This window comes from Kribbella sp. NBC_01245, assembly GCF_036226525.1.
GTDB lineage: Bacteria > Actinomycetota > Actinomycetes > Propionibacteriales > Kribbellaceae > Kribbella.
On record NZ_CP108487.1, the window covers coordinates 2,070,428 to 2,128,098 of the forward strand.

At 67.6% G+C, this 57,671-nt stretch carries 52 protein-coding genes (2 of these 52 running past the window's edge); 22 read left to right on the forward strand and 30 right to left on the reverse strand.

Translation table 11 applies throughout. The annotated features are described in order from the left end of the window. The 3 genes in view from sufD to OG394_RS09160 are tightly spaced (each overlapping or abutting the next) and all read right to left on the reverse strand, a layout consistent with a single transcriptional unit that may run on beyond the window. Positions 1 to 375, reverse strand: the start of a protein-coding gene (sufD, locus tag OG394_RS09150; protein WP_328994637.1) for a Fe-S cluster assembly protein SufD. 831 nt of this gene lie to the left of the window's left edge; the window shows 375 of its 1,206 coding nt (coding positions 1-375); it begins with the start codon at positions 373 to 375; the stop codon falls past the left edge of the window. Further along, complete coding sequence (gene sufB / locus OG394_RS09155; protein WP_328994638.1) at positions 375 to 1,787, reverse strand: Fe-S cluster assembly protein SufB; 1,413 nt, start codon at positions 1,785 to 1,787, stop codon at positions 375 to 377. Before sufB ends, sufD begins: the two co-directional genes overlap by 1 nt. Then, positions 1,784 to 2,512, reverse strand: coding sequence for a helix-turn-helix transcriptional regulator (locus tag OG394_RS09160; RefSeq protein WP_442914277.1), 729 nt, complete (start codon positions 2,510 to 2,512; stop codon positions 1,784 to 1,786). The genes sufB and OG394_RS09160 overlap by 4 nt, the downstream gene beginning before the upstream one ends. A gap of 172 nt (positions 2,513 to 2,684) precedes the next feature. Between OG394_RS09160 and OG394_RS09165 the strand changes: the two genes are divergently transcribed. The 3 genes from OG394_RS09165 to OG394_RS09175 are packed head-to-tail and all read left to right on the forward strand — an operon-like array spanning position 2,685 to position 5,174. Continuing rightward, entirely contained in the window at positions 2,685 to 3,407 is a 723-nt protein-coding gene (locus OG394_RS09165) for an ABC transporter ATP-binding protein (RefSeq protein ID WP_328994639.1), read from the forward strand. Continuing rightward, on the forward strand, positions 3,407 to 4,210 hold the full coding sequence (locus OG394_RS09170; protein ID WP_328994640.1) for an ABC transporter permease: 804 nt from the start codon (positions 3,407 to 3,409) through the stop codon (positions 4,208 to 4,210). Before OG394_RS09165 ends, OG394_RS09170 begins: the two co-directional genes overlap by 1 nt. Before the next feature lie 37 nt (positions 4,211 to 4,247). After that, a complete protein-coding gene (locus OG394_RS09175) occupies positions 4,248 to 5,174 on the forward strand; it encodes a COX15/CtaA family protein (RefSeq protein WP_328994642.1) in 927 nt (308 codons plus the stop codon). Between the two features lie 98 nt (positions 5,175 to 5,272). Here OG394_RS09175 and OG394_RS09180 read toward each other — a convergent pair whose 3' ends face one another. From OG394_RS09180 to OG394_RS09190, 3 genes are all read right to left on the reverse strand, one after another. After that, positions 5,273 to 6,094, reverse strand: a complete 822-nt coding sequence (locus OG394_RS09180) for a ScyD/ScyE family protein (protein WP_328994643.1) — start codon at positions 6,092 to 6,094, stop codon at positions 5,273 to 5,275. Beyond that, a complete protein-coding gene (locus OG394_RS09185) occupies positions 6,091 to 6,423 on the reverse strand; it encodes a hypothetical protein (protein WP_328994645.1) in 333 nt (110 codons plus the stop codon). The genes OG394_RS09180 and OG394_RS09185 overlap by 4 nt, the downstream gene beginning before the upstream one ends. Before the next feature lie 383 nt (positions 6,424 to 6,806). Then, complete coding sequence (locus OG394_RS09190; RefSeq protein WP_328994646.1) at positions 6,807 to 8,528, reverse strand: sigma-70 family RNA polymerase sigma factor; 1,722 nt, start codon at positions 8,526 to 8,528, stop codon at positions 6,807 to 6,809. 408 nt (positions 8,529 to 8,936) lie between these two features. Between OG394_RS09190 and OG394_RS09195 the strand changes: the two genes are divergently transcribed. Genes OG394_RS09195 through OG394_RS09210 form a run of 4 tightly spaced genes read left to right on the forward strand, consistent with a single transcriptional unit; the run spans position 8,937 to position 13,470 of the window. Then, entirely contained in the window at positions 8,937 to 10,241 is a 1,305-nt protein-coding gene (locus tag OG394_RS09195) for a hypothetical protein (protein ID WP_328994647.1), read from the forward strand. Further along, positions 10,241 to 11,152: a glycosyltransferase family 2 protein gene (locus OG394_RS09200; RefSeq protein ID WP_328994648.1), complete on the forward strand. Its 912-nt coding sequence runs from the start codon at positions 10,241 to 10,243 to the stop codon at positions 11,150 to 11,152. The genes OG394_RS09195 and OG394_RS09200 overlap by 1 nt, the downstream gene beginning before the upstream one ends. 1 nt (position 11,153) lies before the next feature. Beyond that, the gene (locus OG394_RS09205) at positions 11,154 to 12,263 is read left to right on the forward strand and encodes a glycosyltransferase (protein ID WP_328994649.1); all 1,110 of its coding nucleotides are present in this window, start codon (positions 11,154 to 11,156) and stop codon (positions 12,261 to 12,263) included. Beyond that, positions 12,214 to 13,470 carry a right-handed parallel beta-helix repeat-containing protein gene (locus OG394_RS09210; RefSeq protein WP_328994650.1) on the forward strand — a complete coding sequence of 419 codons (1,257 nt, stop codon included), beginning with the start codon at positions 12,214 to 12,216 and terminating at the stop codon, positions 13,468 to 13,470. The genes OG394_RS09205 and OG394_RS09210 overlap by 50 nt, the downstream gene beginning before the upstream one ends. On the opposite strand, the gene OG394_RS09215 is transcribed toward OG394_RS09210, so the two are convergent. The 6 genes from OG394_RS09215 to OG394_RS09240 all read right to left on the reverse strand — a co-directional run bounded on the left by OG394_RS09215 (position 13,454) and on the right by OG394_RS09240 (position 21,603). Continuing rightward, entirely contained in the window at positions 13,454 to 14,056 is a 603-nt protein-coding gene (locus tag OG394_RS09215; protein WP_328994651.1) for a hypothetical protein, read from the reverse strand. The genes OG394_RS09210 and OG394_RS09215 overlap by 17 nt on opposite strands. Before the next feature lie 138 nt (positions 14,057 to 14,194). Continuing rightward, on the reverse strand, positions 14,195 to 15,103 hold the full coding sequence (locus OG394_RS09220) for a hypothetical protein (RefSeq protein WP_328994652.1): 909 nt from the start codon (positions 15,101 to 15,103) through the stop codon (positions 14,195 to 14,197). 107 nt (positions 15,104 to 15,210) lie between these two features. Continuing rightward, entirely contained in the window at positions 15,211 to 16,770 is a 1,560-nt protein-coding gene (locus tag OG394_RS09225) for a lipopolysaccharide biosynthesis protein (RefSeq protein WP_328994653.1), read from the reverse strand. Further along, entirely contained in the window at positions 16,767 to 18,005 is a 1,239-nt protein-coding gene (locus OG394_RS09230; protein WP_328994654.1) for a hypothetical protein, read from the reverse strand. Before OG394_RS09230 ends, OG394_RS09225 begins: the two co-directional genes overlap by 4 nt. Further along, complete coding sequence (locus OG394_RS09235; RefSeq protein WP_328994656.1) at positions 18,002 to 18,727, reverse strand: CDP-alcohol phosphatidyltransferase family protein; 726 nt, start codon at positions 18,725 to 18,727, stop codon at positions 18,002 to 18,004. The genes OG394_RS09230 and OG394_RS09235 overlap by 4 nt, the downstream gene beginning before the upstream one ends. After that, the gene (locus tag OG394_RS09240; RefSeq protein ID WP_328994658.1) at positions 18,724 to 21,603 is read right to left on the reverse strand and encodes a fibrinogen-like YCDxxxxGGGW domain-containing protein; all 2,880 of its coding nucleotides are present in this window, start codon (positions 21,601 to 21,603) and stop codon (positions 18,724 to 18,726) included. The genes OG394_RS09235 and OG394_RS09240 overlap by 4 nt, the downstream gene beginning before the upstream one ends. A gap of 229 nt (positions 21,604 to 21,832) precedes the next feature. Here OG394_RS09240 and OG394_RS09245 point away from each other — a divergent pair, with 229 nt between their 5' ends. The 3 genes from OG394_RS09245 (at position 21,833) to OG394_RS09255 (ending at position 24,829) form a co-directional block, all read left to right on the forward strand. Further along, on the forward strand, positions 21,833 to 22,324 hold the full coding sequence (locus tag OG394_RS09245) for an adenylyltransferase/cytidyltransferase family protein (protein WP_328994659.1): 492 nt from the start codon (positions 21,833 to 21,835) through the stop codon (positions 22,322 to 22,324). A gap of 236 nt (positions 22,325 to 22,560) precedes the next feature. Further along, positions 22,561 to 23,829, forward strand: a complete 1,269-nt coding sequence (locus OG394_RS09250; protein ID WP_328994660.1) for a sugar transferase — start codon at positions 22,561 to 22,563, stop codon at positions 23,827 to 23,829. 52 nt (positions 23,830 to 23,881) lie between these two features. Further along, positions 23,882 to 24,829, forward strand: a complete 948-nt coding sequence (locus tag OG394_RS09255) for a LysR family transcriptional regulator (RefSeq protein ID WP_328994661.1) — start codon at positions 23,882 to 23,884, stop codon at positions 24,827 to 24,829. Here OG394_RS09255 and OG394_RS09260 read toward each other — a convergent pair. Beyond that, entirely contained in the window at positions 24,777 to 25,481 is a 705-nt protein-coding gene (locus OG394_RS09260; protein ID WP_328994662.1) for a response regulator transcription factor, read from the reverse strand. The two genes, OG394_RS09255 and OG394_RS09260, sit on opposite strands and share 53 nt — an antisense overlap. 141 nt (positions 25,482 to 25,622) lie before the next feature. On the opposite strand from OG394_RS09260, the gene OG394_RS09265 reads away from it, so the two are divergent. Further along, positions 25,623 to 27,842, forward strand: a complete 2,220-nt coding sequence (locus tag OG394_RS09265; protein ID WP_328994664.1) for a M9 family metallopeptidase — start codon at positions 25,623 to 25,625, stop codon at positions 27,840 to 27,842. A gap of 230 nt (positions 27,843 to 28,072) precedes the next feature. On the opposite strand, the gene OG394_RS09270 is transcribed toward OG394_RS09265, so the two are convergent. Next, positions 28,073 to 29,047, reverse strand: coding sequence for a heme o synthase (locus OG394_RS09270; protein WP_442914278.1), 975 nt, complete (start codon positions 29,045 to 29,047; stop codon positions 28,073 to 28,075). Between the two features lie 360 nt (positions 29,048 to 29,407). Between OG394_RS09270 and tkt the strand changes: the two genes are divergently transcribed. The 7 genes from tkt to OG394_RS09305 are packed head-to-tail and all read left to right on the forward strand — an operon-like array spanning position 29,408 to position 38,566. Continuing rightward, positions 29,408 to 31,579, forward strand: coding sequence for a transketolase (gene tkt / locus OG394_RS09275; RefSeq protein ID WP_328994666.1), 2,172 nt, complete (start codon positions 29,408 to 29,410; stop codon positions 31,577 to 31,579). Positions 31,580 to 31,614: 35 nt separating this feature from the next. Continuing rightward, on the forward strand, positions 31,615 to 32,736 hold the full coding sequence (gene tal, locus OG394_RS09280; RefSeq protein WP_328994667.1) for a transaldolase: 1,122 nt from the start codon (positions 31,615 to 31,617) through the stop codon (positions 32,734 to 32,736). Beyond that, positions 32,730 to 34,349: a glucose-6-phosphate isomerase gene (locus OG394_RS09285; protein ID WP_328994668.1), complete on the forward strand. Its 1,620-nt coding sequence runs from the start codon at positions 32,730 to 32,732 to the stop codon at positions 34,347 to 34,349. The genes tal and OG394_RS09285 overlap by 7 nt, the downstream gene beginning before the upstream one ends. After that, the gene (gene zwf / locus OG394_RS09290; protein ID WP_328994669.1) at positions 34,346 to 35,902 is read left to right on the forward strand and encodes a glucose-6-phosphate dehydrogenase; all 1,557 of its coding nucleotides are present in this window, start codon (positions 34,346 to 34,348) and stop codon (positions 35,900 to 35,902) included. The genes OG394_RS09285 and zwf overlap by 4 nt, the downstream gene beginning before the upstream one ends. Next, positions 35,899 to 36,984, forward strand: coding sequence for a glucose-6-phosphate dehydrogenase assembly protein OpcA (locus OG394_RS09295; RefSeq protein ID WP_328994670.1), 1,086 nt, complete (start codon positions 35,899 to 35,901; stop codon positions 36,982 to 36,984). The genes zwf and OG394_RS09295 overlap by 4 nt, the downstream gene beginning before the upstream one ends. Beyond that, positions 36,981 to 37,751, forward strand: a complete 771-nt coding sequence (gene pgl, locus OG394_RS09300) for a 6-phosphogluconolactonase (protein ID WP_328994671.1) — start codon at positions 36,981 to 36,983, stop codon at positions 37,749 to 37,751. The genes OG394_RS09295 and pgl overlap by 4 nt, the downstream gene beginning before the upstream one ends. Continuing rightward, positions 37,748 to 38,566 (forward strand): isocitrate lyase/PEP mutase family protein, encoded by an 819-nt coding sequence (locus OG394_RS09305; RefSeq protein ID WP_328994672.1) that lies wholly within the window; start codon positions 37,748 to 37,750, stop codon positions 38,564 to 38,566. The genes pgl and OG394_RS09305 overlap by 4 nt, the downstream gene beginning before the upstream one ends. Here OG394_RS09305 and OG394_RS09310 read toward each other — a convergent pair. The 3 genes from OG394_RS09310 to OG394_RS09320 are packed head-to-tail and all read right to left on the reverse strand — an operon-like array spanning position 38,474 to position 40,108. Next, the gene (locus OG394_RS09310; RefSeq protein WP_328994673.1) at positions 38,474 to 39,451 is read right to left on the reverse strand and encodes a hypothetical protein; all 978 of its coding nucleotides are present in this window, start codon (positions 39,449 to 39,451) and stop codon (positions 38,474 to 38,476) included. The two genes, OG394_RS09305 and OG394_RS09310, sit on opposite strands and share 93 nt — an antisense overlap. Positions 39,452 to 39,455: 4 nt before the next feature. Beyond that, positions 39,456 to 39,713 carry a heavy-metal-associated domain-containing protein gene (locus OG394_RS09315; protein WP_328994674.1) on the reverse strand — a complete coding sequence of 86 codons (258 nt, stop codon included), beginning with the start codon at positions 39,711 to 39,713 and terminating at the stop codon, positions 39,456 to 39,458. Next, entirely contained in the window at positions 39,713 to 40,108 is a 396-nt protein-coding gene (locus OG394_RS09320) for a nuclear transport factor 2 family protein (RefSeq protein ID WP_328994675.1), read from the reverse strand. The genes OG394_RS09315 and OG394_RS09320 overlap by 1 nt, the downstream gene beginning before the upstream one ends. A gap of 37 nt (positions 40,109 to 40,145) precedes the next feature. Here OG394_RS09320 and OG394_RS09325 point away from each other — a divergent pair, with 37 nt between their 5' ends. The 3 genes from OG394_RS09325 to OG394_RS09335 all read left to right on the forward strand — a co-directional run bounded on the left by OG394_RS09325 (position 40,146) and on the right by OG394_RS09335 (position 43,143). Next, a complete protein-coding gene (locus OG394_RS09325) occupies positions 40,146 to 40,721 on the forward strand; it encodes a TetR/AcrR family transcriptional regulator (protein WP_328994676.1) in 576 nt (191 codons plus the stop codon). 134 nt (positions 40,722 to 40,855) lie between these two features. After that, entirely contained in the window at positions 40,856 to 42,241 is a 1,386-nt protein-coding gene (locus tag OG394_RS09330; protein WP_328994677.1) for an amidohydrolase family protein, read from the forward strand. 41 nt (positions 42,242 to 42,282) lie between these two features. After that, positions 42,283 to 43,143 (forward strand): aminoglycoside phosphotransferase family protein, encoded by an 861-nt coding sequence (locus tag OG394_RS09335; protein WP_328994678.1) that lies wholly within the window; start codon positions 42,283 to 42,285, stop codon positions 43,141 to 43,143. 63 nt (positions 43,144 to 43,206) lie between these two features. Here OG394_RS09335 and OG394_RS09340 read toward each other — a convergent pair whose 3' ends face one another. From OG394_RS09340 to uvrC, 10 genes are all read right to left on the reverse strand, one after another. After that, positions 43,207 to 43,566: an RNA polymerase-binding protein RbpA gene (locus tag OG394_RS09340; protein WP_328994679.1), complete on the reverse strand. Its 360-nt coding sequence runs from the start codon at positions 43,564 to 43,566 to the stop codon at positions 43,207 to 43,209. Between the two features lie 12 nt (positions 43,567 to 43,578). Next, positions 43,579 to 43,815, reverse strand: coding sequence for a preprotein translocase subunit SecG (gene secG, locus OG394_RS09345; RefSeq protein ID WP_328994681.1), 237 nt, complete (start codon positions 43,813 to 43,815; stop codon positions 43,579 to 43,581). Then, complete coding sequence (gene tpiA / locus OG394_RS09350; RefSeq protein ID WP_328994682.1) at positions 43,812 to 44,618, reverse strand: triose-phosphate isomerase; 807 nt, start codon at positions 44,616 to 44,618, stop codon at positions 43,812 to 43,814. The genes secG and tpiA overlap by 4 nt, the downstream gene beginning before the upstream one ends. Positions 44,619 to 44,620: 2 nt before the next feature. After that, entirely contained in the window at positions 44,621 to 45,823 is a 1,203-nt protein-coding gene (locus OG394_RS09355) for a phosphoglycerate kinase (protein WP_328994684.1), read from the reverse strand. 83 nt (positions 45,824 to 45,906) lie between these two features. Beyond that, positions 45,907 to 46,911, reverse strand: a complete 1,005-nt coding sequence (gap, locus tag OG394_RS09360) for a type I glyceraldehyde-3-phosphate dehydrogenase (protein ID WP_328994685.1) — start codon at positions 46,909 to 46,911, stop codon at positions 45,907 to 45,909. A 150-nt stretch (positions 46,912 to 47,061) separates the two neighbouring features. Next, complete coding sequence (locus tag OG394_RS09365) at positions 47,062 to 48,585, reverse strand: M4 family metallopeptidase (RefSeq protein ID WP_328994686.1); 1,524 nt, start codon at positions 48,583 to 48,585, stop codon at positions 47,062 to 47,064. Positions 48,586 to 48,749: 164 nt separating this feature from the next. Beyond that, a complete protein-coding gene (gene whiA / locus OG394_RS09370; protein ID WP_328994687.1) occupies positions 48,750 to 49,733 on the reverse strand; it encodes a DNA-binding protein WhiA in 984 nt (327 codons plus the stop codon). Between the two features lie 254 nt (positions 49,734 to 49,987). After that, positions 49,988 to 50,932, reverse strand: a complete 945-nt coding sequence (locus OG394_RS09375) for a gluconeogenesis factor YvcK family protein (RefSeq protein ID WP_328994688.1) — start codon at positions 50,930 to 50,932, stop codon at positions 49,988 to 49,990. Then, a complete protein-coding gene (rapZ, locus tag OG394_RS09380) occupies positions 50,929 to 51,795 on the reverse strand; it encodes an RNase adapter RapZ (RefSeq protein ID WP_328994689.1) in 867 nt (288 codons plus the stop codon). The genes OG394_RS09375 and rapZ overlap by 4 nt, the downstream gene beginning before the upstream one ends. Continuing rightward, a complete protein-coding gene (gene uvrC, locus OG394_RS09385; protein WP_328994690.1) occupies positions 51,795 to 53,837 on the reverse strand; it encodes an excinuclease ABC subunit UvrC in 2,043 nt (680 codons plus the stop codon). The genes rapZ and uvrC overlap by 1 nt, the downstream gene beginning before the upstream one ends. A gap of 201 nt (positions 53,838 to 54,038) precedes the next feature. Here uvrC and OG394_RS09390 point away from each other — a divergent pair, with 201 nt between their 5' ends. Next, positions 54,039 to 55,289, forward strand: a complete 1,251-nt coding sequence (locus OG394_RS09390; RefSeq protein WP_328994691.1) for a S8 family peptidase — start codon at positions 54,039 to 54,041, stop codon at positions 55,287 to 55,289. A gap of 88 nt (positions 55,290 to 55,377) precedes the next feature. On the opposite strand, the gene OG394_RS09395 is transcribed toward OG394_RS09390, so the two are convergent. The 3 genes from OG394_RS09395 to uvrA all read right to left on the reverse strand — a co-directional run. Further along, complete coding sequence (locus tag OG394_RS09395) at positions 55,378 to 55,917, reverse strand: Rieske (2Fe-2S) protein (RefSeq protein WP_328994692.1); 540 nt, start codon at positions 55,915 to 55,917, stop codon at positions 55,378 to 55,380. A gap of 297 nt (positions 55,918 to 56,214) precedes the next feature. Further along, the gene (locus OG394_RS09400; protein ID WP_328994693.1) at positions 56,215 to 56,586 is read right to left on the reverse strand and encodes a hypothetical protein; all 372 of its coding nucleotides are present in this window, start codon (positions 56,584 to 56,586) and stop codon (positions 56,215 to 56,217) included. 71 nt (positions 56,587 to 56,657) lie between these two features. Next, positions 56,658 to 57,671, reverse strand: the end of a protein-coding gene (uvrA, locus tag OG394_RS09405; protein ID WP_328994695.1) for an excinuclease ABC subunit UvrA. It continues 2,115 nt past the right edge of the window; the window shows 1,014 of its 3,129 coding nt (coding positions 2,116-3,129); the start codon falls outside the window, past its right edge; the stop codon is at positions 56,658 to 56,660.

The following is a 57,671-nucleotide window of genomic DNA, read 5'->3' on the forward strand; positions in this document are numbered from 1 at the left end:
CGGCTCGGTCAGCTCGGCCTCGACCGGAATCCGCACGGCCACGGCCTTCTCGGCGTGTGCCCAGGCCACCGCGGCCGCGCGGTCCTGCGGCTTACCCGCCTTGACCGCGTCCGGCGCGATGGTCTCGACCGTGACACCGTCCGGCGCCTGTACGTCGACCTTGACGGTCTCGGTACCGGCCTCGTCGGCGAACAGACCCTTCAGCGCCTTCACCGGGGTGAAGCGCCACTCCTCTTCGCGCCCGTGCGGCACCGGGAAGTCGGCCACGTCGTACGACGTAACGCGCTCGCTCCGGGTCTGCAAGGGCACTTCGGACCCGGCCCCGTGGGAGTGGCCCTTGTTGCCGGCGGCAACCAGGGTTTCGGTGGCTGACATCAGCCGACGGCCCCTTCCATCTGCAGTTCGATCAGGCGGTTCAGTTCCAGCGCGTACTCCATCGGGAGCTCGCGGGCGATCGGCTCGATGAAGCCGCGGACGATCATCGCCATCGCCTCGTCCTCGGCCATACCGCGGCTCATCAGGTAGAAGAGCTGGTCGTCGCTGACCTTCGAGACCGTGGCCTCGTGGCCCATCGCGACGTCGTCCTCGCGGACGTCGACGTACGGGTAGGTGTCGGAGCGGCTGATCGTGTCGACCAGCAGCGCGTCACACCGCACGGTGGACTTGCTGTGGTGGCTGCCCGGCGCGACCTCGACCAGACCGCGGTACGACGTCCGGCCGCCACCACGGGCGACGGACTTCGACACGATCGAGCTCGAGGTGTACGGCGCGTTGTGCACCATCTTCGAACCGGCGTCCTGGTGCTGGCCCTCGCCCGCGAACGCGACCGACAGGGTCTCGCCCTTGGCGTGCTCACCCATCAGGTAGACGGCCGGGTACTTCATGGTGACCTTGGAACCGATGTTGCCGTCGATCCACTCCATCGTCGCGCCGGCCTCACAGGTGGCCCGCTTGGTGACGAGGTTGTAGACGTTGTTCGACCAGTTCTGGATCGTCGTGTAGCGGCAGCGAGCGCCCTTCTTCACGATGATCTCGACCACGGCGGAGTGCAGCGAGTCCGACTTGTAGATCGGCGCCGTACAACCCTCGACGTAGTGAACGTAGGCGTCCTCGTCGACGATGATCAGGGTCCGCTCGAACTGGCCCATGTTCTCGGTGTTGATCCGGAAGTAGGCCTGTAGCGGGATGTCCACCTTGACGCCCTTGGGCACATAGATGAACGAGCCGCCGGACCAGACCGACGTGTTCAGCGAGGCGAACTTGTTGTCGCCGACCGGGATGACCGAGGCGAAGTACTCCTTGAAGAGCTCCTCGTGCTCGCGCAGGCCGGTGTCGGTGTCGACGAAGATGACACCCTGCTCCTCCAGGTCCTCACGGATCTGGTGGTAGACGACCTCCGACTCGTACTGCGCGGCGACACCGGCGACGAGACGCTGCTTCTCCGCCTCCGGGATGCCGAGCTTGTCGTAGGTGTTCTTGATGTCGTCGGGCAGGTCTTCCCAGCTGGTCGCCTGCTTCTCGGTGGAGCGGACGAAGTACTTGATGTTGTCGAAGTCGATACCGGACAGGTCGGCACCCCACGACGGCATCGGCTTGCGGTCGAACAACTTCAGGCCCTTGAGGCGCAGGTCGAGCATCCACTCCGGCTCGTTCTTCAGCCCGGAGATGCCCCGGACCACGTCGGCACTGATACCGCGCTGGGCGACAGCACCGGCGGCATCGGAGTCAGCCCAGCCGTACTGGTAACTGCCGAGGCCTTCCAGTTCGGGGTGAGCGGTTTGCGTCATCTTGCAGTCCTCGCAGATTCGCCGTCGGATACAGGGGAAACCGGAGCCGTGGCACCGGGGATATGTGTGGTGCAAACGCCGTCACCATGCGCGATGGTGGCCAGGCGCTGGACATGCTTACCGAGCAACCGGGCGAATACCTCGGTCTCGGCCTCGCACAACTGGGGGAACTGCTCGGCCACATGGGCGACCGGGCAGTGGTGCTGGCACAGCTGGGCGCCGGCGCCCGCCGTCATGGCGGAGGCGGCGAACCCGTCGGCACTGAGCGCCTCGGCGAGCACGTCGGCCTTCTTGCTCTCCGGGGCGGCGTCGACCAGTGCACGGTAGCGGACCTCGACCTCGGCCACCCGGGCGCGGGCGAATGCGGCCACCGCCTCGTCACCACCGGACTCGGCGATGAAGTGCAGCGCGGTCGCGGCCAGGTCGTCGTACGCCTGGAAGAACGCATGCCGGCCGGAGTCGGTCAGGCAGAACACCTTCGCCGGACGGCCGCGACCGCGGGGGCCGTAGACGCGCTCCTCGCGAGCGACCACCGTGCCGTCTTCGAGCAGGTGGTCCAGGTGTCGCCGGACGGCGGCAGGCGTAAGCTCGAGGCGCTCCGCGAGCACCGCCGCACTGGACGGCCCATTGGTCAGAATCGACCGGGCGACCCGGTCGCGAGTGGACTCGTCCCGCGCGGCGGAGGCGCCCGCAGGGGCCTGGCCGATCGACGCGGAAGTTTTCACAACGCAAGTGTCGCGTAAATCAGGAAGCCCTTCAAATAAGGGGAACCTAACCCCCGGAGCCGTCGGCACACAGCGTCTCCAACTGGTCGCTCGGTGCTACCAGGGATGATCCGGGGTCGATTAGGGGCGTCCTGGGTGCTCCGGGGCGGCGGGAGTTTCCTACACTGCTTGCGTGCCAATCGCGGTAGAGATCCACGACCTCGTCGTCCGGTACGGCGAGAAGACCGCCGTCGACGGCCTGAGTCTTTCCGTCGCGACCGGCTCGATCACCTCTGTTCTAGGGCCGAACGGCGCTGGTAAGACCACCACGGTCGAGAGCTGCGAGGGCTTCCGCCGGCCGAATTCGGGCCAGGTCCGGGTGCTCGGACTGGACCCGATCGCGGACCACGACGCCCTGATGCCACGGATCGGCGTGATGCTCCAAGAGGGCGGCGCCTGGTCCGGCGTACGGGCTCTGGAGATGCTCCGGTACGTCGCCGCGCTGCACTCGCACCCGCTGGACGTGAGCATGCTCACAGACCGGCTGGACCTCGGCAGCTGCGGCCGTACGCCGTACCGGAGGTTGTCCGGCGGCCAGAAGCAGCGCCTGTCGTTCGCCCTGGCCATCGTCGGCCGGCCCGAGATCGCGTTCCTGGACGAACCGACCACCGGGCTCGACCCGCACGGCCGCCGGGAGATCTGGCAGGTCATCCGCGAGCTTCGTGCCGATGGCGTGACGGTGGTCCTGACCACGCACGCGATGGACGAGGCCGAGCAGCTCTCGGACCAGATCCACGTACTTTCGGCCGGCCAGGTGATCGCCTCGGGTACGCCCGGCGAGCTGACCGACCACGGTGCCCGGTCCCTCGAGGACGTGTACCTCTCGCTGACGCACCCCGACCCTCGGAAGCTGTGATGGCCATCTCTTCGCCCGACGTTCTGCCTCACGGGTTCGCGCCGATGCCGGGCGCCGCGCCCTGGCGCCAGAAGGTCCTCGCGCATTCGTGGATGGAGCTCCGCCTGTTGCTGCGGAACGGCGAGCAGCTGCTACTCGCTCTGGTCATCCCGTTGATCCTGCTGTTCCTCCTGGGCGGTACTGGTCTTGGGGATCGCCTACCGCTCGGCGACGGCCGCACGATCGATCTGGTCGTTCCGCGCGTACTGGCTCTTGCTGTGCTCTCTAGTTCGTTCACGTCGCTGGCGATCGCTACAGGTTTTGAACGTCGGTACGGCGTGATTAAGCGGCTCGGCGCCTCTCCCCTGTCGCGGATGGGTCTACTCGCGGGGAAGATCGGTGCCGTCCTTGCGGTCCAGGCCGTGCAGATCGCCGTACTGGCCGCTGCTGGTTTTGCTCTTGGCTGGAAGCCGGTTGGCGGCGTAGTAGCGGTTGTAGGCGTAGTGCTCATGGTGATGTGCGGTACGGCGGCCTTCGCGTCGTTGGGCCTACTGATGGCCGGGACCTTCCGTGCCGAGGCCACGTTGGCGGCGGCGAATCTGCTTTATCTGCTGCTGCTTGTCGGTGGTGCCGTCATGACGCCGGTCACCGAGTACCCCTCCTCGGTGCAGGTGTTTGTGAAGCTGCTGCCGAGTGCTGCGCTCTCTAGTGGGATGTCGGATGCCACTCTCGCTGGAGTCATCCCCTGGCCCGCTGCGTTGGCGCTCGTCCTGTGGTCGGCAGTGCTTGGTTATGTGGTTTCTCGCACCTTCAGGTGGGACTGAGGATCATGTCCGGTCATGCCTTCTCTAGACTGCGGCCGTGACCACGGAGACAACGGCTCGTGAGACGGAGCCTGTGACCGGCATTTGGAAGTACATCCCAGAGCCGAGCCTGGACGTGGTCCGCCGGTGGGGCTGGGCCTCGGTCATCGCCAATATCGGCATCGTCATCACCGGCGGCCTGGTCCGCCTGACCGGTTCGGGCCTCGGCTGCCCGACCTGGCCCCGCTGCACCGACGAGTCGTACGTCCCGCATGGCGAGCTCGGTATCCACGGCGCGATCGAGTTCGGCAACCGGATGCTCGGTTTCGTGGTCGCGGTGATCGCCATCGGGACGTGGCTCGCGGTCATGCGCTACCGCCCGCGCCGGACGGATCTGCGCCGCCTCGCGACGGCCGCGGCTCTCGGCGTACCGCTGCAAGCGCTCATCGGTGGCATCACCGTGCGGACTCAGTTGAACCCGTGGACGGTGTCAGCGCATTTCCTGATCTCGATGGTGATGATCACGATCACGGTCGCGATGGTGCGCCGGTCGCGCACGAGTCCTTATCCGCACACGCCGCCGGTCGTCCGCGCGCTCGCGACGGTTTGCGTCGCGGCCGTCTGGACGACCGTCGTACTCGGCACCCTCGTCACCGGGAGCGGGCCGCACGCGGGTGATCCGGATGCCGGGCGTACTGGGTTTGATGAGGAGATCATCAGCCAGCTCCACGCGGACGCCGTCTTCCTGCTGCTCGGCGTCTCGGTGGCGTTGGTGATCGCGACGCGTATCACCGCAACCTCGCGGACTTTGCGTCAGATGGCGGCCTGGCTGCTCGCGATGGAACTCATCCAGGGCACGGTCGGTTTCGTCCAGTACTTCACGGGTTTGCCGATCCTCGCGGTCATCCTGCACATGGCCTTCGCGGCAATCCTGATCGCACTGGTAACGGCCGTCTACGGCGAACGCGGCACCCCTGCTACCTGACGTTCGACGTCAGCTCGAGGCGAGATGACCCGGCGGAAGGGGTGAGGACCGTCCGCCGGGCCGTGACGGCACGGGCATGCCGTCAGCTCTCGGCTGGGTCAGCCCCGTGAGACCCGGGAGATCGCGCCTGGACCGAAGATCGGCCCACTCGTGTACACCTGTCCGAACTTGCTCACGGCAACTCCACCTGGCAACACCAGTTGGCCCGGTACCAGTTCGTGGCGGAAGCCACCGCGGTGGTGACGGCCTCGGAAGAGCTGGTACAGACTGCCGACCGGCGAACCACCCAGCTCCCACTGGAACCAGCTCACCTTGGCGAGTTGGACCACGAAGATGCGGTGGTGCGACCCGGCACCGAGGTCGACGATCGACGTGAACCCGTCGGCGTACCGCTGGCACTTCCCCTTGTATGGGCTGGCCGGATCACACACCGCGCCGTACGAGTTCGGCTTGATCCGCCAGACCTGGGATTTGCCTGGCGTGGCAGGGAATCCCCGCAACTCGCCGACGTAGTAATGACCGTCGGAACCGACCGTGACCGACGTCGCGACACCCTCTGACGGGATGAGCGTCCCGGCCGGCGGAAGCGGACTGCCATCCGGACCGTTCGGCGGCAACCCCGCCGGCACCGGTACGACGCGGGGCTTGATCCGCGCCACCGTCTTCGTATAACCACTCGGCCAAACCCGCAGCAGGTCGTTGCCCGCGGCATCCGCCACCAGCACAGACCCGTCGCGCAGCGCGGCCAAACCGTACGGGTTGGACTCCTCGACCACGCCCTCGATGTTGTACGGATCCGGATCGCCCTGCTGGTATTTCGCGATGTCCTTGATCTTCACCGGCGATTTGCCCGGACGGATCCGGTACAGCGTGGCAGCACCCGTCCCCGGCGGCCCGCCCACAGTCAGCGCGAACGTCACACCGTGCACGTTCGTGTCAACGGCCGGCGCGACAAACTGGCCGGAACCTGGCCGAGTTTGCGAATCCCCTTGTTGTTGCCACCAGCAACCGCCTGGTAGATCGACCCGTCGGCCACGCCGTAGATCACCTTGCCACCCGAAGGCGAAACCGCCAGCCCCCGCGGCCCTTCGATCCCGGTCACCACGGGTTTGAGCACTCCCCCGCCACCGCCGGTCGCCTTTGCTCCGCTAGCGCCGACGGCCGGAGCGGTCCCGAGTAGAACCCCCACGACCGCGATCGCTACCGAGGCGGCAATCAGCCGCGCACTCCGTGTTCGTCGTACCCCCATCGCATTACCCCCTATTGCCTAGCGCCCCGAAGCGAGCGCCTCCCGCGCCCGCGACCACCCATGCCACACCCACTCTCGCCTCCCGTCAACGGCACGACTCCCCGTCGCGACCATCCCACCCGCGGTAGCCGTTTCCCTTGCCCCATAAGGCAAACCCCCACCATCAGTAGCTCGGCGCCGCACCCTGCTCACCTTCGGCAGGCGTCGCCCCTTGCCCGGAATCGGGTGAGAGAAACGCCAGGGAGCGGGGGGTCGTTGCTCGCCTGGCGTCTCTCTCGGCCGGCAGGGCGCTGACTCGAGGTCAACTACCCCGTACCTGCCGACCGGCGGGAGGCCCGTTGGGGGAGGCCGCCGAAGCCCCTCGCCTATTGGTAGTGAGTCCGTTACCGGTCAACCGTGACGGCGTTTTTTGAGTCGGCGTGAGCCACGAAGGGCACGCTGTCGAGCCGCACGCCGTCCTTGATGCCGATTACACTGCCCGATACCTCGACGGGCCCGGATCGATCGGCCTTGAACGTCAACTTCAGAGACGTCGGCGCCGCCGAACCGATCTCGGTGCGACAGACTCCGCCCACGCACTGCCAGTCGGACGACGGATGCGAACGGGCACCCAATGGTAAATGCACGACGATCGAGGCCCCGCTGAGCTCATCGGCAAGGCGTAGCCGCAGCGTCAGGTCGAACACGGGTGACTTGCCACGCTGAGCCAGCGATGCGGACCCGACTTCCACCGCGTCGGCCGGAGCCGGCGTCGGCACGGTGACCTCCGTGCTGATCTCCGGCTTCTTCACGCCTGGCGTAACGACGCGATCCTCCGCCTGAGTATCCGGATCGGAAGTCTCGGTCGGTTTCGGCCGCGGGACAACGACGTGTGAGTCGTTGTCAGTGTCAACCTTCGTTTTGGCCGCCTGCTCAGTCGGACGCTTGACATTCGTCGAAGGTTTCACCGGCTCCGGCGTAGGTTTCGAAGGCCGGACGACGACCCCCGAGGGTCTGTCCGTGGCCGCCTTGGTCTGGACCACCACCGGCTTAGCCTGCTCCTTGGCCTCTGTCGACGGTGTCACCGATCCGGGCTTCGGCTTCGATGCCGGCGGTGCCGACACGACTGTGCGCGGAGCACTCAGGTCCGGGAGGACGGCCGCTTGCGCATCTCCGCCCGGCCCCAGCCCGATGAGCGCCAGGGACACCGCCGTGAATCCCATCGCGCCGGCGCTGACCGCCGCCTTGACACCGGCCATGCCCTTCACCGTGCCGACAATGCCGCGCGCCCCGTCGACGGCCGCCAGGTGGCTCGGCGCACCGCTGGAGCCCGCCGCAGCGGCCGCGGGTACGAGCTTCGTCGTCGCCCAGCCGGTCGCCAAGAGCACCGGCAGGATGAGTGCCGCGATGCTGGAGTTGACCTCGCGGATGTCGCGATGCGCCCGGTCGCATCGGGGGCACGTCGGCAGATGCGTCTCGATCCGGCCCTGGCTGCGCTTGGAGGCGTTCTGGCGCACATACGAAGCGAGGCCGTCGATGACCGAGCGGCATTCGCGATCCTGAACGTGGTCGAGATGCTCACGCAGATAGGCCTGTCGCAGGCCCTCCCGGGCGCGGACGGCCAGCGCCGAGACCCCGTTCGCGGAAAGTCCGAGGTCCGCGCCGATCTCCGCCGCTCCGCGCCGCTCGACATCGAGCTGCCACAACACCAACTGCCAGCGATCCGGCAATGAACGAAAGGCGTTGGCGGCGATCGACCGCTCGAAGTTGGCCTCGACGACGTCGTTGAACTGAACCGGCTGGTCCAGCGTGTACTCGTCGTCGGTCACGACCAGGCGCTTGTCGCGTTTGGACCTCCGGACGTGCAGGTTCCTGATCGTCGTGAACAGGTAGGCGCGAAACGCCGTCGACGGCCCGGCATTGCGCCGAAGCAGGTCGAACACCTGCACGAACGACTCGGCGACCAAGTCGTCCGGGTCCACGCGCGGCGTGAGCCTCGATGCGTAGGCACGCGCCGCGCGACTGTGCCGCCGGTAGAGCTCGGCGTAACACGCCGCATCCCCGTCCCGAACGCGCCCGATCAGGTCACTGTCCGTCGGCGCGTCGTCACTGTCTACTGAAATCAAATTCCCCGTGTGCACTGCTTCCCCATTCCCCGTGGGTCCCCTCGCTGCAGCATGCAGCCGAAGCAGAATGCCACAGAGATATTGAACGTTCCAAACATCAAACAACTTTCACCTTTCGGAATCCGCGTCACACCGCGCGCACTCAGGTCTCAAACCCTCTGTGCGCCCCGGCCAGCTCGGCCGCGTGTGAGTCGAGACCAGCCGGCCGGCGTACGAGTCCAGTCGCTGTGGATGTCCGAGGGAGATGTACGCCGTATGGCTAGTGCCAGTTCGACCGTCAGATTGGTCGACGTTGCTCGAATCACGTGTCGGCAGTGGATCCTTGTGATCTCTGTCATAGCCGTTGCGGTGGTAGTGGCAATCGGACTTTGGTCGCTGCGCGGACAGTCCTACACCGCGACTTCGACGGTGACCGTTGCGCCGATCACTGCGAACCACTTCGGGTCGGTCCCGGCCGCGGATCAGGTCAACATGGCGACCGAGCAGCAGATCGCGTCATCGATGCCCGTGCTCACCCGGGCGGCCACCGCCTTGACCAAGGCGGCCGGGCAAGACGTCCAGCCGGCGGAGCTGGCCGACACCGTGACGGTCATCTCGCCGAAAGACTCGTTGGCACTAATCATCACCGCGACCGCGACCGACGGCGACCTCGCCCGTCGACGAGCCGACGCCGTCGGCGACTCATATCTGACGCAGCGACGCAGCGATGCCGAGACCGACGTCAAAGCAGTCCTGAAGACCGTCGACAGCCGAATCGCCGCTGTCACTGCGGCCCTGCGCAAGATCCCCGTCGATCGCCCCGACGCCTCGGCGGCTCGCGCGCAACTCGTTGATCTGCAGGCACAGCGCGACGCGCTGGCCTCGGCCGCGGTAGTCCCGGGACGCGTTGCGAGCCCGGCCCACACGCCTACGACCCAGGCGGCGTTCGGCCCTGCCATCTTCGCGGTCGGTGGTCTGGTGCTCGGACTGTTCGTCGCAGTACCGCTGGCACTCATGGCCGAACGACTCCGGCGAAAGGTGGGCTCACGTGCCAGGCTCACCGAGCTGCTCGACGGGGCCTGGGTGGCGGGAGACGGCAAGGGTGCCGCTGCGGCCGCCATCGAACAAGCAGTCCACCAGCCCGCGCTGCTGAGATCCGGAGGCCGGACCAGTCCGGTCGTCGCCGCCGTGCTGGATGTCACTGGGCGAAATCTGGCTGCCGCGCTGACCGAAGCGGCCGGCTCCGAGGGCTGGGAGGCGAAGCTCGTCGATGCTCCCAGCCTGCAGATCGCCGAGGTCTACAACGGACGTTTCGCAGGCCTCGGCGTACTGACACCGAAGCCCGACGTCCTGACAACGAAGGCTGCGGACAAGAACGGCTCGAAGCCTCCGGTCCTGCTGGTCGTCGACCTGACCGACGGTCCCACGCACACCCGCAGCGCGGCGATCGCCGCCAGGGCCTCCATGGTCCTGGTCGCCGCTACCCGAACGAGTTCCGCCCGGGAACTCAGCGCATTCGCCGCTCGGCTGGGAGACGCCACACGCCACGTCGACGGCGCCCTGCTGGTGCCGCCCACGGATCCGGCCACGACTCCGGTCAGCGCTTCGGTCGGCGCTTCGGCCACGACTCCGATCGGCGCTTCGTTCGGCCCATCGACCACCAGGCCGGGTCGCCGGCGGCTGGGCAACCATGCCCGCCCGCGGCAGGCCGATCCCGAGAGAGGTGACCTCTAATGGCCCACTGGCCGTCCGTGACCGCCGTTGTCCCAACCCACCAACGACCGCAGATGCTGCGAGCTGCCATCCGTTCGATCCTCGGACAGGACTACCCGGGCCGCCTCGACGTACTGGTCGTTCACGACAAGGAAGCGATCGACGACGAGCTGGGTGCGGAGTTCGGCGACCGGGTGAAGGCGATCGCGAACACCCGTACGCCCGGGCTGTGCGGGGCGCGGAACACCGGGATCCTGGCCTCGGCCGGCGAACTCATCGCGTTCTGCGACGATGACGACAGCTGGCTGCCGAGCAAGCTCACGCGGCAGGTCGAACGGCTACGCCTCGCCCCCGAATCCGTGCTCGCCAGCACCGCGATGACCGTCAACTTCCTCGGCGTCGCGAGCGATCGGCTCGCCGGACGGGACACGATCAGCCACCAAGACCTGCTGGTGTCGCGGATGGCGATGTTGCACTCGTCGTCCTTCCTCGTTCGACGCGAGTGGATGGTCGGCGGGCAGCTGTTGAATGAGGACCTGCCCGGCAGCATGGGCGAGGACTGGGACATCCTGCTCCGAGCGTCCCGCCAGGCTCCGGTCGCCCATGTCGACGAGCCGCTGGTTCGCATCCACTGGGGATCCACCTCGTTCTTCGCCCGGGACTGGCGCACGCGGCTGACCGCCAACACCTGGTTCCTCAAGAGCTACCCGGAGCTGCGGGAGAGCCGCCGCGGAACTGCGCGGCTCCAGGGCCAGAACGCCTTCTTCGCGGCGGCAAATGGGGACAGACGCGCCGCGCTCACCTGGATCGCGCGCACCGTGCGGTCGCGAGCCGTCGAGCCACGCGCCTGGCTTGCCGTCCCCGTTCTGGTGGCGCCGCGTCTCGGCAACTCGGTGATGGGCGCCCTGCACCGCCGCGGACGGGGGATCTGACATGCGCGTCATGCTTGTTTGCAGCACCGGCGGGCACCTCACGGAGCTGCTGCACTGGGCGCAGCGCATCTCGCCAACGCCCACCGAACGAATCTGGGTCACCCATGATCGGGCGAACGCGCACGACATCGCCATGCGCGACCCGGCGGCGACGGTGAGGTTCGTGCGCCCGATCGAACCGAAACAGGCCTTCACGGCCGCTACGGTCGTACCGCGCGCGCTCCGTCTCATCCGCCGGGAGAAGCCCGACCTGATCGTCAGCACCGGTGCGGCGATCGCGGTCCCCTTCGCGATCGCGGCCCGCGCTCTGGGAACACCACTGCACTATATCGAGTCCGCGACCCGGATCCTTGGCCCCAGCCTGACCGGCCGAATCGTCAGTCGGCTGTCCCCGGGATCATGCTGGTCGCAACTCCCCGAGCGGGACCAGGCCTCGACCGCCGCCTCCTGGCAGAACTGGCGCCAGTGCGGCAGCTACTTCGATATGTTCAACAGCTCGGACGCACCCACACCAGAGCCGCTCCGAAGGGTCGTCGTCGCACTCGGCACCCAGTCCAATTTCGGCTTCCGCGCCGCGGTCGAGGCCGTCACCGCGATTCTCAAGGAGGTCAGTCCCTCACCCCACGTGATGTGGCAGATCGGCAGCACGGATGTGTCCGGACTGCCGGTCCAGAACCCCCAAACCCATATACCCGAGGACCGGTTGATCGCGGCCATGCAGCAGGCGGACGTCGTGATCACGCACGCCGGCGTTGGCCTGGCATCCCTCAGCCTCCTGGCCGGCAAGACACCCGTGCTGCTCCCCCGCCGCAGCGGTCGAGGCGAGCACACCGACGATCACCAAGTGCAACTGGCCGACTTTCTGGCCGCACGTTCCCTTGCCGTGGTCCGCGAGGCCCCGGCCCTCACACTCGCCGATCTCGAGCGCGCCCAGCGACGGTCCGTCCGGACCGTACCGCCGGGCCGACTCCCCCGGATCGACCTCGATCCCCGGCGCGAGCCACCCACAGACACCGCCGACACCACGACACGCCGCAAGGCTCAAGCCCCAAGGACAGCCCATGCCACCACCCGTCCAGCGATCGACCGCAGCCTCGACCAGCACCCGTAGGGATCTGCTACGCAAGCTCGGTCTGGCGAGTCTCGGCGGCGCCACGCTGGCCGGATGCTCCTCGGCGGAGGCGGACCAGTCTCCCTCGACGCCTACTGCCAGTTCGCCTGCTCGCTCGACTGCATCGCCGGGATCGTCGTCCGCATCCCCGCGTGCGACATCCGCCCCGCCGTCGACCGCGAGTACGTCCAAAACCGGCGCACCGACTGGCGCACCGACCGAAGCACCGACCGAAGGGGGGATCGACACCGCGACAGGCCCGGCGACGATCGTGACGACGGGGAGCGAGCTCGAGGCGGCCGTCGCCGCCAAGGTCGCCGCGATCCACCTCGGCGCGGGCGAGTATGTCGTCAACACCACACTTGTTCTCGCACCCAGCACAATGCTCTCCGGCGTCGGCCAGGCCAGCCGGATCCGGGCAAGCGGCAGCTTCAACAGGTCGCGTCCAGTGATTGCCATCGGCAACAACGTCGGACCGGCGGCAGGCGTGACCATTCGTGACCTCGTCGTGGACTGCGACAGCAAGGCTCTCATCGGCATCGCGATCGAAGGCATCGCCGCGCACGACTATCAGGGCGAGCTCGACTCGATGTGCCGCCTCGACAACCTGTGGGTGTACGACTCCGTGGGCGACGGCGTCCTGTACGCCGGCCGCGACTCCCGCTCCGTCATCTCCACCCGCGTGCGGGTTCGACGCGCGGGCCGCCATGGATTCCACATCCGGAACAGCGACAGCTGGTGGATCGGCTGCGAGGCCACCACCCGTACGCCGACTGGCGGCACGGCCGGGTTCTTCATCAACGCAGGCGCAAGCAACTTCTTCGAGGCGTGCAAGGCGTGGTACTGCCGGGACTTCGGCTGGCGCGTCAGCGGCGTACGCAACAAGTTCATCGGTTGTGAGGCCCAGGACACCCGACTGCACGGCTGGAACATCGAATGGGACCGAAACGTCTTCACGGGATGCGTTGCCGACTCAGCCGGCATGTACGACGTCGGGGGGAAGCCGAACACAGCCGACGGCTTCTATGTTGCCACCGCAGGTGCCGCGACGTCGCTCGTCGGCTGCCAGTCGTTCGACCGCCGGCCGAACGGGACCAAGCCACAGCAGCGCTTCGGCTTCAACGTGACGCGTGCCTTCGGCGCGAGCGGCCGGCTCGTCGCCCCCACCGGTTACGACAACACCGGCGGCCTCATTCGTCAACGCTAGGAGTGGCCGTCCGCCGCCGGTGGCGGCGGCGGCTTGCCATGATGCTGCGGAGAACCGTCAGGCTGGCTCTGGTGCGGCCTATCACCAGTTCCTGTTGCGGCCCACGTAGATGTTGCGGGCCTTGTAGTAGGTGTCCCCGGACGGGCCGGGCCCAGCCACCGTCATAGGTGTTGAACCAGTTCCGGTTGTCGCCCTTGAACTCGAGAATGTCGCTCTCCGGCGGCCAGCTATTCACACCGGTCAGCCAGAACGCCGGCCACGTGCCGCGGGCGGAGGGCGCAGAGAACTCACCCTTGACCTCCCAATCCGGGTACTGGTCGTTGATCACGACATGCATTTTCGAGTGGACGGTTCCAGAGTGGTAGCGGATCGGCAGCCACGGCGGGGACGAGCTGTTGCCCTCGTTCCAGTCGATCCTCGACGCCTTGATCACCAGCACGCCACCGGACTCAAGGTACACATGATTGTGGTCGCCGGAGCTGGCATACATCCGGGCAGTGCCGTTGTGGTCCGAACCCCATGGATGGAGGTAATTCCAGGTCGATTCGAGCGCTCCGTAGCTGGCGAACGTGTTCGTGTCGATCACGGTCTCCCACCACGCCTGCCGGGCGGCGGACGCGGACAGTGGGCGGGCGATCGCGGCACCGGCAAGTCCAGCACCGACAACACCCACGAACCTTCTGCGAGCAATAGCCGTGTTGAGGACATTTTTCAGACTGAAACACTACGTGGCCGTCCCAGTCCAGCGGCAACACCTCTGTCCCACTGCCGGCCGAGCACCAGGGTATCGCCGGGGTTGCCCATCAGACCTCGAGCCTCGTCGGCCACGGTCGGCGGTGGCGTCGGCGCGGCCGTACGAGGCAGCAGTCGCTGCCCGAGTGCGTTCGCACCGTGACCGAAGACGCCCGCGGCCCCTCCGGTGACACCGCCGGTGGCGCCACCCATCGCTGTCGACTGCGCCGACGCCGGTGGCCAACAGGACACCGCCGGCGCGGACCATGGCTCCGCCGGCGACGTACTCCCAGTTGTCCGCGACCCAGTCGCCCACGGCAGCCGCCGCACCGTTGTTCGACGCCGCGTACGCGGCCAACTCGTCATCGGTGACCGGGCTCAGCCCGGTCGGGTCCAACGCATGCAGCGGATCGTTGCCCGCGAACGCGTACGGGTTGCCGGCCCAGCCCGCGCCCGGGACCGGCTGGATCAGGCCGGGCGCGAAACCAGTCGCACTGTCCCACCAGGTCTCGGCGTCGTCGACCCGGCCCAGCTCACCGAGCGAGTCAACCCACAGTCGGGTGGTCTTGGCGTCGCCGTCTGCTTCGTGGTCGGTGATGGTGGACAGCCGGCCGCTCTCAGACCAGCCGAGCTCGCGGACCCGGCCGTCGGACGATTCGGCCCGGACTCGTCGGCCGGCCCGGTCGTACGCGTAGTCCATCCGTTCCGGGCCGGCGACCGTCGAGGTCAGCTGGCCAGCGGTGTCGTAGCTGTGGGCGCGCTGGGCACCGCCGATCGCCTCGGTGACCAGGCGGCCTGCCCGGTCGTACTGCCAGGTCGAGACAGCGCCGTCGTCGGCGCGAGCACGTACCGGCGATGTCCTGCTCGAACCGATCCGGGCCGGCCTGCGCCGCTCTGCCATGGTTCTCACCCGCGATGCCGATATCGTCGCCGCGACGCTGGACCTCGGCGCCCGGGCCGCGGCCGCCGGCGCTGCCGCCCTGGTTCTCCGCCAGACCGGCCACCTCGTCAGCGCTCTGCTAGCCGGTGCCGAAACCCGGCCGAATGAGGCAGTTTAAAGATCGTCCGCACCCCGAGCCAACCTCGTGCGAGCCAATAGCACGCAATCGTGGCTCCCGCATACACCAGCAGCACCACGAGGAGGACGAGCGCGCGGCGTGCAGTCTCGCCGTCAGACCCGAGCCAGTCTGCACCGCCGGGGCCGACGATCACGGCCAGCGTCGAGCACAGGACCGCGCTGAGCGCGATCGACAGCGTGGCCGGCCGCAGCAGTTCCCGTGGCACGGCGATGACGCCGAGTCCGCGCACCTGCCACACGATCAGCAACGTGTCGAGCAGGATGCAGGCCGCCCACGCAATGGCTGCGCCCGTGATGCCCACTCTCGGCACGAGGATGAGGTTCAGGGCAACGTTCAGTGCGAGCATCGCCGACTTGTTGGCGAGCTGGTGGCTACTCCGCCCACCCATCAACAGGATCGTCTGCGCGCTCCCGGCGGCGGTTGCAAGCCCCATCCCGAGGCAGAGCACCGCCAGCGCCGGAGCGCCGGTTTCGAACCCAGGACCGAAGAGCGACAAGATGATCGGCGCGAAACAGGCGGCGAACATGTAGCACGGCCAAGCACCGAGCACCATTAGCGCGGAGACGGATCGGTTGATCCGCGCTACCTCGTCGACGTACCGCTGGGACAGCGCACTGCTCAGCCGCGCTCCGAGGGCGAGACGCACAGCCTGCTGGACGAGCTCGCCCGCTCGAGCGCACCGCGTCACCACGGCGTACACCCCGGCCTCCCTGGTGCTGAGCAGAGCAGCCACGATGAGCACGTCGACCCACTCCAGCAGGATCTCGACCGCCGCGGCGACGCCGCGAGCACTCGAGAACCGCCAGAACTGTCCCCGTACGCCGCGACGTATCGCCCCGGATTCGTCGCCGGAGCCGACGACCGAGTGACGTCGTAGCAAGCGGACCACGAGGACGACCGTCAGGGCGAACGTCACGAACAAGGGCGTCAACCAGGCCACCATCACGTTGTTCAGCCCACCGCCGACGCGGAGCACGACGGCGATCAGGATCAACCGGGACAGCGGGAGGAGGACGTTCTGGATGACGGTGTAGGACAAGGCGCTGCTCAAGCCACGCGCCGCGCCGAGCAACACCATCGTCAGCGCAGCAATGACGCTGCAGACCGCCATCACGCGGATCAGGGTGGTGCCGCCGAGGCCAAGGCCGAGCAGATCGGCGATGCCCGGTGCCGTCAGGCAAACGACCGCTGCGCTGGTGACGCCGACGGCGCACACCGGCCCGAGCGCGACGCTGACGAGGGCGTTCAACTCGTTTCGCCGATGACCGGCGACGGCAGCTGAGGTAAACCGCACCAGGCCGGTGTCAGCGCCGAGCTCGAGGATGTTGGCGACGATCACGAACACCGCGACGAGCTTGAAGAATTCGCCGGCTCCTTCCACGGCGAGGTGATGGCCGAGCAGCGCCGCGAGCACGATGTTGGTCGCGGCGTTCAGACCTCCACCCGCAAGGGACACGAGGCCGTTGATGCCGAGACCCCGGCGGCTCATCGTGCCCTCCGTCCGGCTACTTCCGATCGTCTGAGCAGCACCGCTGTGACGATGCCGATGGTCAACCACTGCATGATGTCCAGTCCGTAGTAGGGCACGATCACGCACGCTGAAATCAGTACGGCGTGCAGGCACAGGCTGGTCGGATCGGGCGCACGCCAGGTGGAGGTCAGTGCAGAGAGCAGAAACACCACCAGCAACAGGAGCCCGATCAACCCGTAGCTGAACATCACCATCCAGAGATAGCCCTGCGTTCCCGCGGAGATGCCGTTGCTGATGGACGGCCGCGGAGCGCCGTACCCGAAGACTGGTGAGTCCAGCGACCGCTGCCAGGTCTCCGCATAGAGAGCGGAGCGGGTATCGGTGGAACGTCCGTACTCCTGCCGCTCAGCGACCTGTCCGGGAAGCCCGGCGGCGATGAGTAGGCCGGCTCCGACCCCACCCGCGAGTAGGACCGCGACCGCCGGCCCGACCCTTCCCCGGAACACGAGCCGGCCGCAAACATAGGCAGCGGCAGCGGCGAGCCCGACGAACATGCCGCGATTGGAGGTCGCCGCCGCCGGAGCCGTCATGGCAGCCAAGGCGCACAGCAGCAGAATCCGCTGCCGCCGCCCGACCGCGAACAGCGCGGCGATGACCACCGGGGTCAGCAACACCACCGCCGCGCCCCAGGAGTTGGTGTACGGGAACGGCGCCGCAGGCCGGGCGAACTCGGTCGGCGAGCCCCAGGGATGCTGAATTTCCGCGAAGGTCGGAACGAAGAGGTCGTGCACGTAGTCGTTGCTCGCCAGCCGCGCGGGTAACAGGCTGCCAACGGCGGTGGTGAATCCACCGGCAGGGGCCACCAGGGCCAGGTAGCCCCCGGCCAGTACACAGAGCCATACCGACACCAGCGCGCCGATGACGCGATTGGTCGTCACGAGCTCGGGCGCGTTGTAGACGTACAACATCACCACGGCGACAACCAGCAAGACCGCAAAGCGGAGGGCGTAGCCGATCAGCCGATCGGACGAGTCGATCATCAGCGCACACGGCACGACCCAGCAGACGAACAAGAAGAACAACGCGATCGGCACCGGCAGCCGTACCCGGCGGTGCACAAGCAGGAACGCAGCCATCACTGTGGCCAGCGCGATCGGCGCCAGCTGGATGGCCCCGAGAGCCCACCACAGCGGGAGGCCGAACAGCATCCAGCCGAGCGGCCAGAACGGCAACTGCCGCCGACCGGTCGTCATCGGGCCTCTCCCGAGCCGAGCTGTGCCAACTCGACGTACCGACGCCGCAGCGACATGACGAGCAGCAGCGTGTTCGCGGCGAGCAGGCAGCCGTAGGCGGTCAGGAACACACGCGGCCATGGCAAGAGCAAGAACACGAAGTTCAACAGCCCGGAGTCCGCGGGAAGCTGGATCGCAGACCTCCAACCCGCGGCCGGCACCGGTCGAGGCGTCGAACGGGCCCCGCGCTGCAGTTGCTCCGCGAGGTTCAGAGCGAAGAAGCGGGTTCCGGATACCAGCGCGAATGCCAGCGGCATCAAGAGCGCGGGTGATTCCGCATTCCAGAACCGGCTGAGCGCGATCGCGACGGCGAGGTGCAGGCCGACGTGCCGGCCGCCGTCGACGACGTGGTCGACCCACTCCCCCGCCGGGCCGCCGGTGCCGGTCAACCGAGCGAGTTGACCGTCCGCGGAGTCGAGCACATACCCCGCGAACAGCGCCGTCGCGGCGATCGCGGCGAGAGCCGGCGTCGTCTGCACTGTCGCGATCGCGGCCAGGCCTGCGACGGATAGCACCGCGCTCGCAGCGGTGACCAGGTTCGGGGTCCAGCCGAACCGGGCGGCCACCGCTGCGGCAAGCCTTCCGAGTGGCCGGTTGACATATCGCAGGTACGGCGAAACGCCACCGGCTGACTTCTGCGCGCGGCGGAGCTGCCCGTACGCGTCGGCGATGGTGTTCGTCATGTCAGCCGGGTGATGGTCAGGTCCATCGAGGTGCTCGGCGTACTGCGATAGTTCGAGTGCACCTCGACCGCCACAACGTTGCGTCCGGCAACCAGGCGAGCGGGATCGATGTCGATGGCGTACGGCGCGGCCTTCGCCGTTGTCACCGCCGTCTTCGCGTAGGTCGTCGCAGTGATGCGACCGTCCGGCATGTTCGACCTGCCGACCTCTACGCCGTTGAGATAAACGACAATTCCGTCGTCGGCCCAGGTCGTGAGCCGCAGTTCCTTCATCGCAGCGAGGTCATCCACTGTGAAGGCATGCCGGTGGTACGACGTGATAGCGCGCGTCGTACCTGCCGGGACGTCGATGTTGGTGGCGATGGCGGTGCTGCCCCAGCCGAGTGTCGCTTTGCCCGACTTCCAGCCGCTGTTGTCGTATATCGGCATCGCCCAGTCATCCGGCACCGCCACCGCGTTGTCGAAGTGGTAGTTCCAGGCCGAGCCGCTCGCCACGACCGCCACCCGCAGTGTTGCCACGGTTGTCGAGGCCGACAGGTTTCCCGCCGCGTCGGTCGCCCGGACGAAGAACCGGTCGCTGCCCGAGCTGTACGGCACGTCGATGCTGGTGCTGGTGGTCGTGGCGACTACGCGACCATCGCGGATCACCTCGTAGGTGACACCGGCCGACGGCGACTCCGTCCAGGACAGGTGCGCAACGCTGCCGTCAACCGTGCCGGTCAGCTGACTGGGTGATTCCGGGGCCTGGTGGTCTCGCATCGGGTGGCGCATGAACCCGCCGACCCACTGGCTGGAACCAGAGGTGGTCACCGCCGAAGTGAAGGTGCCACCGACCCAAAGCGTCTCGTCGGCGGCCTGGAAGATCGCCCACGCACCCCGCGAGATGTTCGACGTGGACTTCGGTGTGAACTCGGGGAGGTACTCGCCGGTGCGAGCGTCCCAGGCGCCGACGAACCCGATCTCCTCGCCCTGAGTCCAGGACACCGGCGTCCAGCCGGGCCACGTCCCCGCGTAGTCGATGGTGCCGTAGTAGGCCCAGTCGCCGCAGTGGCAACCGCCGTACACGACGTCCTCGTTGGCCTCGAACGCCTGGCCATCGCCGCCGCCCCTGGTGACAGTGGCACTCTGCAACGTGAAGTCGTCGGTGTCATACGCGAACATGCTGTGCTGGCTGCCGCCGAGCCATACCTTGTCGCCGGCCTCGATGACCGCCTGCTGGTAGGCAACCGACTCGGGCGTCCCGGTACTCCACACCGGATTCCACATCGGCTGTACCAGGGGCGCGCCCGCCGCGGTCGAAAAGGCAGCTCCCTTACGCAGGGCCACACCCCGCGACGCCGTGAAGTAGCCCGCCAAATACACCCTCGTTCCATCGGCTGACACGTCGACTGCGTTCACCGATCCGTTCAGATCCGGGTTCCAGTTCCAGTCCGCGGACCCGTCGCCCGCACGCACCCGGCCCGCGTGCCGGGCGTAGGAGAAGCTCGCCTGCGTATTGCCCTTCAGGTGCGTGAAGTATCCACCGAGGTACAACCACCCACCGTGGACCCGCAGTGAGCGGACGACCGGCGAGCCGCTGGACAACCGGTTCTCGATCGATGCGCCGAAAATGGTCGAGTTCTGGCCGGTCGCCGGGTCGAGCGCGACGAGAGCCGCATGGGGCTGGCCGTTCACGGTGGTGAACTCGCCACCGACCGCGAGCTGCCCGTTCGGCAGCGCCGCCAAGGCCTTCACCTGGTTGTCCAGCACTGGCCGGAACGACGGGATCCACTCCCCCGTGGTGGCATCGAACGCGGCCAAGTAGGACTGCGTGGCCTTCTCGGCCGCCGCTGCGCCTTTCTGGACGGTCGTGAAGTTGCCACCGACGTAGACGACGTTGCCGATCTGCGCGAACGCTGCCACCTCCGAGTCCCACTCGGTCGTGCCGCCGGCACCGAGACCTGTCACACCCCACTGACCCACAAGCGCTCGAGACGACGCCAATGCCTTCATCTCGCGCTCAGGGGAACCGCTGTCGGGCACCTGCTCATACGTCAGGTCCGCTGTCCGCAACATCGGGCGGATCCAGACCTGCGAGAAAGGCGTCGCGTACGACCCGTTGGCGTTCGCCGAGTAAAGGTACGAGTCGGCGCTGGACGAGCCTTGTACGGCCTTGCCGTAATTGAAGCCGACGATCCAGCCGTTCGACAGGCTCTCGTAGGTCCATACCGTCCGGAGGTCGCTGGCTCCGTCCAGCAATCGCGTGGTCGCCGCGTTGGTGTACACGTTGTTGTCGAACGAGTACGACTTCACGGGGTGGCCGGCGGCGAATGCCCAGGTCCACCGATCGCGCGACTGGTAGTCGAATCGGACCTCCTGCCACGCCGACCCGTCAATGGTCGCCGCCCGCCGTACCCGGACGCCATCGGGCAACGCGTCGACGCGCGTGCCGTTCAGCAAGCCGTCGATCGTTGCGTTCGGCAACTGCTTGACTCCGAACGCGGCCGGGCCGGTCACCACATCGCACAGCGCCTTGGCCGAACCCAGGCCCTCGCCGGTGTAGGTCCAGCCGCCGCGGCCACGCCCGACCAGAACCCAGCCGCCGCCATCGGTGGTCATGTCGCAGTAGAACTGCTGGGGTGCCCGAAGTCGTGGCGTCTGCAGCCAGTAAAGACCGTCGGCTGCCTGCGGGTTGAGATTCTTGATCTCCCAGCACGACGCCGCGGCACTGATCTGAGACTTGCCGTCCGGTACCGGCACAGAATCGCTCGAAACCGTCGCCGCCGACACCGCCGTCGGCGTCCACGTCGCAAGACTGCCGACCGTTACAGCGGCAAGGGCGGTTGCGACTGCGCGCGCTACGGAGCGTCGCCGTGTCGTCAAAACTCGTGTACTCATCCCACTCCTCAGGACCTGGATCGCAGGAAGAGAGACAGCTCGCATGGTTCGGTGACGCGGCTCTGCGGACAAACCGTCAGATCGCCTTGCTAGGCAGGGTTTCCATCACAGTACGTGTGCACACGCCGACGTTGCGTCGGACATCTCCGAACGGCGTCATATGTCGAACATGGCCGCCTCTCAAGGCGATGTGAAAGCCAACATTTCGTTAACGGACAGTGATCAGACAGTGACCCGCTACCCCGTCGTATACGCCAGTGGCGTCTTCGACATGTTCCACATCGGGCACCTGAACATCCTCCGTCGCGCCCGTCGGCACTGCGACCACCTCGTGGTCGGAGTTGCCACCGACGACTACGTGCGCCAAGCAAAAGGCCGCGCACCGATCGTGCCGTTCGACGACCGACGAGAGATCGTCGCCTCGATCCGAGGTGTCGACGAGACCGTGGTGGACGAGTCAGAGGACAAGACCATCGCCTGGTCGCGCCGCCATTTCGACGCCATCGTCAAGGGTGACGACTGGCATGGCACGCCGAAGGGTGAGCGTCTCCAGCTGGCGATGGCAGACCTCGGAGTCGCCGTCATCTACCTCCCCTACACGCCGCACACCTCGAGCAGCTTGCTGCGGGCACGCCTGACCGACTCACCCGAGCGGCCGATGGGGCTCGCCAATCCCCGCAGGTCCGGGCTCGGCCCGCACTCGGGATCAATCGCCAGCTAACCGCATTCCGGCCGACATCCAAGGCCGCTCAGACACACCAGCCGCTCGCCATCTCGTCATGCGAGCACCGCATGAAGAGAGGACCCCAAGTGAGCGCCACTTCAGTTTTGACAACTCCTGACACAGCGGTCGAGTTGCCGTTGCAATCGTCCACGCGAGCCGAGATCCGCAGACAGGTAGGCGATCGTCGTACCCGGCGTCGACCAGGATCTTGGTTCGCCGGCGCGGTCGTCGGCGTGGCCTTGGTCGCGACCTGGCCGTCAATCACCCCGATCGTTCTGGTCGCGGCAGCGTGCGCGGTCGCCGTACTCGTCCTCGGCTGCCTGGCGCTTCCGCGCTATCAACGCGCCACATCGACGCGGCCGGCCGTCAGCCTTCTCTTCGCCGGCCCTGCGGCGTCAACGCTCGCATGGTTCTGCGGCGCTTCGGATAGAACGGCGGTCACCCTCGCTGCTGCCTCGGTGACCATCGCGGCCGGAAGCGCTTTGTACGCCGCGTACGCCCGCCACCAGGTCGGTCCCGCGGCAGCGGTGCTGATCGGCAGCACCGCGGACATCACCTGCCTGCTGGACAACCTCCCCCAGTCGGTCGACCCCCGCGCGATTTGCTTGACCGACGGAGCTGCCGATGACGCCACCGGCGGCCGGACGATCCGCGGGATTCCTGTTCTAGGCGATGTGTCGGCCACCCGGGCCGCTCGGTCAGTAGGCGCCGACCAGGTTCTCGTGCTGCCGGGCCGCGACATCACGCCGGCCGCACTGCGCCAGCTCAGCTGGCAGCTCGAGCATGCCGATGTCGAGCTCGCGGTCATGAGTCCGTTGTCGGGCGTGGCGCCCGGACGCATTGCCCCGCATCGGGCCGGCGACCTGCTTGTCCTGTCGGTTCAGCCGAGCCGCCGTTCCCAACTGGTCAGCCTGGCGAAGGACGCGATAGACCGGACCGGCGGCGCACTCATCCTCGCGATCGTTGCCGTGCCCCTCCTTGTCGCCGCGATCGCGATCCGGCTCGACTCGACCGGACCCGCACTCTTCCGCCAGCGCAGGGTCGGAGTCGACGGCAACGAGTTCACGATGTTCAAGCTGCGCAGCATGACCACCGACGCGGAGGACCGGCTCGCCGACCTGCGAGCTCTCAACGAGGGCGCCGGACCGCTGTTCAAGCTGAGCAACGACCCCCGCGTCACCCGCATCGGGAGCTTCATCCGCAAGACGTCACTGGACGAACTGCCGCAACTGTTCAATGTGGTCCGTGGAGAGATGTCGCTCATCGGCCCGCGGCCCGCGCTACCGACCGAGGTTGCCCAGTACACGCCCGAGGAGAGGCGACGCTTGCAGGTAAAGCCCGGCATGACCGGACTGTGGCAGGTCAGCGGCCGCTCCGCGTTGAGCTGGGACCAGTCCATTGCCCTCGACAACTTCTACGTCGACAACTGGACCCTGACGACCGACGTCGCCATCGCCGTACGCACCATCAAGGCTGTCACCACTGCTGACGGCGCGGTGTAGCAGTCACCCGGTTCAGGTAGCGACTGAGGGCAGTGGGCTCGATAGTGGTGCCATGAGGTTGGACCTCCGCCATCTCCGGATCCTTTGCGCCATCGCCGACGCCGGCAGTCTCGGCAAGGCGGCGTCGGCGCTCGGCCTGTCCCAGCCCGCGATGAGCACCCAGTTGCGTCGGCTCGAGCAACTGCTCGGCGGAGAGCTGTTCAGGCGGAGCCCCGCGGGCGTCGAGCCGACCGCCTTTGGTGCGGAGGTGCTGAACCAGGCGCTCGACATCCTGAGCCGGGTGGACGCCTTGCGGCACACGCAGAACGGAGCGTCGCGTCCGGAAGGTGCGACCTTACGGCTGGGAGCGACGATCACCCCGGTCCTGCCCGGGCTGGTGGCGCGGATGAAGGCATCGCACCCGGAGATCGCCGTGACCGTTCGGAGCGAGTACGCCATCGGGTCGCTGTTGGAGATGCTCGAGAACGAGCTCCTCGACGCCGCCCTCGTGCTCGACTATCCGGGCCGGGAGTTGCACGAATCCGCGACGATCGCCACGCGTGCCTTCACAGTCGAGCCTGCGTTCGTGGCGTTGCCCGCGAACCATCCGCTCGCCATGCGGGTCGAGGTTCGACTGTCCGAACTATCGGACGAGGCCTGGTTCGTTACCCCGGACGACGGCATCGGCTGGCCCGAGGTCTTCTACGACGCGTGCGGCCGTGCCGGATTCCGGCCTGACCGGACCTACGAGTTCCAGGACGAGAAGAACCTGCAGAACCTGATCGTCGCCGGCGTCGGCGTCTCGCTCTGCCAGCCGACGATGAAACCGATCCGGGGCATGGTCATCAAGCCGCTCCATGGTTCACCGATCCGCTATCGGCAGCTCCTCGCCTGGCGTCGATACGGCCCGGCCGGATCCGTCGCCGCTTCGTTGCACCGGTTCGCCGCGGAGACCTACCGGGAGCTCGTCATGCAAACGCCGCACTATCAGGCGTGGAGTCAACGGCAGGCGCGAATCTGAAGCCGACCCCGCGGACGGTGTGCACATAGTGCGGCCGGGCAGCGTTGTCGCCGAGCTTGCGCCGCAGCCCGCTCAGATGTACGTCGAGCGTATGGTTCACGTTCGACTTGGACTCCGGCCACACCACCATCGCCAGCTCTCCGCGCGACACGACCTCGCCGACCCGCTTGGCCAGACAGAAGAGCAGATCGAACTCAAGGCGGGACAGCCGCAGCAGCCGTCCGTCGAGCCAGACCTGTCGCCGCCGCGCGTCCAATCGCAGCCCGCCGGCTCCGATCACCTCAGCACGCCGGCGATTCCTTTCGGCAAGAGCCACGCAAACCCTGGCTCGCAGCTGGGCCGGCGAGAAGGGCTTGGAGAGGAAGTCGTCGGCGCCGGCGGCGAGCAGCACGCTCAGGTCGGCGTATCCGCCCGAGTCGATCAGCACGATCGCCGCCGACGTACGGGCTCTCAGTGTGCGAAGGACAGCAGCCGTGCCCAGCTCGGACAAGCTGAGGTCGACGAGGAGGAGGTCGCTCTCCTCGGATTCCAGCGCATCACACGCCGCCATGACCGTGTGGCACCGATGCACCCGATGTCCGGCCTCGCAGAGTGTCCGTCCGACAGCCAATCCCGTGCCCGGCTCCGTCACAAGCAGCGTGTTCGGCGACATTCGGCCATTCGATCAGCGCCTCGTCTGCCCAGCAAGCCACCGGCGCCGATGTTATGACCGACCCATGCAATTACTCAAAGACATCAAGGAATTCTCAAGTGTGATGGAACAGGTGGTGAACACTCACTAGCGTTCCGCGCCATGATCAAACCGCCCAATGTGATCCTGGCAGCCGTCCTGGCCGCCGCGGTGTTGGTACCCGCCAACGCCTCAGCCGCGCCAACGCTCCCCGCCCCGACTCCTCCCACCCCCACAGCCCCGGTCGCAGTGGCAGCCGCCCTTCCCTCGAGGGTCGGCGTCACCATCCGCCCGGCACTCCGGCCGCCCACGCCTGCCGACCCACGGGTCGTCACAGCTTCAGCAGCCAGGCTTCCCGCGCCACAGAAGGTAGCGCCCACTCAGGGACGCCTCGCCGCCAGCTGTACGCCGGGCGAGTTCGGATCACGCACGGGCTCTGCCCTGGTCCATTTCGTCAAGGCGTCGACAGCGGACTGCGTCAACACCCTGTTCAACGTGACCGGCAGAGACGCCTACAACGTCTTCCGCGAGGCGAAGATGGTCACTATCGCCGGAGCCCTCCGCGACACCAATTACCCCGGGAACAACAGCACGAGCGTCAAGCAGCTGGTCATGTTCCTGCGCGCCGGCTACTACGTCCAGTACAACCACCCGACCGACGTGGGAACCTACGGCCCGGCCCTGAAGACCGCGATCCGGTCCGGGCTGGACAGGTTCTTCGGCTCTGCTCCCTCCCGGGACGTCTCCGATGCCAACGGGGAGATCCTCGGCGAAGCGGTGACCCTGATCGACAGCTCGAGCGAGAACGCCCGATACCTCTACGTCGTACGCAGACTCCTCACCGCCTTCAACAGCCAGTACAACGAACTCTGGTACATGCGGAACGCAGTCAACAACGTGTTCACCGTGCTGTTCCGCGGACACTGGCTGGACGACTTCAAGGCCGCCGTTGTAGCCGATCCGTCCATTCTCGATGTCACCTACAAGTTCACCGTCGACAACATCGGATTGCTTGGGACGGCCTCTGGTTTCCTCGTCGCCAACGGCGGAGGGGAGCTCACCCGCTTCCTGGACACCCCGGCCCTCAAGCCGAAGGTTCGCCCCCTCTCGAAGTCGCTGCTCGATCGCTCACGAATGACCGGCGTGACCGCCAAACTCTGGGTCAGAGTCGCCGAACTGGCTGCCCACTACGACAACGCCAATTGCTCCTACTACAAGGTCTGCGACTTCGAGACCGCTCTAGCCAGTGCGGTGCTGCCCATTCGCCACACGTGCAGCTCTACAGTGACCATCCGCGCCCAAGAGATCTCGGCCACGAATCTCAGTACGACCTGCACCAGCCTCGCCGGCCAGGTGAGCTACTTCCACAACAAAGTCCGTAACAGCGGACCGGTCGCCAACGACAACAACACCTCGCTGGAGGTCGTCACCTTCCACTCCAGCGACGACTACAAGACCTACGCCGGCGTGCTTTTCGACATCGACACCAACAACGGCGGGATGTACCTCGAGGGCGACCCGGCCGCCCAAGGAAACGTGCCCCGCTTCATCGCGTACGAGGCCGAGTGGCAACGCCCCACCTTCGCCATCTGGAACCTCAACCACGAGTTCACCCACTACCTCGACGGACGATTCGACATGTACGGCGACTTCGCCGCGGGCCAGGTCGTACCGGCCGTCTGGTGGATCGAAGGTGTGGCCGAGTACATCTCCTACGGCTACCGCGCACTGCCGTACGACGAGGCGCTCGAGGAGGCCAAGCGGCACACCTATTCGCTGAGCACGCTCTGGCAGACGACCTACGAGAACAGCAACACCAACCGAACCTACCGCTGGGGATACCTCGCCGCTCGCTACATGCTCGAGCGACACCCTGACGACGTGGACCGAATGCTGGCCAAGTTCCGCGTCGGTGATTACAGAGGCGGTTACGCCATCTATGCCACCGGCATCGGCACCCGCTACGACGCCGACTTCAACGCCTGGCTGGACAACATCTCCGCTGACCCCACCCCGGAGTGCACCGGGACCGACACCCGCGTCCTGGATCGCAACTGCCGGCGCAGCAACCTCTCAGCCACCACCGGCAACCTCACCCACTTCTACATCTACCTGCCCGCCGGAGTCTCGACACTGCGCATCAACGCCGGCGGAGGCACGGGCAACGCCGACCTGTACTACAACCCCGACACCTGGGCCACCCCCACAACCCACACCGCCCGCTCCACCAACACAACCAACACCGAGTCGATCACCGTCACCACCCCGACCCCTGGCTACCGCTACATCAGCCTCTACGCCACCACCACCTTCTCCGGCACCACCATCACCACCACCTACTAGCCCCCTCCCCCTCGCGCCGATTCGTCCGCATCCCCTGCCACCCCTCCCCTTTTGCGTTGATTCGTCCGAATCCGCCCGCCCACGTCCGCTTCCACGCGAACCCGCCGCGGTTAGGGGCGAGCGGATGCAGACGAATCAACGCAAGGTGGAGGGGCGCGGGTGGAGGGGGCGCGTGTTGCGTTGCGGGGGCCCGCTGCGTCGAGGGGTGACGGGCTGCGGGGTGGGAGCTGCTAGTGGAGGAGGGGGTCTACTGCGGCGGCTACGAAGAGGAGGGCTAGGTAGATGTTGCTGTAGTGGAAGAGGCGCATGGGGCGGAGGGCGGCGCCGTCGGCTCCGGTGTGGGCTCGCGCCAACAGGGCCCACGCTTCGCGGAGGAAGACCACGGCCAGGACCGCGGCAGCGAGGGGATACAGCCAGCCAGTGTTGGCGACAGGCCAGAGCGCCAGGGACGTGATGACCATGACCACGCTGTACGCGAAGATCTGCCGCGCAGTCGCGATCGGGGTGGCGACGACGGGCAGCATCGGTACGTCGACCGAGGCGTAGTCCTCCCGATAACGCATCGCCAGTGCCCAGGTATGCGGCGGCGTCCAGAAGAAGACGACCGCGAACAGGACGAACGGCGTCCAGTCGATGGAGTTCGTGACCGCGGTCCAGCCGATCAGGGTCGGGAAGCAGCCGGCGATCCCGCCCCAGACGATGTTCTGCACGGTCCGGCGCTTGAGCCAGATGGTGTAGACGAAGACGTAGAACAGGTTCGCCACGAGCGCGAGCCCGGACGACAGCCAGTTGACCAGCAGGCCGAGCTCGAGCGTGGCGAGCACGCCCAGGACGATGCCGAAGACCATCGCGGAACGTGGGGAGACCGCGTGCCGGGGCAACGGGCGGCGCCGGGTGCGGCGCATCTGCTCGTCGATGTCGCGGTCGAGCACGCAGTTGATGGTGTTCGCGCTGCCGGAGGCGAGGATGCCGCCGAGCAGAGTGGCGGCGACCACTCCGAGCGCGGGCACACCGTCGGCGGCCAGGAACATCACCGGCACGGTGGTGACCAGGAGCAACTCGATGATGCGCGGCTTGGTCAGGGCGACGTACGCACCGACGATGTCGCGGACCGACGGACGCGGCAGCTCTTCTGCCAGGTCGAAGGAAGGCGGCGTTGCCGGGTACGACGTCGTCGCGGCTGGACGCGGGTCGACGGCCGTCACGAACACCTCGAGCGAATTGAACTGACGCCGGTGGCCGGCGCTGACGGTTCGACAGTCTACGACCGGCCGGCCGGTGCTTTTGCACCACCCGCCCGATGAACGCCGCACTGCCACCGGATGAACCCACAGAGCGATTGGCCGCCCACGCTGTGGGCACGGGAACCGGACCGGGACAACTGAGGGAACAATGAAGACCTGATGACGGTTGGCGAGGGGTGGAAGGGACTGTCCACCCAGGCGAGTAGGCTCGCTTCCGGTGACGCGCGGGGCGTGGTCAGCGGCACGAAATCGTGCTAGCGGACGCTCCTGGAATCGCTCGCCGCCAACGTGCCGAAGCTTTGTGAGAGGAGCGCCGCCGGCGTGACGGAGAAGACCACCCCCGAGCTTGACTGGACCGACCTCGACCAGCGTGCCGTCGACACCGTGCGGGTGCTCGCGATGGACGCCGTGGAGAAGGTCGGCAACGGCCATCCTGGTACGGCGATGAGCCTCGCGCCGGCGGCGTACCTGCTGTTCCAGAAGGTGATGCGGCATAACCCTGCCGATCCCACCTGGGCGGGCCGCGACCGGTTCGTGCTTTCCTGCGGGCACTCCAGCCTGACGCTCTACATCCAGCTCTACCTGGCCGGGTTCGGCCTCGAGCTGGACGACCTGAAGGCGCTGCGCACCTGGGGCAGCCTGACGCCGGGTCACCCCGAGCACGGGCACACCAAGGGCGTCGAGACCACCACCGGGCCGCTCGGCCAGGGTGTCGGCAACGCGGTCGGCATGGCGATGGCCGCCCGCCGCGAGCGCGGTCTGTTCGACCCGGACACGGCCAAGGGCGAGAGCCTGTTCGACCACCACATCTACGCGATCGCGTCGGACGGTGACCTGGAGGAAGGTGTCGCCAGCGAGGCCTCCTCGCTCGCCGGGCACCAGCAGCTGGGCAACCTGACGCTGATCTGGGACGACAACCGGATCTCCATCGAGGACGACACCGCGGTCGCGTTCTCCGAGGACGTCGCCGCCCGCTACGCGGCGTACGGCTGGGACGTCCGCGAGGTCGACTGGACCAACGACGGCACCGGCTACGAGGAGAACGTCCAGGCCCTGTTCGACGCGATCCAGGCGGGTAACGCGGTCACCGACAAGCCGAGCTTCATCCGGCTGCGCACGATCATCGGCTGGCCCGCGCCGGGTAAGCAGAACACCGGCAAGATCCACGGTTCCGCCCTCGGTGCCGACGAGGTCGCGGCCACCAAGAAGGTGCTCGGCTGGGACCCGGAGAAGACGTTCGACGTCGCCGAAGATGTGATCGATCACACCCGTACGGCGATCGACCGGGGCAAGGTCCTCCAGGCCGAGTGGCAGGAGCGGTACGACGCGTGGGCCGCCGCCGAGGTGGAGCGCGCCGCGCTGTTCACCCGGCTGGAGAAGCGTGAGCTGCCCGCGGGCTGGGCCGACGCGCTGCCGACCTGGGACGCGGACGCCAAGGGTGTCGCCACCCGGGTCGCCTCGGGCGAGACGCTGACCAAGCTGGCGCCGAAGCTGCCCGAGCTCTGGGGCGGTTCGGCCGACCTCGCCGGCTCGAACAACACCACCCCGAAGGGTGAGCCGTCCTTCCTGCCCGCGGAGCACTCCACCAAGGAGTTCCAGGGCAACGAGTACGGCCGGGTGCTGCACTTCGGCATCCGCGAGCACGGCATGGGCGCCGTACTGAACGGCATCGCGCTGCACGGTGGGACCCGGCCGTACGGCGGCACGTTCCTCGTCTTCAGCGACTACATGCGCCCGTCGGTCCGGCTGGCGGCGCTGATGAAGCTGCCCGTCACCTACGTGTGGACGCACGACTCGATCGGCCTCGGCGAGGACGGCCCGACGCACCAGCCGGTCGAGCACCTGGCCGCGCTGCGGGCGATCCCGGGTCTGGACGTGGTCCGCCCCGGCGACGCCAACGAAACGGCCGCTGCGTGGCAGGCCGTCCTGGAGAACACCGACCGCCCGGCCGGTATCGCCCTCACCCGGCAGAACGTCCCGACCTACCCGCGGGGAACGGACGGCTTCGCCACCACGGAGAACGTGGCCAAGGGCGGTTACACGCTGCTGGACACCGAGGGCACGCCCGACGTGATCCTGATCGGCACCGGTTCGGAGCTCCAGCTGGCCGTCGAGGCCCGCGCGAAGCTGGCCGAGCAGGGCATCCAGGCGCGCGTCGTGTCGATGGTCTGCCGCGAGTGGTTCGACGAGCAGGACGCGTCGTACCGCGACGAGGTCATCCCGCCGGCGGTGAAAGCCCGGGTCTCGGTCGAGGCTGGGATCTCGCTGGGCTGGCGCGAGGTGGTCGGTGACGCCGGCCGCAGCGTGAGCCTCGAGCACTTCGGTGCCTCGGCGGACTACAAGGTGCTGTTCGACGAGTTCGGCATCACGGCCGCCGCCGTCGTCCAGGCCGCGCAGGACAGCATCGCCGCGGCCACCGAGCTGGGCGGCGCGGGCGTCTCCGTGGGGCGCCACGCCGCCGGACCCGTCGGCCCCGCTGACGAGCCCAACTGAACGACCACAACAGAACATCTCGGAGGGCTTCGGACATGAATGACCGATTGAAAGCACTCGCCGACGCCGGCGTTTCCATCTGGCTAGACGACCTGTCCCGCGACCGCATCACCAGTGGCGGGCTGGCCGGGCTGATCCACGACCAGCACATCAGCGGCGTCACCACCAACCCGACGATCTTCGCCAAGGCGCTGTCGACCGCCACCAAGGACGGCAGCCCGTACGCCGAGCAGGTGGTCGCCCTCGCGAAGGCGGCCACCTCGACCGAGGACGCCGTCCGGGAGATCACCACCGACGACGTGCGCGCCGGCGCCGACCTGTTCAAGCCGGTGTACGACGACACCGACGGCGTCGACGGCCGGGTCTCGATCGAGGTCGACCCGCGGTTGGCGCGCGAGACCGACAAGACGATCGCCGAGGCCAAGGCGTTGTGGGGCACCGTCGGCCGGGAGAACGTCTTCATCAAGATCCCCGCCACCAAGGAAGGGCTGCCTGCGATCACGGCGGTGCTTGCCGAGGGCATCAGTGTGAACGTGACGCTGATCTTCTCCCTCGAGCGGTACCGCGCCGTCGCGGACGCCTTCCTCAGCGGTGTGGAGAAGGCGGTCGACAACGGGCACGACGTGACCAAGCTCGGCAGCGTGGCGTCGTTCTTCGTCAGCCGCGTCGACACCGAGATCGACAAGCGCCTGGACGCCATCGGTTCCGAAGAGGCAAAGGCGCTCAAGGGCAAGGCCGCGATCGCGAACGCGCGCCTGGCCTTCGAGGCGTACGAGGAGATCTTCTCGTCCGACCGCTGGCGCGAGCTCGAGACCGCCGGCGCCAAGCCGCAGCGCCCGCTGTGGGCGTCCACCGGCGTGAAGGACCCGGCGTACCCGGACACCATGTACGTCGACCAGCTGGTCACCCAGGGCGTGGTCAACACGATGCCGCAGGCAACGATCGACGCCTTCGCGGACCACGGCGAGGTCACCGGCGACACGGTTCGCGGTGACTATGACGTCTCCCGCAAGGTGATCGCCGACCTCGAAGGCCTCGGCGTTTCGTACGACGACGTCGTGCAGGTCCTCGAGGACGAGGGCGTCAGCAAGTTCGAGGTGTCCTGGACCGAGCTGCTTGACACGGTCACGGGTGCTCTCAAGGACGCGAAGTGGTGACGGTCGTCCCGTCCGGGGGCGATTGGTCGGCGACCGTCGAGAAGCTCGTCGCGGACAAGATCGCCTCCCGGATCGCCGCCAAGGACGCCACCACCTGGGGTTCCGAGGCCGAAGCCGAGTCGTCGATCCGGCTGAACTGGGTCGACCTGCACGAGACGAGCCGGCCGTTGCTGGCCGAGATCGAGGCCCTGCAGGCGGATCTGCGGGCCGAAGGGCTGGACCGGATCGTGCTTTGCGGCATGGGCGGTTCGTCGCTCGCGCCCGAGGTCATCACCCGTACGGCGGGCGTCGAGCTCGTCGTGCTGGACTCCACCAACCCGAGCGTGATCGCCCGGGCGCTGGCGGGAGACCTGCAGCGCACGGTCATCGTCGTGTCCAGCAAGTCCGGTGGCACGGTCGAGACCGACAGCCAGCGGCGTGCGTTCATCCAGGCCTTCACCGAGGCCGGGATCGACGCCGCCAGCCGGGTCGTCGTGGTCACGGACCCGGGTTCGCCGTTCGAGAAGTTGTCGGCCGACGAGGGCTATCGCAAGACGTTCCTCGCCGATCCGAACGTGGGCGGTCGGTATAGCGCGCTCACCGCGTTCGGCCTGGTCCCGTCGGCGCTGGCCGGTGCGGATGTGGCCGAGCTGCTCGACCAGGCCGCCGAGGTGGCCCCGGCCCTGCAGGCGGACAGCCCGGACAACCCGGCACTCGTGCTCGGCGCCGTGCTGGCCGCGAGCCCGGGCCGCGACAAGGTCATCCTCGCCGCGGACGGCTCCCCCATCGTCGGTTTCCCCGACTGGGCCGAGCAGCTCATCGCCGAGAGCACCGGGAAGAACGGCACCGGCGTGCTGCCGGTCGCGGTCAAGGGCTTGCACGCTCCCGAGCTGCACAGCTCCGCCGCCGACCTGACGCACGGCCTGCTCGTCGCTGACGCCAAGGCGACGGCGCCTGCAAGCGACGTACCGGTTGCAGTCACCTCCGGGTCGCTCGGTGCGCAGCTGCTGTTGTGGGAGACCGCGACGGCCGTTGCCGGTTATCTGCTCGGGATCAACCCGTTCGACCAGCCGGATGTGGAGGCCGCCAAGAACGCCGCTCGCGCTCTGCTGGACGCGCAGCCCGAGCCGGAGGTCGCAGCGTTCACCGATGGCGTGATCGAGGTTCGCGGTTCGGAAGGCCTGCTCGACTCGGTGGACAGCCTCGAAGGCGCGCTCGAGACGTTGCTCGGCAAGCTGGCCGACGACGGGTACTTGGCCGTAATGGCGTACCTGGACTCAGAGCGCGACGACAACCTGCACGCCATCCGTCCGGCCCTCGCCGCCAAGACTGGACGGCCAGTCACCTTCGGTTGGGGACCGCGCTTCCTGCACTCCACCGGGCAGTACCACAAGGGCGGACACCCGCAGGGCGTCTTCCTGCAGATCACCAGCCAGGAACCGACCGACGTCGAGATCCCGGACCGGCCGTTCACCTTCGGCACGCTCATCTCCGCTCAGGCCGCGGGTGACGCCAAGGTGCTGGCCGAGCGTGGCCGTCCGGTGTTGCGCCTGCACCTGACTGACCCGCAGGGCGGCGTGCGGCAGTTGATCGCGCTCCTCCACGGACACGACAAGAGGGAAGACGGGGCATGACCGTAGAGCTGGACGAGGATGGTCTGCCGCTCCCCCCGCACAACCCACTCCGCGACCCGCAGGACCGGCGCCTCCCCCGGATCGCCGGTCCCTGCAGCCTGGTGATCTTCGGCGTCACCGGCGACCTCGCGCGCAAGAAGCTGATGCCCGCGGTGTACGACCTGGCCAACCGCGGGTTGTTGCCGCCGGGGTTCGCGTTGGTCGGTTTCGCCCGGCGCGACTACACCAACCAGGACTTCGCGCAGATCGTGCACGACTCCGTCAAGGAGCACGCGCGGACGCCGTTCCGCGAGGAGGTCTGGCAGCAGCTGGCCGAGGGCTTCCGGTTCGTCCCGGGTGAGCTGACCGATGACGACGCCTTCCGGCGCTTGCGCGAGACCGTCGACGAGCTCGACGTCAACCGCGGCACGGGTGGCAACCACGCGTTCTACCTGTCGATCCCGCCGGGCCTGTTCCCGAAGGTGGTCGAGCAGCTGTCCGAGCACGGTCTCGCCGACGACGTGCCGGGCTCGTGGCGCCGCGTCGTGATCGAGAAGCCGTTCGGGCATGACCTGCAGAGCGCGCGCGAACTGAACAAGGTCGTCGAGTCGGTGTTCCCGCCGCAGGCCGTGTTCCGGATCGACCACTACCTGGGCAAGGAGACCGTCCAGAACATGTTGGCGCTGCGGTTCGCCAACTCGATGTTCGAGCCGGTCTGGAACAGCCACTACGTCGACCACGTCCAGATCACCATGGCCGAGGACATCGGCATCGGCGGCCGAGCCGGGTACTACGACGGCATCGGCGCCGCCCGCGACGTGATCCAGAACCACCTGCTCCAACTGCTCGCGCTCACCGCGATGGAGGAGCCGGTCAGCTTCGACGCGTGGTCTCTCCGGCAAGAGAAGAAGAAGGTGCTCGCGGCGGTCAAACTGCCCGATCGCCTCGACCTGCACACCGCCCGCGGGCAGTACGCCCACGGCTGGGCAGGCGGCACCAAGGTCAAGGGCTACCTGGAGGAAGACGGTATCCCCGCCGACTCCACGACCGAGACGTTCGCCGCGATCCGGGTCGACGTGGACACGCGTCGCTGGGCCGGGGTCCCGTTCTACCTGCGCACGGGTAAGCGCCTCGGCCGCCGGGTGACGGAGGTGGCCGTGATGTTCAAGCGCGCGCCGCACCTGCCGTTCAACGCGACGGAGACCGAGGAGCTCGGGCAGAACGCGCTGGTGATGCGGATCCAGCCCGATGAGGGCATCACCATGCGGTTCGGCGCGAAGGTGCCCGGCACGATGATGGAGATCCGCGACGTGAACATGGACTTCGCGTACGGCGGCTCGTTCACCGAGTCGTCGCCGGAGGCCTACGAGCGGCTGATCCTCGACGTACTGCTGGGTGATCCGCCGTTGTTCCCGCAGCACACCGAGGTGGAGCTGGGCTGGAAGATCCTCGACCCGGTGATCAACTACTGGGCCGAGCACGGCAAGCCCGAGCAGTACGCGTCCGGCGACTGGGGTCCGGACTCCGCGCACGAGATGCTCGCCCGCGACGGACGCGCCTGGAGGCGGCCATGATCATCGATCTGACCGATACGACGTCCAGCCAGATCGCGTCCGCCCTGCTGAAGGCCCGGCGTAATGCGGGCAGCCCGGCAATGGGCATGATCGGCACCATCGTGGTCGTGGTCGACGAGGCCTCGCACCACGATGCGCTCAAGGCGGCGAACGAGGCCGGCCGTGAGCACCCGTCCCGCGTCCTGGTCGCGATCCTGCGGCCCGGCCGTGGCGCCAGCGGCCTCGACGCGGAGGTTCGCGTCGGCGAGGGCGTGCCGGGTGAGGCCGTACTGCTGCGGCTGCACGGCGAGCTGGCGAAGGTGCCGCAGTCGGTCATCACGCCGCTGCTGCTGCCGGACTCCCCCGTCATCGTCTGGTGGCCGGGTGGCGGTCCGAAGGTCCCGCACGACGACCCGCTGGGCCACCTCGCCCGGCGCCGGGTGACCGACGCGGCGGCGACCCGTCGGGCGGCGGTCGACTTCACCGCTCGCGCCGAGGGGTACGCCCCGGGCGACACCGATTTCGCGTGGTCGCGGTTGACGCCGTGGCGGGCGTTGATGGCCGCCGCGCTGGACCAGTTCCCGACCGAGGTCACCGGTGCCGAGGTGGTATCGGCCAAGGGCAACGCCAGCGCGGATCTGATGTCCGCTTGGCTGCAGAGCCGGCTGGACATCCCGGTCGAGCAGAAGGTCTCGCGTGGGCCGGGTCTGACGGCCATTCGGCTGTTCACTCCCGCCGGGCCGATCGCGTTGACCCGGCCGGACGGCGCCATCGCGACGTTCAGCATTCCGGGTCAGCCGGACCGGCCGGTGGCGCTGAAGCGGCGTGGCACGGCCGAGCTGCTGAGCGAGGAGCTGCGGCGTCTCGATCCCGACGACGTGTATGCGCAGACATTGTTGTGCCTGGTCGAGCGGGAGAAGGCGCCGGAGTCGGCCAAAAAGCTCACCGCCGCCCAGCGGAGCTCGACCCAGACCGCGGTGAAGAAGGCGGCGGCCGCGACGGCTAAGGCGCCGGTCAAGACCACGACCAAGAAGCCTGCGCCGGGTAAGAAGACGGCGGCTAAGTCTGCAGCTTCGAAGAAGAAGCCGGCCAAGAAGGCATGAGTTCACCGTCCATCCTGGTGCAGGCCGACGCGGCGGCGCTGACCCATGCGGCGGCCGCGCGGCTCATCACCCGTCTCGTCGATGTCCAGGCGAGCGGCCGGATCGCGCACGTCGTACTGACCGGAGGCCGGATCGCCGCCGCCATCTACCAGGTGGTGGCGGCCTCCCCGGCCCGCAGTGCCGTCGATTGGAAGCGGGTCGACTTCTGGTGGGGCGACGAGCGCTTCCTGCCGGACGGCGATCCCGAGCGGAACGAGACCCAGGCCCGCAACGCGTTCCTCAACTCGGTCGGCGTCGACCCTTCGCGCGTCCACCCGATGCCGGCAGACGTTGGCCAGGGGGCGGAGAAGGCCGCGGCGGACTACGCCTCGAGCCTCGCGGCAGCAGCCGGCCCCGGCGACCACGGCGGCGTACCGACGTTCGACATCTTGATGCTGGGCGTCGGGCCGGATGGTCACGTCGCCTCGCTCTTCCCCGAGCAGCCCGCTTTGCACGAGCAGGAGCGTTCGGTCGTGGCCGTGCACGGTGCGCCCAAACCGCCGCCGACGCGGGTCTCGCTGACCCAGCCGGCGTTGGCCCGGGCGAGCGAGGTGTGGTTCGTCGTCTCCGGCGAGGACAAGGCGCAGGCCGTACGGCTCGCGCTATCCGGTGCGGGCGAATTGCAGATTCCCGCCGCTGCACCGAAGGGCTTGAACCGCACCCTCTGGCTTCTCGACGAGGCCGCGGCAGGCCAAATCCCCAAGCAGGTAAGGGCTCCCCGCACATGACCTCGTTCCTGGACCTCCACGCCAGCGGTGGGCTGCTGATGCCGAACGCCTGGGATGCGGGCAGCGCCATCGTGCTCGCCGAGGCGGGATTCGCCGCGCTGGCCACCACCAGCGCGGGTATCGCCTTCTCCCTCGGGAAGGGCGATCACGCCAAGCCGGATGGCGCTCCCTCGGTATCGCGCGACGAGATGTTCGACCGCATCCGCCAGATCACCTCGGCTGTCGACGTGCCCGTCAACGGCGACCTTGAAAACGGGTACGGCGCTGCGCCCTCGGCCGTCGCGGACACGGTCCGCCTCGCGGTGGAAGCCGGTCTGGCCGGTGGCAACATCGAGGACTTCGACGGATCCGGCCTGTACGACGACGGGCTGGCCGCCGAACGAATCGCGGCCGCGCGGGAGGCCGCCGGCGCCGACTTCGTGCTCACGGCCCGGACCGACGGCCAACTGGTGGGAGCGCCAGAGGGCCTCGCCGGATCCATCCGCCGCGCAAACGTCTATCGCGCCGCAGGTGCCGACTGCCTGTTCGTCCCGGGCGTCAACGATCTCGACAGCATCACCACACTGGTCCGTGAGATCGACGGCCCGCTCAACGTCGTACTGGGCCTCGGAAGCACCGACCTCACCGTCTCCGCCCTGCGGGAGGCCGGCGTGGCCCGGATGAGCCTCGGCGGCAGCATCGCCCGGGCCGCCCTCGGCTTCATCCGCGACAGCGCCCGCGAACTACTCGACCAGGGCACGCTCGGCTTCGCGACCCGACAGATCCCCCAAGGCGACCTCAACACCCTCTTCGCCAACCGCGCCCAGCGGCCTTAGGTGGCTTTGCGCGTGTAGGTGGTCGATGGCGGCGAGGATCGCGGCGATGCCGGTTAGCAGGCCGACGAGTGTGGCGGCCAAGGCCGTCAGCCGTAGTACGTCACCCTCGGGCTCGATCAAGAGGTCGAACAGGCCTGACGCGAAGAGGAAGCCTGTGCCAACCCAGGCGCCTGCCAGGGAGAACCACGTCGAGCGGCCGTGCACGAAGACCAGAAGGCTCACGGCACCAGCAACGGCTATCAGCGCCCGCACCAGGTAGAACGTCTTCTGAGCGGCAGTCTCCACCGCTGTCGGTTGCCCGCCCAACTGGCCGCCAGTAACCGCCCACGCGATCTGCATCCCCGCGAAGCCAGTGGCAACAACAGCTCCCGCCTTGGCGATCAGTAGCTGCAAGTCGTGCGTCGCTCCCCTACGGAGCTCAGTGGTCTCGAACAGCGCGGCCCAGCGATCCCGTGCGTACAAGGCGAAGGCAATCGTCAGACCGACTGCCTGCAAGGTGAAACCGCCATAGACGACTGCGAAGACCCACCCATCCAACGTGGCTCCACTAGCGGCCGGTGATCCCCCAACGATGAGCTGGACCAGTACGCCGAGCGGCAACCCGAGCGCGATCGGCGCGAGCAGACCCGTACCAACCCACATCGGCACCAGCACCAGCCAGGCCGGGATCCGCCTGCCCCATCGATACGTGAACGCCAGCACGATCACGATCGCGACCAGGTCCATCCCCATCGTCACTACGTTCGCCACCACGACCGACGACCGCGTCATTTGCTCGTCGGCACCACCGATACCACTGCCAAAGATCCACGCCAGCTTCAACCCGACGTACGGCAAACAAGCCGCGATGGTCAGCCAACACGTCAAAACCCGAACTCTCGTCATGCCCTCACTCTGGCCCGCTTGGGATTCCGTCACCTCCCGCGCGAGCATGACCGCTCTCCCCCGCCCGAGTGACCCCGTAACCGGCCAACTCGATGGCCGCGTGAAGCTCGGCAAGCGTCTCTTCGGCCTCAACCGTGACCGTCCCTGCCGCGAGATCCACCGCCACCATCGTCACGCCTGGAAGAGCCTCCAGCTCCTCGCTGACGAGCACCTCGCAATTGCGGCAAGTCATACCTTCGACGGCGATCGTGTGCGCGGCCATCACAGCTCCGCCAACGGCTCGAGCGTCTGGGTCAGCTGGTGAGCGCGCCGCATCCTGCCGTCCGGCGCGAACTCCGCCATCAACTGGACCTCCGTCGACATCACCCGGCCGCTGCGCAGCTCGGCATGTACGGCGAACCGGGCCGCGAGCTTTTCGTCGTACCGCCAGACCTCATGAAAGTCGTATCGATAGCGGCGCAGATTGCGTTGCACCGGGCGCACGTGCTGCACCAGCCGGGCCCGGTCCATCCGGACACCGTCCACGATCTGCTCGATATCCGCGGTGTAGTAGCGATCCACGATCAACTCGACCGCGTCGGGATCGGCCAGCACCTCCTCGGTGAAACCGGCGAAGAACTCCTGCAGGAACTGCCCGGGCGGGCTTATCTTTGACATAGCGTAAAAGATAATCCGATGCCCTATTCTTGACAAGGTGTCAGAGATCACCGCACCGCGTGCCCGTCGTCGACGCGCCGATGCCGATCGCAGCAGGCAGGCGATACTCGCCGCCGCGATCGACGTGCTGGACGAGAACGGCGAGGCCGGGTTGGAGGTGATCGCCGCCGCGGCGAAGGTCACCCGGCAGACGATCTACGCGCACTTTCCGAATCGCGCCGCGCTCGTGGATGCCGTACTAGCTGAGCTGACCGCGGAAGTGATCGCGTCTCTCGATCGCCTCGACCCGGATCTGCCGGCACCCGATGCCCTGCACGCCTTCTTGGAAACCGGGTGGCGATCCTTTGAGCGCCACCCGTTGCTGCTGAGCCCGGGGACGATCGGCAGCGGAGCCGAAGACCTACACGCGCCAGTGCTCGACCACCTGCGCGGAATCATCAAGCGCGGCAAGGCAGACGGCTCATTCCCGACGAAACTCGCGACGGACTGGCTGCTGATCGCACTGATGGCACTCGGCCACGCAGCCGGCGAAGCTGTCGCGGCCGGAGCGATGACGCGCAAAGCGGCCTGGGCCGGTTATCGCTCCAGCGTTGACAGGCTGGTTGGCATTTAGGCCTTATCGGGCAGGGAATTCGATGCTGGTCGAATCGCGCGGACTTCTGGCACCAAGGGCGGCTAACGTCGGAAGTCCCTTCTGCGAAAGGCCTTCTCTTGCTGAAACGGCGTCGTTCCCTTCAAGTACTCGCATTGAGCGCCACCTTGTTGCTAGGGGCGACCGCCCCGCTTGCCGCCGACCAAATGAGCGGTGCCAAAGCTGATACCGGCGGTTATGACGGCACCGGCAAGGTGCTGATCCGCAACGCCTCGATGGTGCTGACGATGGACCCGAAGGTCGGCCAGGGCCAACTCGGTCAGCTCGAGAACGCCGACGTGCTGATGACGGGCGACACCGTCACCGCCGTCGGCCCGAACCTGTCCACCACCGACGCTCGCGTCATCGACGGCCGCGGCAAGATCGTGATGCCCGGATTCGTCGACCTCCACACCCACACCTGGCAATCGCTGATCCGCGGTTGTGGCACCGCCAAGGAGCTCAACGGCTGGCTGGCCGAATGCGTGCTCCCGCTGTACGGCAACCAACCGAACGAGTTCGACGGGTACGCCGGGACCAGGCTCTCGACGCTCGACGCCATCGGCACGGGTATCACCACCACGACGGACTGGTCGCACGCGTTCAGCGACGCGTTCGCCCAGGGCAATCTGCGCGCGCTCGGTGAGTCCAAGCTGCGTTTCGTCTACGCGTACAGCGGTAACACCAACCCGGCCCGGGCCGAGGCGATCCGCAAGGCCAAGCGCGAGATCATCGACCCGAACCCGCTCGCCCGCCTCCAGATCGGCACCCACCCGACCACCGGGAACTTCGCCGGCACCCAGGCCTCCGAGAATCTGGCCAAGGAACTGGGCGTCTCCCTCAACGTCCACCTGCACGAGTCCAAGACCGACCCCGCCACCGGTCAGATGGACGCCCTCCGCCGCGCCGGCGCCTTGCGACCCGGCCTGCTCGCGAACCACGTCGTGCAGATGACCGAGGCGGAGCTGGACGAGTTGGCCGCGCATGACGTCCGCGTCGCGCACAACCCGCTCTCGAACATGCGGCTCGCCTCGGGCGTCGCACCGCTGCCGGCGATGAAACAGCGCGGGCTGAAGGTCGGACTCGGCATCGACGGCGGTACGAACGACACCACGGACATGTTCAACGACATGCGCGCGGCCGTCGGCCTGCAGCGGGCGACCGCGATGGACCCGACGCGCTTCCCGCAGCCCGCCGACGTACTGCGAATGGCCACGCTTGGCGGCGCGGAGGCCCTCGGTCTGGACGGCCACGTCGGTTCGCTCTCGCCGGGCAAGAAGGCGGACCTGCAAGTGATCGATCCGCGCGCGCTCAACATGGCACCGCGAGTCGACTGGATCAGCCAGCTGGTCTTCAACACCCAGCCCGCGAACGTCCAGTGGGTCTTCGTGAACGGTGTCGCCCTCAAGCGCGAGGGCCGTCTCACCACGCCGAACGTCGACCGCGTCCTCACCGACGCCCAGACCGCCAGCGACCACATCATGACGTTGCTCGGCCGCTAATCCTTTGGACAAGCGCCGGCCCGTCGCGATGGGATGGGCCGGTGCGCACGGATGAGATCACGATCGACGAGACGACGGTACGGCGAATGCTGGCGGCCCAATTCCCCGAATGGGCCGGGTTGAGCCTGCGGCCGTTCGCCTCGGGTGGCACGGTGAACGCGATCTACCGGCTCGGCGACGACAAGATGGTCCGCCTACCGCGTTTTGCGTCAAGCGTGCCCAGCGTCCGCCAGGAACACGACTTGGTACGTCGGCTTGGGCCTTTGCTCCCGTTCGACGTGCCGGATCTACTGGCCGTCGGCGAGCCGTCGGAGCTCTACCCCTTCAACTGGTCGATCTACCGCTGGCTGGACGGCGTACCGCCACTCGAAGGCGAGGCGTCACCCGCACTCGCCGAGGACCTCGCGTCGTTCGTCAACGCGTTCCGCCAGATCGACCTGCCGGACGGACGTGCCGCCTACCGAGGCGGACCGCTGACCGAACAGGACGACGAGACCCGCAAATACCTGGCCGAGTGCGAAGGCCTCATCGACGTACCAGCCGCCACCAAAGCCTGGGACGCCGCCCTCGAAGCCGAGCCGGCCCGCAGCGAAGGCTGGGTCCACGCAGACCTCATGCCGGGCAATCTCCTCGCCGCGGGTGGACGCCTCAGCGCGGTGATCGACTTCGAAACCTGCGGTGTCGGCGACCCCGCCTGCGACCTCATCCCCGCCTGGAACCTGCTCGACCCGGCCACCCGCCCGCAGTTCCGGGAGGCGCTCGACGTCGACGACGCCACCTGGCTCCGCGGCCAGGGCCGGGCCCTCTCGATGGCGATCATCCAGCTGCCGTACTACCAGCACACCAACCTGACGATGGCCGCCAACGCCCGCTACGTCATCAACCAGGTGCTCAGCGCATAAGCGAAGCGGGCCCATCCGACACCGGATGGACCCGCTTCAAACACCTGCTTCAAAAGCACGAACTCAGTAGAAGACCTCGCCGCGGGCCTTCTTGGCGCGCAGCGTCTGGACGGCCTCGGCCAGGATCTCGGCGGCCTCGGCCTCGCTGCGACGCTCCTTCACGTAGGCGAGGTGCGTCTTGTACGGCTCGATCTTCGGTGGCGGTGGTGGATTGCTCGAGTCGGTGCTGGTGGGCAGGCCACAGCGCGGGCAGTCCCACGCCTCCGGGATCGAGGCCTCGACGGCGAAAACCGTCGCGGTCTGATGTCCGTTGGCACAGAAGAACACGATGCGCTGGCGCGGCGCGGAGTCCCCGCGCTCTGCCTCACCCATCGGCCCGGCGCCGACCCTGCTACCTCGGATTGCGCTGCCACTACCGGCCACTGGAGCGTCTCCTCAGTTACCGAGCTTGTACAGCAGCCCGAGGGCGACGATGGAGGCGAACCAGATGAGCCCGATGCCCACCGTGATCCGGTCCAGGTTGCGCTCGGCCACCGAGGACCCACCGAGGCTCGACGAAACGCCACCCCCGAACAGGTCCGAAAGGCCGCCACCGCGACCTTTGTGCAGCAGAACGAGCCCCGTCAGGATGAGGCTGCAGATGACCACGACGATCGAAAAAGCGAGAATCACGAGGAGTAGCCTAACTGAAGGTCCAAGTAACGACAGATACCGGCGAACTCGTCGACCTTCAGGCTGGCACCGCCAACCAGGCAGCCGTCGACATCCGGCTGGGACATGATGCCACCTGCGCTGGCCATCTTCACCGATCCCCCGTACAAAATCCGGATCGAATCGGCCACAGCCGGGGAGAAAGTCTCCTCCAGCCGGCCCCGGATCGCCGCACAGACCTCCTGCGCGTCCTCGGGGGTGGCCACCTCGCCGGTGCCGATCGCCCAAACCGGCTCATACGCGATCACGACCTTGCGGGCCTCGTCCTGCTTGAGCCCCGCGAGTGCGCCGTCGACCTGGGCGAGGGTGTGCTCGACCTGACGGCCCTCCTTGCGGACCTCCAGCCCCTCGCCGACGCAGACGATCGGCGTGATGCCGGCCGCGAGCGCCTTGGTGGCCTTCGCGTTGACCAGCGCGTCGTCCTCACCGTGATACTGGCGGCGCTCCGAGTGACCAGCGAGCACGTAGCTGCAGCCGAGCTTGGCGAGCATCGCGGCCGAGATCTCGCCCGTGTACGCGCCCTCGTCGAACTTCGAGATGTCCTGGGCGCCGTACACGATCTTCATCCGGTCACCGTCGACCAGCGTCTGCACACTGCGCAGATCGGTGAACGGCGGCAGCACGGCGACCTCGACCCGCTCGAAGTCGTGCTTCTTATCCTGCAGGGTCCACGACAGCTTCTGCACCAGGTGCACGGCCTCGACGTGGTTGATGTTCATCTTCCAGTTGCCCGCCATCAACGGCGTGCGAGTGGTGTCGGCCATGGTCAGTCCTCTTCCAGCACAGCGAGTCCGGGCAGTTCCTTGCCCTCGAGGTATTCCAGCGACGCGCCGCCACCGGTCGAGATGTGGCCGAACGCGTCGTCGGCGAAGCCGAGCTGCCGGACGGCGGCCGCGGAATCGCCACCACCGACCACGCTCAGGCCGTCCACCTCGGTCAACGCTTGTGCGACGGCCTTGGTTCCACCGGCGAACGCCTCCATCTCGAAGACGCCCATCGGGCCGTTCCAGAACACCGTCTTGGCGGCCGCGATCTCGGCGGCGAAGGCCTTACCCGAGTCGGGACCGATGTCCAGGCCGAGCTGGTCGGCCGGGATCGCCTCGGCCGCGACCACCGTGGCGGGCGAATCGGCCTTGAACTCCGGCGCCACCACGATGTCGGTCGGCAGCACGATCTCGACACCCTTGGCCGTCGCGGCCTCCAGGTAGCCCTTGACCACATCGAGCTGGTCGTCCTCGAGCAGGCTCTTGCCGACCTCGTGGCCCTGCGCCTTGAGGAAGGTGAAGACCATGCCGCCACCGATCAGCAGCTTGTCGGCCTTCGCGATCAGGTTGTCGATCACGGCGAGCTTGTCGGAGACCTTCGCCCCGCCGAGCACCACGACGTACGGGCGCTGCGGCTCCTCGGTGAGCCTCTTCAGCACCTCGACCTCGGCCAGCACCAGGCCGCCCGCGGCGTGCGGGAGCTTCCGGGCGACGTCGTAGACGCTGGCCTGCTTGCGGTGCACGACGCCGAAGCCGTCGCTCACGAACACGTCGGCCAGACCGGCCAGCTCGTCGGCCAGCGCCTCGCGCTCGGCCTCGACCTTGCTCTCCTCGCGCGGGTCGTACCGCACGTTCTCGAGCAGCAGCACCTCGCCCTCGTCGAGCTCCTGCACGGCCTCTTGCGCGCTGTCCCCGGTCACATCGGTCGCGAAGGCGACCTTGATGTTCTCGTCGGCGAGCAGCTCGCCGAGCCGCTTGGCCACGGGCGCGAGGGTGAACTCCGGGTTCGGCTTGCCCTTGGGGCGGCCGAGGTGGGCGGTGACGATCACCTTGGCGCCGGCCTTGGCCAGCTTCACCAGGGTCGGCACGCTGGCGCGGATCCGCCCGTCGTCACCGATCTTGTCGCCGTCGATCGGCACGTTCAGGTCCGAGCGCACCAGCACCCGGAGCCCGGCGACGTCACCGAGGTCGTCGATGGTCTTCACAGTTCAGCTATTCCTTCGGCGAACGCCTACGTCCGAAGAACCAGAGCTGGTTCTTCGGACGTAAGCCGGGATGAATGGAAACGTCAGAGCGTCGCGCCGACGTGGTTGACCAGGTCGACCAGACGGTTGGAGTAGCCCCACTCGTTGTCGTACCAGCCGACGACCTTGACCTGGTTGCCGAGCACCTTGGTCAGGCCGGAGTCGAAGATGCAGGACGCCGGGTCGGTGACGATGTCGCTCGACACGATCGGGTCCGCGGTGTACCGCAGGTAGCCCTTGAGCGCGCCCTCGGCGGCCGCCTTGACGGCCTCGTTGACCTCCTCGACCGAGGTCTCACGGCCGACGGTGACGGTCAGGTCGGTGGCGGAGCCTGTCGGCACCGGCACGCGCAGCGCGTAACCGTCGAGCTTGCCCTTGAGCTCCGGCAGGACGAGGCCGATCGCCTTGGCGGCACCGGTCGAGGTCGGCACGATGTTCAGCGCGGCGGCACGGGCGCGACGCAGGTCGCTGTGCGGGCCGTCCTGCAGGTTCTGGTCCTGGGTGTACGCGTGGATCGTGGTCATCAGACCCTTTTCGATCGTGAACGCGTCGTGAATGGCCTTCGCCATCGGGGCCAGGCAGTTGGTGGTGCAGGAAGCGTTGGAGATCACCGTGTGCTTGTCGGCGTCGTACAGGTCGTGGTTCACGCCCATGACGATGGTGAGGTCCTCGTTCTTCGCCGGGGCGGAGATGATGACCTTCTTGGCGCCGTTGTCGGCGTGCGTCTTGGCCTTGTTGGCGTCGGTGAAGAAGCCGGTCGACTCGATCACGACGTCGGCGCCCACATCGGACCACTTGAGGTTCGCGGGGTCGCGCTCGGCGAAGGCCTTGAAGCTGTGACCGCCGACGGTGATGTCCTCGTCGGTGGCGGTGACGTCGCCCGGGAAGCGGCCCAGGATCGAGTCGTACTTCAGCAGGTGGGCGAGGGTCTGGTTGTCGGTCAGATCATTGACGGCGACGACCTCGATGTCGGCACCTGACGCCTGAACGGCGCGGAAGAAGTTACGGCCGATGCGGCCGAAGCCGTTGATACCTACGCGAACGGTCACGGGACTGCGTCTCCTCAAATGGGGCTCCGAACTGTCTTGCTACCACCGGAAACACTAGCCCAACCGCCCACTTGGCTCACTGGTCCCGTCCACAGCAGACCACCCCGGCCGCGGCGGCACCCATGCGCGGGTACCGCCGCAGCCTGCGGGTCAGAGGACGTTCACTCCGGTCCAGGCCTTTCCGACCTCCTGCACCTCGATGCTGCCGGCGCCGTACAGGTCGGTCGCCGCCGCGAGGGTCGCGGCCCGGGCTGCCTTGTAGTCCGACCGAGAGGTCAGGTACGTGGTCAGCGCCCGGTACCAGATCTTCTCGGCCTTGCTGATGCCGATACCGGTGACGGTCACGCCGTTCACGGTCGGGCTGTTGTGGGCCACCCCGTTGATCGTCTTGGCACCACTACCCTCGGCGAGCAGGTAGAAGAAGTGGTTACCGACGCCCGACGAGTAGTGCACGTTGAGCCGGCCCACACTGCGGGACCACGAGTCCGCGCTGACGCCGTCCATCGACGGCTTGTCGAGCCGGCGGATGTAGTTCCGCGCCGGGTCGTAGTCGACGAAGATCTCCTCGCCCAGCACGTAGTCCGGGGTGTCGGAGGCGTTGGCGGCGTAGAACTCGACGGCGGTTCCGAAGATGTCCGACGTCGCCTCGTTCAGGCCACCGGACTCGCCGCTGTAGCGCAGTCCGGCCGTCCGGCTGGTGACGCCGTGGCTCATCTCGTGCCCGGCGATGTCCAGCTCGACCAGCGGCAGGATGCCCTGGGCCGGGTCACCGTCGCCGTACGTCATGCAGAAGCACGCGTCGGACCAGCCGGCGTTCACGTAGGCGCCGTCGTGCACGTACGACTTGGCTCCCTTGCCGTCGTTGGCGATTCCGTTGCGGCCGTGGATGCTCTTGTAGTAATCCCACGTCTTCGCGATGCCGTAGTGCGCGTCGACACCGGCGCTCTGCGCGTTCGAGTTGGTGCCGTCGCCCCAAACGTTGTCGGCGTCGGTGAAGAGCACACCCGCGTTGTACGTCGCGTTGCCGCCGCGCAGCGGGTCCACCATCGTGTAGCTGGTGCCTTTGGTGGTGTCGAGTCCGACCGTGCCGACGAACAGGCCGGTGCCGCTGCCCAGGTCCTCCTGGACCGTGCTCCAGCTGTCCAGCACCTTGCCGCTGCGGGCATCGACGTACGTCTCGGTGCCGGTGGGCTGGCCGTCGGCCTTCCGGCCCGAGGTGGTCACCTTGTACGCCAGGCGGGAGTCGCCCGCGGCGGTGACGAAGACGACGAGCTGCTGCTTACCGGCCTTGGCCTTCGCGGCGGTCAGAGCCGCGGCCGGGGCGATCGCGGGCTTGGTGGACACGTTCAGCGCGCGGACGCCGCCCGAGGTGGACTTGACCGCGCCTGCCTTTGTCTGGTGTACGACGAAGTCACCGCCGACCACCGGCAGGCCCTGGAACGTACGGTCGAACCGGACGTGGCTCGAACCGTCCGCGTCCACGACGACGTCCCGCGTCCTCAGGTCGGACGCGGCTCCCAGCCCTAGGCCGTTCGCGTTGGCACGGGCGGCGGCGACAGGGTTCGCCTGCTGGTCGGGGGCGGGGACGGCCGCCTGGACGGCAGTGAGGTTCGACAGACCGGCGAGTGCGGCGATGGCCGCGACTGCCAGACCTGCGCAGTACTTGCGCTTCATTGTGGGTACTCCCTTGAGGCGGAATCACGAAGAGCCGGTACGGCCCTCGTGGGGGCACGCACACTTTCCGCAAAACGACGCCGCAAGGGAATCGATGAACCACACCTGGCCCGCTAATCCGCGGAAATCCAGGGAAAACCTTCGGTACTGAAACGACTGTTCGACTACGCCGGGTCGAGCATGTCCGGGGTCAGGTTGGCCTCGGTGTTCGGGATGCCGAGATCGGCCGCCCGCTTGTCGGCCATCGCCAGCAGGCGCCGGATCCGGCCGGCCACCGCGTCCTTGGTCAGCGCCGGCTCGTGCAGCTGGCCCAGTTCCTCGAGGCTGGCCTGCTTGTGCTCCAGCCGCAGCTTGCCCGCCACCTGCAGATGATCCGGTACGTCGTCGCCGAGGATCTCCAGCGCCCGCGCCACCCGCGCGCCCGCCGCCACCGCGGCCCGGGCCGAACGACGCAGGTTCGCGTCGTCGAAGTTGGCCAGCCTGTTCGCCGTGGCCCGCACCTCGCGGCGCATCCGGCGCTCCTCCCACGCGAGCACCGACTCGTGCGCGCCGAGTCGCGTCAGCAGGGCGCCGATGGCGTCACCGTCGCGGATCACCACGCGGTCCACGTTGCGCACCTCGCGCGCCTTCGAGCCGATCCCCAGCCTCCTGGCGGCGCCGACCAGCGCGAGCGCCGCCTCCGGCCCGGGGCAGGTCACCTCGAGGCTGGACGAACGGCCCGGCTCGGTCAGCGACCCATGCGCCAGGAACGCCCCACGCCACGCCGCCACGGCGTCACAGGAGGCACCCGAGACGACTGCCGGGGGCAGACCCCGGACGGGACGGCCCCGGTTGTCCACCAGACCCGTCTGTCGCGCAAGAGCGTCACCATCGCGGACCACGCGCACGACGTACTTCGTCTGCTTGCGAATCCCCGACGGAGAGATCACCACCACGTCGCTCGGATGGCCGAAGATCTCCGCGATGTCCTTGCGCAGCCGACGAGCCGCCGCGCCACTGTCGAGTTCAGCCTCGACAACGATCCGGCCGGACACCAGATGCAGCCCGCCGGCGAACCGGAGGACGGAAGAAACCTCGGCCTTGCGGCAACAGGGTTTGGTGACCTGGATGCTGGTCAGCTCGGACTTCACCTGTGCGGTCATTGCCATGAAGGAAATCCTCCCACCGCTGTCAAAGACCCTTCGCGCGGGGTGACCTCCCCACTACACATTGTCAGAAGCAACCCCCATTTCCCCTCCGCCACGAGTGGTTACCTCCGCCCGCACACCAAGCCGCCGTTTTGGGGATAACCCTGCCGCGAAGTGCCTTGTTGTGCTTGCACACGCGCGACACAAGGAGGCACGTCGCGGCAGAAGGAGGAAGACGGACGCGGGGTCGGGTGCGGACCGATGAACGCAAAGGATTACTCGAAGATTTCGCCGTACACCTTGGCCAGTTTGCCGGGGTGATGGTGGAACTGTTTGGTCGACGTGTCGGCGATGTCGGCGATGACGAGCTCCGCGCCGAGGGACTCCGCCGTACGGCGTAAGGAGGCCGGGTCGGGGACGTGCCCGACGTCCGCGAGTACGACGTCGATGCGCAGGTCGGGCGCGTGGGCGGCAAGGACCTCGAGATGCGTCTCCGGGGAGAACCCGTCGGTCTCGCCCTTCTGCTCCCCCAGGTTCAACGTCACCAACCGACGTGCGGACGTCTGCTCGAGGCAACGCGCCAGCGCCGGCACCAGCAGATTCGGAATCACCGAGGTGAACCACGAACCCGGCCCGACCACCACCCAATCGGCCTCCGCGATGGCGACCAACGCCTCCGGGCACGCCGGCGGATCGGCCGGATCCAGCGCGACGTCGACAACGCGCCCGGTCGTGGTCGCCACCTCGGCCTGGCCGCGGATCTCGGTGATCGCCTCGGGATGTGCCGGGTCGACTCCGAGCACGCGCGCGGTGATGTCCAGCGGTACGGCGGACATCGGCAGCACCCGGCCTTCGGCACCGAGCAACCGGGCCACCCAGTCGAGCCCGTCGACCGCCTCACCGAGCAACTCCCAGAGCGCGACGATGAGCAGGTTGCCGACGGCGTGATCGTGCAACTCGCCATCACTGGTGAAGCGGTGTTGCAGCACCTGGGCCCACGTCCGGCCCCACTCGTCATCGCGGCACAACGCGGCCAAAGCCATCCGCAGATCGCCCGGCGGCAGCACACCCAGCTCGCGGCGCAGCCGACCGGACGAGCCGCCGTTATCCGCGACCGTGACGACTGCGGTCAGCTGGTCCGTGACGTGCCGCAGTGCCGACAGAGAGGCCGCCAGGCCGTGCCCGCCGCCCAGGGCCACGACTCGTGGCGACCGGGTCACTCCCGCCCCAGATCCCTGTGCACGACCAACGTCGGTGATCCTTTCTCGCGCAACCTGCGGGCCAGCTCCTCAGCCATCGCGACGCTGCGGTGCTTACCACCGGTACAGCCGACCGCGACCGTGACGAAGCGCTTGCCCTCGTTGAGATATCCGGTCCGCAGGGTATTCAGCACGCCCTCGTAATCCTGCAGGAACTGCTGCGCCAGCGGATGTCCGAGCACGAAGTCTGACACGAGCCGGTCACGACCCGTCATCGGCCGCAGATCGGGCTCCCAATACGGGTTCGGGATGAACCGCATATCGGCCACCACGTCCGCGTCGACCGGGATCCCGTACTTGAATCCGAACGACACCACCGTCGCCCGCAGCTCGGCGTTTTCCTCGTCACCAAAGGCGTTCCGGACCTTCGCGCCGAGCTGGTGGATGTTCAGGTTGGAGGTGTCGATGACCAGGTCCGCGGTGCCACGGATCTCGGCCAGCAACTCGCGCTCGCGCTGGATCCCGTCGAGCAGCCGGCCGGCCCCCTGCAGCGGATGCGGACGCCGGACCGACTCCTGGCGGCGCACGATGATGTCGTCGGCCGCCTCCAAGTACAAGGTGAGCGGCTGGTAACCCCGGTCCCGCAGGTCGCGCAACGCCTTCGGCAACGCGTCGAAGAAGCTGCCGGTCCGGACGTCGACCACGATCGCCATCCGCGGCGTGGCGCCGGTGCCGATCACCTGGTCCACGATCGTGGTCAGGAACATCGGCGGCAGGTTGTCGACGACGAACCAGCCGAGATCCTCCAGCACATCCGCGACGGCGCTGCGGCCGGCGCCGGACATTCCGGACACGATGATCAGGTTGCCGCTGGACTTCTCCATCAGTTGTCTTCCCCGTTCGGATCCCCGCTAAGCGCGCCGGCCACCTGCGGCGCGTCGTCATCGAGTATCTCGCCCGTAGCGGTGTTGACCGACGGAGCCCGGCCCGTGTCGGCCTTCGTTGCCGCGGAGTTCACCGCGGCGACCACCGACTCCGCCGTACGGCGCCCGAAGCCGGGTAGTTCCGCGACCTCCTCGATCGTGGCCTGGCGCAACTTCTTCAGCGAGCCGAAATGCCGCATCAAGGTCTTACGACGGACGTCACCCAGACCTTGTACGTCGTCCAGCACGCTCTCGACCATCGTCTTGGACCGGCGGCTGCGGTGATGCGTGATGGCGAACCGGTGGGCCTCATCGCGCAGACGCTGCAACAGGTACAGCCCCTCCGAAGTCCGCGACATGATGACCGGGTCCTCGGTGTCGGGCAGCCAGACCTCTTCCAGCCTCTTGGCGAGACCGCAGACCGGGATGTCTCCGACGCCGAGCTCCTCCATCACCTGCCGGGCGGCCGCCACCTGCGGCGGTCCACCGTCGACCACGACCAGGGCAGGCGCATACGCGAACTTGCGCGCGCGGCCCGTCTCCGGGTCGATCAGGTTGGCGGTCGGGTCGTCCTCGGCTTCGTTGGCGGCGGCCGTGGCAGCACGATCATCGAGGAGCCGCTTGAACCGCCGGGTCAGCACCTCCGCGATCGAAGCCACATCGTTCTGCCCGTCGACGCCCTTGATGACGAACTTGCGGTACTCGCTCTTGCGCGGCAGCCCGTCCTCGAACACGACCATCGACGCGACCACCTCGGTGCCCTGCAGGTTGGAGATGTCGTAGCACTCCATCCGCAACGGCGCCTCGGGCAGATCGAGCGCGTCCTGGATCTCCTCGAGGGCCTGGTTCCGGGTGGTGAGGTCGCTGGCGCGCTTGGTCTTGTGCATCACCAGCGTCTGTTGCGCGTTGGCGTGGACCGTCTCCATCAGGCCCTTCTTGTCACCGCGCTGCGGCACCCGGATCGCCACCCGCGAACCACGCAGCCCGCTCAGCCACTCGGTCAGCGCGTCGACGTCCTCCGGGATGGCCGGGACGAGGATCTCGCGCGGGATCGTGTCGCCCGTCTCCCCGGCATACGTCTGCTGGATGAACCGCTCGACCAGGTCACCCGTCGTCGCCGTACCGTCGGCCTTGTCGGCGATCCACCCGCGCTGACCGCGGATGCGGCCGGCGCGCACGTAGAAGATCTGCACCGCCACCTCGAGCGGGTCCTCCGCGAGAGCGATGACGTCCGCGTCGGTGCCGTCGCCGAAGACCACCTGGTTCTTCGCGAGGGCCTTGTCGAGGGCTTGGAGGTCGTCCCGGATCTTGGCAGCCCGTTCGTACTCCATCAGGGCCGCAGCGGCCTTCATCTCCTTCTCGAGGCGGCGGACGTACGTCGTGGTCTGGCCCGAGAGGAACGCGACGAAGTCGTCGACGATCTGGGTGTGCTCCTCCTGGCTGACGTTGCCGGTGCAGGGCGCGGCGCACTTGCCGATATACCCCAGCAGGCAAGGCCGGCCGATCTGGCGATGCCGGTTGAACACGCCCTTGCTGCACGAGCGCATCGGGAAGACCCGCAACAGCAGGTCGACCGTCTCGCGAATCGCCCAGGCATGGCTGTACGGCCCGAAGTACTTCACGCCCTTCTTCTTGGCGCCGCGCCCGACCATCACACGCGGATAGTCCTCGTTGAGGGTGATCGCGAGCCACGGGTACGACTTGTCGTCGCGGTACTTCACGTTGAAGCGCGGGTCGTACTCCTTGATCCAGGAGTACTCCAGTTGCAACGCCTCGACCTCGGTGCTGACGACGGTCCAGTCGACCTTGGCGGCGGTGGTGACCATCGACTGCGTGCGCGGATGCAGACCGACCAGATCCTGGAAGTACGACGACAGGCGGGCGCGCAGGTTCTTCGCCTTGCCGACGTAGATCACCCGCCCCGAGGCGTCCCGGAATCGGTAAACCCCAGGCGCGTCAGGAATCGACCCCGCACTCGGGCGATAGGTACTCGGATCAGCCACAACACCACCCTAGTTCTCCGCACCGACAGTCTTCGCAGTGCGGGTTATCCCTTGCGTCCGAAGGCGCCTCGGCGGCATGCAGGCGGGGAATCGACCCCATAGGCCGCGGTTGACCCCCGGCTGGGATGGGCCAGGGAGTGCGACCAGCACGCAGGCTGATTGTGCGTTTCCGTATTCGCCCATCGTGAGGAGCACCGCTTTATGTCGCCCAAGCACCTACGATCACGCCTGCCCCGACGTACCGCCACCATCGCGACCGCGACCGTCGCCGCGCTCAGCGCCGCCGCCATCGGCCTGACCGGCGCGATCACGTCCGCCAACGCCGACGAACTCCCCGCCGCCTCGACCGCCGGCGTGATCAAGGGCGCCGACAGCCCGGGCGCGATCGCCGGCAGCTACGTCGTCGTACTCAAGGAACAGCCCGGCACTCGTGCCGCGACGACTTCGAAGAACTTGGCAGCGACGTACGACGCCAAGGTACGACGTACCTTCAACTCCGCCTTGAGCGGATTCAGCGCGACCCTGAGCGAGGAGCAAGCCCGCAAGCTTGCCGGTGACGAGCGGGTTGCCTATGTCCAGCAGAACCAGCGGTTCGAGATGAGCCAGGACAACCCGACCTGGGGCCTGGACCGGTCGGACCAGCGGGACCTGCCGCTCGACAAGAAGTACGAGGGGCCGAACAAGGCCGACAACGTCAACGTCTACGTGATCGACACCGGTATCTACGCCGAGCACGAGGACTTCGAAGGCCGGGCCTCGGTCGGTACCGACACCATCAACGACGGCCAGAACGGCAAGGACTGCCAGGGCCACGGCAGCCACGTCGCGGGCACCATCGCCGGCAAGACGTTCGGCCTGGCCAAGGGTGCGAAGGTCTTCGGCGTCCGCGTGCTCGACTGCAAGGGCTCAGGTACGACGGAGAGCGTGGTGGCGGGTATCGACTGGGTGACCGCCAACGCCAAGAAGCCCGCCGTCGCGAACATGAGCCTCGGTGGTCCCGCCGACCAGGCCCTCGACGACGCCGTGAAGAAGTCCGTTGCCGCGGGCATCACGTACGCCGTCGCAGCGGGTAACGAGGGCGCTGACGCCTGCGGGGTCTCGCCGGCGAAGGAGCCGTCGGCCATCACCACCGGCGCGACCGACGACGCGGACGCGCGGGCCAACTTCTCGAACTTCGGCAAGTGCGTTGACGTCTTCGCTCCGGGCGTCGACGTCGAATCGGTCGGCATCACCGGTACGACGGCGACCGCGACCCACAGCGGTACGTCGATGGCCTCGCCGCACGTGGCGGGTGCCGCGGCGCTCTACCTGAGCGCGAAGCCGGACGCGGCGCCGGCCGACGTGGCCTCCGCGATCACCGGCGCGGCCACGCCGGACAAGGTGACGGACCCGGGCACGGGTTCGCCGAACAAGTTGATGTTCACCGGTGCGCTGATCACTCCGCTGAGCTGATCCGCAGTACCCCGAGAGCGTGCGGGACCCGGCCGGCTGAGGTTGGCCGGGTCCCTGCGCGTCTTCGTGCTTTCGTACTCGGGTGGGGTCAGCCGACCGGGCCGAGGATGTTGCCACCCGAGACCGTGACGCTGACGGCGCTGAGCGGACTGCTCGCCGGGCCGTTCGCGACCGAGCCGTCGGCCACCTTGAACTTGCTGCCGTGACAGCCGCAGTTGATCGTGCCGTCGGAGACCGCTTCGACCACACAACCGGCGTGGGTGCAGACCGCGCTGAAACCCTTGAACTGGCCCGCCGTCGGCTGAGTGACGACCAGCTTCGCGTCCGGGAAGATCTTGCCGCCGCCGACCGGGACATCGCTCACCGGACCGAGCACGTTGCCACCGCCAGTGGGCGTGCTCGGCGCCGAACTCGGGGCCGAACTTGGCGCGGAGGTCGGCCCGCTACTCGGCGCCGTCGACGGGCCCGCCGTCGTACCGCCATCGTCGCCACACGCGACCAGCAAGGTCCCGCTCACGCCCGCGATCCCCGCGACGGCCGCGCCACGCAGCACGGTCCGCCGATCACGTAGGCCGGCGGAGTCGGGCGAAACGGCAGTGGTCGTTTCGTCGCTGTTGTTGTTGCTCATCGATCAGTCCTTCCAGGGGCTGACAAAGGCCGTGTCCAACGACCCAACCACGCAGGTGCGAAAGCGCGGCGAAATAGTTGAACGCTCTGCTACTCGACGTTCTACCCGACCGGCCCCGCGGAAGCGACCGATTCGGCGAACTCCTCGATACACGGATCGCAGCTCAATCCGGTTCAGCTGAACTTGAGTACCAGTTCTGCCAGCCGTCCCAGCCGCCGACACGCAGACAGGCCCCGTTCCCGGCGGCAACCGGCGATCGGGGCCTGCAGTGTCGATGCAGGGTCGATGCTGTGTCGATCAGGCCAGGGACAGGCAGATCGGAATGGAAACGGTCTGGACCGGCTGAGTCTGGTCAGGCCGGTAGAAGAACTGGCCGCAGTACTGCGTATCGGCCGGCGTACCCGGCTGAACCTGAAGGCCCTCGTTGAAGCCACTGCCCGCGTCCCAATGCCATGCACCGGTGTACGACGAACCGTTGCTGCCGGTGACGCGGGTGACGCCGGAGATCCGCGTGACGTCGTCGTCCTTGGTCATCACGAGGACCTCGTAATCGCTGGCCCCCTCCGGGCACACGGTGATCTTGATCGTGCCCTTCAACCCGAACCCGAGCGGCTGCTCCTTACTCACACACGCGGCCGCCTGCGCCGGCACCGCCTGCTGCGCCGACACCGACGAAAAGCCTTGCCGACAACGCAGTTCGCCGGGCACTCGACTGAGCACCCGGCGAACCGTCGGACGAGTTACGCCTTCCGGGCAGCGGCCCTCGTCGCAGCCTTCTTGGCCGGCGCCTTCTTCACCGCGGCCTTCTTCGCCACTGTCTTCGCAGCCCCAGCCTTGGCGCCATTCGTCCCCGCGCCATTCGAAGCCGCGCGCTTCGGTGCGGCGCCGTTCGAAGCGGCCTTGGACGCAGCCGTCTTGGCCACAGCCGTCTTGCTGGCGGCCGTCTTGGCGGCGACGGTTGTGGCCGGCTTCTTAGCTGCTGCGCGCGCCGCGACGGCCTGCTGCTTCGGGCTCGGCTTGGCCGCACGCCCCTTGAGGATCTCCGCGAGGAACTGCCCGGTGTACGAGTCCGGGTTCTTCGCGACGTCCTCCGGCGTACCCTCGGCAACCAGCGTGCCGCCACGACGGCCGCCGTCCGGTCCGAGGTCGATGATCCAGTCGGCCGTCTTGATCACGTCGAGGTTGTGCTCGATGACCAGCACCGAGTTGCCCTTGTCCACCAGGCTGCCGAGCACGCCCAGCAACTTCCGGATGTCCTCGAAGTGCAGACCGGTGGTCGGTTCGTCCAGGACATACACAGTCCGCCCGGTCGAACGCTTCTGCAGCTCGGAGGCCAGCTTCACCCGCTGGGCTTCACCACCGGACAGCGTCGGCGCAGGCTGCCCGAGCCGGACATACCCCAGCCCCACCTCGTTCAGCGTCTTAAGGTGCCGGGAGATCGCGGGAATGGCCTGGAAGAACTCCGCCGCCTCCTCAATCGGCATATCGAGAATGTCCGCCACGGTCTTGCTCTTGTAGTGGACCTCGAGCGTCTCGCGGTTGTACCGGGCCCCGTGGCAGACCTCGCACGGAACATAGACGTCAGGCAGGAAGTTCATCTCGATCTTCAGCGTGCCGTCACCGGAGCAGGCCTCACAGCGCCCGCCCTTCACGTTGAACGAGAACCGCCCCTGCTGATAACCGCGGACCTTCGCCTCAGGCGTCTCGGCGAACAATTTCCGCACGTGATCCCAGACACCGGTGTACGTCGCCGG

Coding starts and splice junctions, on each gene's coding strand:
- sufB (WP_328994638.1), bottom strand. CDS start 1,787: ATGACGCAAACCGCTCACCCCGAACTGGAAGGCCTCGGCAGTTACCAG.
- OG394_RS09170 (WP_328994640.1), top strand. CDS start 3,407: ATGGCCATCTCTTCGCCCGACGTTCTGCCTCACGGGTTCGCGCCGATG.
- OG394_RS09185 (WP_328994645.1), bottom strand. CDS start 6,423: ATGGGGGTACGACGAACACGGAGTGCGCGGCTGATTGCCGCCTCGGTA.
- OG394_RS09200 (WP_328994648.1), top strand. CDS start 10,241: ATGGCCCACTGGCCGTCCGTGACCGCCGTTGTCCCAACCCACCAACGA.
- OG394_RS09205 (WP_328994649.1), top strand. CDS start 11,154: ATGCGCGTCATGCTTGTTTGCAGCACCGGCGGGCACCTCACGGAGCTG.
- OG394_RS09210 (WP_328994650.1), top strand. CDS start 12,214: ATGCCACCACCCGTCCAGCGATCGACCGCAGCCTCGACCAGCACCCGT.
- OG394_RS09220 (WP_328994652.1), bottom strand. CDS start 15,103: ATGGCAGAGCGGCGCAGGCCGGCCCGGATCGGTTCGAGCAGGACATCG.
- OG394_RS09225 (WP_328994653.1), bottom strand. CDS start 16,770: ATGAGCCGCCGGGGTCTCGGCATCAACGGCCTCGTGTCCCTTGCGGGT.
- OG394_RS09230 (WP_328994654.1), bottom strand. CDS start 18,005: ATGACGACCGGTCGGCGGCAGTTGCCGTTCTGGCCGCTCGGCTGGATG.
- OG394_RS09235 (WP_328994656.1), bottom strand. CDS start 18,727: ATGACGAACACCATCGCCGACGCGTACGGGCAGCTCCGCCGCGCGCAG.
- OG394_RS09240 (WP_328994658.1), bottom strand. CDS start 21,603: ATGAGTACACGAGTTTTGACGACACGGCGACGCTCCGTAGCGCGCGCA.
- OG394_RS09255 (WP_328994661.1), top strand. CDS start 23,882: ATGAGGTTGGACCTCCGCCATCTCCGGATCCTTTGCGCCATCGCCGAC.
- OG394_RS09260 (WP_328994662.1), bottom strand. CDS start 25,481: ATGTCGCCGAACACGCTGCTTGTGACGGAGCCGGGCACGGGATTGGCT.
- OG394_RS09265 (WP_328994664.1), top strand. CDS start 25,623: ATGATCAAACCGCCCAATGTGATCCTGGCAGCCGTCCTGGCCGCCGCG.
- tal (WP_328994667.1), top strand. CDS start 31,615: ATGAATGACCGATTGAAAGCACTCGCCGACGCCGGCGTTTCCATCTGG.
- zwf (WP_328994669.1), top strand. CDS start 34,346: ATGACCGTAGAGCTGGACGAGGATGGTCTGCCGCTCCCCCCGCACAAC.
- OG394_RS09295 (WP_328994670.1), top strand. CDS start 35,899: ATGATCATCGATCTGACCGATACGACGTCCAGCCAGATCGCGTCCGCC.
- pgl (WP_328994671.1), top strand. CDS start 36,981: ATGAGTTCACCGTCCATCCTGGTGCAGGCCGACGCGGCGGCGCTGACC.
- OG394_RS09305 (WP_328994672.1), top strand. CDS start 37,748: ATGACCTCGTTCCTGGACCTCCACGCCAGCGGTGGGCTGCTGATGCCG.
- OG394_RS09310 (WP_328994673.1), bottom strand. CDS start 39,451: ATGACGAGAGTTCGGGTTTTGACGTGTTGGCTGACCATCGCGGCTTGT.
- OG394_RS09315 (WP_328994674.1), bottom strand. CDS start 39,713: ATGGCCGCGCACACGATCGCCGTCGAAGGTATGACTTGCCGCAATTGC.
- OG394_RS09320 (WP_328994675.1), bottom strand. CDS start 40,108: ATGTCAAAGATAAGCCCGCCCGGGCAGTTCCTGCAGGAGTTCTTCGCC.
- tpiA (WP_328994682.1), bottom strand. CDS start 44,618: ATGGCCGACACCACTCGCACGCCGTTGATGGCGGGCAACTGGAAGATG.
- OG394_RS09365 (WP_328994686.1), bottom strand. CDS start 48,585: ATGAAGCGCAAGTACTGCGCAGGTCTGGCAGTCGCGGCCATCGCCGCA.
- whiA (WP_328994687.1), bottom strand. CDS start 49,733: ATGGCAATGACCGCACAGGTGAAGTCCGAGCTGACCAGCATCCAGGTC.
- rapZ (WP_328994689.1), bottom strand. CDS start 51,795: ATGGAGAAGTCCAGCGGCAACCTGATCATCGTGTCCGGAATGTCCGGC.
- OG394_RS09390 (WP_328994691.1), top strand. CDS start 54,039: ATGTCGCCCAAGCACCTACGATCACGCCTGCCCCGACGTACCGCCACC.
- OG394_RS09395 (WP_328994692.1), bottom strand. CDS start 55,917: ATGAGCAACAACAACAGCGACGAAACGACCACTGCCGTTTCGCCCGAC.